The sequence below is a fragment of the Kitasatospora sp. NPDC058478 genome, assembly GCF_042720345.1.
Taxonomy (GTDB): Bacteria; Actinomycetota; Actinomycetes; order Streptomycetales; family Streptomycetaceae; genus Kitasatospora.
Map to the genome: position 1 here is coordinate 1 of NZ_JBHXML010000006.1, position 57,671 is coordinate 57,671.

Annotated in this window: 46 protein-coding genes, 1 tRNA gene, 1 other RNA gene and 1 riboswitch (1 of these 49 running past the window's edge); of the genes, 39 read left to right on the forward strand and 9 right to left on the reverse strand. The window is 73.6% G+C overall.

Annotation, left to right across the window (positions count from 1 at the left end; genetic code table 11):
- Positions 1-468 precede the first annotated feature (468 nt).
- From ACFWPT_RS04615 to ACFWPT_RS04645, 7 genes are all read left to right on the forward strand, one after another.
- Positions 469-1,782, forward strand: coding sequence for an ATP-binding protein (locus ACFWPT_RS04615; RefSeq protein WP_380479557.1), 1,314 nt, complete (start codon positions 469-471; stop codon positions 1,780-1,782).
- Positions 1,779-2,189 (forward strand): roadblock/LC7 domain-containing protein, encoded by a 411-nt coding sequence (locus ACFWPT_RS04620; RefSeq protein WP_363370343.1) that lies wholly within the window; start codon positions 1,779-1,781, stop codon positions 2,187-2,189. Before ACFWPT_RS04615 ends, ACFWPT_RS04620 begins: the two co-directional genes overlap by 4 nt.
- On the forward strand, positions 2,186-2,560 hold the full coding sequence (locus tag ACFWPT_RS04625) for a DUF742 domain-containing protein (protein ID WP_350881090.1): 375 nt from the start codon (positions 2,186-2,188) through the stop codon (positions 2,558-2,560). Before ACFWPT_RS04620 ends, ACFWPT_RS04625 begins: the two co-directional genes overlap by 4 nt.
- Positions 2,535-3,125 carry an ATP/GTP-binding protein gene (locus ACFWPT_RS04630; protein ID WP_063349167.1) on the forward strand — a complete coding sequence of 197 codons (591 nt, stop codon included), beginning with the start codon at positions 2,535-2,537 and terminating at the stop codon, positions 3,123-3,125. Before ACFWPT_RS04625 ends, ACFWPT_RS04630 begins: the two co-directional genes overlap by 26 nt.
- Before the next feature lie 73 nt (positions 3,126-3,198).
- A complete protein-coding gene (locus ACFWPT_RS04635) occupies positions 3,199-4,584 on the forward strand; it encodes a cytochrome P450 (protein ID WP_380479559.1) in 1,386 nt (461 codons plus the stop codon).
- Between the two features lie 266 nt (positions 4,585-4,850).
- Positions 4,851-6,041: a cytochrome P450 gene (locus ACFWPT_RS04640; protein ID WP_380479682.1), complete on the forward strand. Its 1,191-nt coding sequence runs from the start codon at positions 4,851-4,853 to the stop codon at positions 6,039-6,041.
- Positions 6,038-6,958, forward strand: a complete 921-nt coding sequence (locus ACFWPT_RS04645) for an enoyl-CoA hydratase/isomerase family protein (RefSeq protein WP_380479561.1) — start codon at positions 6,038-6,040, stop codon at positions 6,956-6,958. The genes ACFWPT_RS04640 and ACFWPT_RS04645 overlap by 4 nt, the downstream gene beginning before the upstream one ends.
- Positions 6,959-7,097: 139 nt before the next feature.
- Here ACFWPT_RS04645 and ACFWPT_RS04650 read toward each other — a convergent pair whose 3' ends face one another.
- Positions 7,098-10,055 (reverse strand): FtsK/SpoIIIE domain-containing protein, encoded by a 2,958-nt coding sequence (locus ACFWPT_RS04650; protein ID WP_380479563.1) that lies wholly within the window; start codon positions 10,053-10,055, stop codon positions 7,098-7,100.
- A gap of 320 nt (positions 10,056-10,375) precedes the next feature.
- On the opposite strand from ACFWPT_RS04650, the gene ACFWPT_RS04655 reads away from it, so the two are divergent.
- From ACFWPT_RS04655 to prfB, 3 genes are all read left to right on the forward strand, one after another.
- Positions 10,376-12,256 (forward strand): serine/threonine-protein kinase, encoded by a 1,881-nt coding sequence (locus ACFWPT_RS04655; protein ID WP_380479565.1) that lies wholly within the window; start codon positions 10,376-10,378, stop codon positions 12,254-12,256.
- A gap of 228 nt (positions 12,257-12,484) precedes the next feature.
- Positions 12,485-13,744: a serine/threonine-protein kinase gene (locus tag ACFWPT_RS04660; protein ID WP_380479567.1), complete on the forward strand. Its 1,260-nt coding sequence runs from the start codon at positions 12,485-12,487 to the stop codon at positions 13,742-13,744.
- Between the two features lie 80 nt (positions 13,745-13,824).
- Positions 13,825-14,934, forward strand: coding sequence for a peptide chain release factor 2 (prfB, locus tag ACFWPT_RS04665; RefSeq protein ID WP_380343626.1), 1,110 nt, complete (start codon positions 13,825-13,827; stop codon positions 14,932-14,934).
- A gap of 154 nt (positions 14,935-15,088) precedes the next feature.
- Here prfB and ACFWPT_RS04670 read toward each other — a convergent pair whose 3' ends face one another.
- Positions 15,089-15,283: a hypothetical protein gene (locus tag ACFWPT_RS04670; protein ID WP_363370334.1), complete on the reverse strand. Its 195-nt coding sequence runs from the start codon at positions 15,281-15,283 to the stop codon at positions 15,089-15,091.
- A gap of 349 nt (positions 15,284-15,632) precedes the next feature.
- Here ACFWPT_RS04670 and ftsE point away from each other — a divergent pair, with 349 nt between their 5' ends.
- The 8 genes from ftsE (at position 15,633) to ACFWPT_RS04710 (ending at position 24,573) form a co-directional block, all read left to right on the forward strand.
- On the forward strand, positions 15,633-16,322 hold the full coding sequence (ftsE, locus tag ACFWPT_RS04675; RefSeq protein ID WP_063349173.1) for a cell division ATP-binding protein FtsE: 690 nt from the start codon (positions 15,633-15,635) through the stop codon (positions 16,320-16,322).
- A gap of 86 nt (positions 16,323-16,408) precedes the next feature.
- Positions 16,409-17,320, forward strand: coding sequence for a permease-like cell division protein FtsX (gene ftsX, locus ACFWPT_RS04680; RefSeq protein ID WP_063349174.1), 912 nt, complete (start codon positions 16,409-16,411; stop codon positions 17,318-17,320).
- Between the two features lie 110 nt (positions 17,321-17,430).
- Positions 17,431-18,567 carry a S41 family peptidase gene (locus ACFWPT_RS04685; protein WP_063349175.1) on the forward strand — a complete coding sequence of 379 codons (1,137 nt, stop codon included), beginning with the start codon at positions 17,431-17,433 and terminating at the stop codon, positions 18,565-18,567.
- A 43-nt stretch (positions 18,568-18,610) separates the two neighbouring features.
- Positions 18,611-19,087, forward strand: a complete 477-nt coding sequence (gene smpB, locus ACFWPT_RS04690; protein ID WP_380380781.1) for an SsrA-binding protein SmpB — start codon at positions 18,611-18,613, stop codon at positions 19,085-19,087.
- A gap of 85 nt (positions 19,088-19,172) precedes the next feature.
- Positions 19,173-19,554, forward strand: a transfer-messenger RNA (tmRNA) gene (gene ssrA, locus ACFWPT_RS04695).
- 128 nt (positions 19,555-19,682) lie between these two features.
- Entirely contained in the window at positions 19,683-21,986 is a 2,304-nt protein-coding gene (locus tag ACFWPT_RS04700) for a HelD family protein (RefSeq protein ID WP_380479570.1), read from the forward strand.
- Between the two features lie 323 nt (positions 21,987-22,309).
- On the forward strand, positions 22,310-23,782 hold the full coding sequence (locus ACFWPT_RS04705; RefSeq protein ID WP_363620114.1) for an NAD-dependent malic enzyme: 1,473 nt from the start codon (positions 22,310-22,312) through the stop codon (positions 23,780-23,782).
- A gap of 509 nt (positions 23,783-24,291) precedes the next feature.
- Positions 24,292-24,573, forward strand: a complete 282-nt coding sequence (locus ACFWPT_RS04710; protein WP_030059737.1) for an HU family DNA-binding protein — start codon at positions 24,292-24,294, stop codon at positions 24,571-24,573.
- Positions 24,574-24,678: 105 nt separating this feature from the next.
- Here the strand turns inward: ACFWPT_RS04710 and murA are convergent, their stop codons facing one another.
- A complete protein-coding gene (gene murA / locus ACFWPT_RS04715) occupies positions 24,679-26,019 on the reverse strand; it encodes a UDP-N-acetylglucosamine 1-carboxyvinyltransferase (RefSeq protein WP_063349179.1) in 1,341 nt (446 codons plus the stop codon).
- 299 nt (positions 26,020-26,318) lie between these two features.
- Here murA and ACFWPT_RS04720 point away from each other — a divergent pair, with 299 nt between their 5' ends.
- The 6 genes from ACFWPT_RS04720 to ACFWPT_RS04745 all read left to right on the forward strand — a co-directional run bounded on the left by ACFWPT_RS04720 (position 26,319) and on the right by ACFWPT_RS04745 (position 33,653).
- Positions 26,319-26,903: a YqgE/AlgH family protein gene (locus ACFWPT_RS04720; RefSeq protein WP_063349180.1), complete on the forward strand. Its 585-nt coding sequence runs from the start codon at positions 26,319-26,321 to the stop codon at positions 26,901-26,903.
- A gap of 61 nt (positions 26,904-26,964) precedes the next feature.
- Positions 26,965-27,249: a DUF3039 domain-containing protein gene (locus tag ACFWPT_RS04725; protein WP_063349181.1), complete on the forward strand. Its 285-nt coding sequence runs from the start codon at positions 26,965-26,967 to the stop codon at positions 27,247-27,249.
- A 129-nt stretch (positions 27,250-27,378) separates the two neighbouring features.
- On the forward strand, positions 27,379-28,989 hold the full coding sequence (locus tag ACFWPT_RS04730) for a beta-N-acetylhexosaminidase (protein ID WP_380479573.1): 1,611 nt from the start codon (positions 27,379-27,381) through the stop codon (positions 28,987-28,989).
- Positions 28,990-29,299: 310 nt separating this feature from the next.
- Positions 29,300-30,166, forward strand: a complete 867-nt coding sequence (locus ACFWPT_RS04735; RefSeq protein ID WP_363370383.1) for an FAD binding domain-containing protein — start codon at positions 29,300-29,302, stop codon at positions 30,164-30,166.
- Positions 30,163-31,329, forward strand: a complete 1,167-nt coding sequence (locus ACFWPT_RS04740; RefSeq protein ID WP_380479575.1) for a 2Fe-2S iron-sulfur cluster-binding protein — start codon at positions 30,163-30,165, stop codon at positions 31,327-31,329. The genes ACFWPT_RS04735 and ACFWPT_RS04740 overlap by 4 nt, the downstream gene beginning before the upstream one ends.
- Positions 31,326-33,653, forward strand: coding sequence for a xanthine dehydrogenase family protein molybdopterin-binding subunit (locus ACFWPT_RS04745; RefSeq protein WP_363370322.1), 2,328 nt, complete (start codon positions 31,326-31,328; stop codon positions 33,651-33,653). Before ACFWPT_RS04740 ends, ACFWPT_RS04745 begins: the two co-directional genes overlap by 4 nt.
- Positions 33,654-33,749: 96 nt before the next feature.
- Here ACFWPT_RS04745 and ACFWPT_RS04750 read toward each other — a convergent pair.
- Positions 33,750-33,821, reverse strand: a tRNA-Cys gene (locus tag ACFWPT_RS04750).
- Positions 33,822-33,906: 85 nt separating this feature from the next.
- Positions 33,907-33,973: riboswitch (guanidine-III (ykkC-III) riboswitch) on the forward strand.
- Between the two features lie 43 nt (positions 33,974-34,016).
- Here ACFWPT_RS04750 and ACFWPT_RS04755 point away from each other — a divergent pair.
- Complete coding sequence (locus ACFWPT_RS04755; protein WP_063349183.1) at positions 34,017-34,331, forward strand: multidrug efflux SMR transporter; 315 nt, start codon at positions 34,017-34,019, stop codon at positions 34,329-34,331.
- Positions 34,332-34,437: 106 nt separating this feature from the next.
- Positions 34,438-35,895: an MFS transporter gene (locus ACFWPT_RS04760; RefSeq protein ID WP_380479577.1), complete on the forward strand. Its 1,458-nt coding sequence runs from the start codon at positions 34,438-34,440 to the stop codon at positions 35,893-35,895.
- Positions 35,896-35,898: 3 nt separating this feature from the next.
- Here the strand turns inward: ACFWPT_RS04760 and ACFWPT_RS04765 are convergent, their stop codons facing one another.
- Positions 35,899-37,179 (reverse strand): hypothetical protein, encoded by a 1,281-nt coding sequence (locus ACFWPT_RS04765; protein WP_380479579.1) that lies wholly within the window; start codon positions 37,177-37,179, stop codon positions 35,899-35,901.
- Between the two features lie 404 nt (positions 37,180-37,583).
- Here ACFWPT_RS04765 and ACFWPT_RS04770 point away from each other — a divergent pair, with 404 nt between their 5' ends.
- The 3 genes from ACFWPT_RS04770 to ACFWPT_RS04780 are packed head-to-tail and all read left to right on the forward strand — an operon-like array spanning position 37,584 to position 42,078.
- On the forward strand, positions 37,584-38,228 hold the full coding sequence (locus ACFWPT_RS04770; RefSeq protein ID WP_063349186.1) for a class F sortase: 645 nt from the start codon (positions 37,584-37,586) through the stop codon (positions 38,226-38,228).
- Positions 38,225-39,541 (forward strand): alpha/beta hydrolase family protein, encoded by a 1,317-nt coding sequence (locus ACFWPT_RS04775; RefSeq protein WP_063349187.1) that lies wholly within the window; start codon positions 38,225-38,227, stop codon positions 39,539-39,541. The genes ACFWPT_RS04770 and ACFWPT_RS04775 overlap by 4 nt, the downstream gene beginning before the upstream one ends.
- Positions 39,538-42,078 carry a phosphatidylglycerol lysyltransferase domain-containing protein gene (locus tag ACFWPT_RS04780; protein ID WP_380479581.1) on the forward strand — a complete coding sequence of 847 codons (2,541 nt, stop codon included), beginning with the start codon at positions 39,538-39,540 and terminating at the stop codon, positions 42,076-42,078. The genes ACFWPT_RS04775 and ACFWPT_RS04780 overlap by 4 nt, the downstream gene beginning before the upstream one ends.
- A gap of 74 nt (positions 42,079-42,152) precedes the next feature.
- Here the strand turns inward: ACFWPT_RS04780 and ACFWPT_RS04785 are convergent, their stop codons facing one another.
- Positions 42,153-42,599 (reverse strand): SsgA family sporulation/cell division regulator, encoded by a 447-nt coding sequence (locus tag ACFWPT_RS04785; RefSeq protein ID WP_380378159.1) that lies wholly within the window; start codon positions 42,597-42,599, stop codon positions 42,153-42,155.
- A 310-nt stretch (positions 42,600-42,909) separates the two neighbouring features.
- On the opposite strand from ACFWPT_RS04785, the gene ACFWPT_RS04790 reads away from it, so the two are divergent.
- The 3 genes from ACFWPT_RS04790 to ACFWPT_RS04800 all read left to right on the forward strand — a co-directional run bounded on the left by ACFWPT_RS04790 (position 42,910) and on the right by ACFWPT_RS04800 (position 46,616).
- Positions 42,910-44,742: a DEAD/DEAH box helicase gene (locus tag ACFWPT_RS04790; RefSeq protein WP_063349189.1), complete on the forward strand. Its 1,833-nt coding sequence runs from the start codon at positions 42,910-42,912 to the stop codon at positions 44,740-44,742.
- A gap of 381 nt (positions 44,743-45,123) precedes the next feature.
- Positions 45,124-45,774, forward strand: coding sequence for an IclR family transcriptional regulator (locus ACFWPT_RS04795; protein ID WP_063349190.1), 651 nt, complete (start codon positions 45,124-45,126; stop codon positions 45,772-45,774).
- A 35-nt stretch (positions 45,775-45,809) separates the two neighbouring features.
- Entirely contained in the window at positions 45,810-46,616 is an 807-nt protein-coding gene (locus ACFWPT_RS04800) for a S16 family serine protease (protein WP_380479583.1), read from the forward strand.
- Between the two features lie 34 nt (positions 46,617-46,650).
- Here ACFWPT_RS04800 and ACFWPT_RS04805 read toward each other — a convergent pair whose 3' ends face one another.
- Positions 46,651-47,211: an Lrp/AsnC family transcriptional regulator gene (locus ACFWPT_RS04805; protein ID WP_380479585.1), complete on the reverse strand. Its 561-nt coding sequence runs from the start codon at positions 47,209-47,211 to the stop codon at positions 46,651-46,653.
- Between the two features lie 203 nt (positions 47,212-47,414).
- Between ACFWPT_RS04805 and ACFWPT_RS04810 the strand changes: the two genes are divergently transcribed.
- Positions 47,415-47,945, forward strand: a complete 531-nt coding sequence (locus ACFWPT_RS04810) for a VOC family protein (protein ID WP_063349191.1) — start codon at positions 47,415-47,417, stop codon at positions 47,943-47,945.
- 7 nt (positions 47,946-47,952) lie between these two features.
- On the opposite strand, the gene ACFWPT_RS04815 is transcribed toward ACFWPT_RS04810, so the two are convergent.
- Positions 47,953-48,525 carry a hypothetical protein gene (locus tag ACFWPT_RS04815; RefSeq protein WP_063349192.1) on the reverse strand — a complete coding sequence of 191 codons (573 nt, stop codon included), beginning with the start codon at positions 48,523-48,525 and terminating at the stop codon, positions 47,953-47,955.
- Between the two features lie 133 nt (positions 48,526-48,658).
- Here ACFWPT_RS04815 and ACFWPT_RS04820 point away from each other — a divergent pair, with 133 nt between their 5' ends.
- From ACFWPT_RS04820 to ACFWPT_RS04835, 4 genes are all read left to right on the forward strand, one after another.
- Positions 48,659-49,363, forward strand: a complete 705-nt coding sequence (locus ACFWPT_RS04820; protein ID WP_350881149.1) for a response regulator transcription factor — start codon at positions 48,659-48,661, stop codon at positions 49,361-49,363.
- Positions 49,364-49,380: 17 nt separating this feature from the next.
- On the forward strand, positions 49,381-50,805 hold the full coding sequence (locus ACFWPT_RS04825) for a sensor histidine kinase (RefSeq protein WP_380479684.1): 1,425 nt from the start codon (positions 49,381-49,383) through the stop codon (positions 50,803-50,805).
- Between the two features lie 320 nt (positions 50,806-51,125).
- Positions 51,126-52,733 carry a cellulose binding domain-containing protein gene (locus tag ACFWPT_RS04830; protein WP_380479587.1) on the forward strand — a complete coding sequence of 536 codons (1,608 nt, stop codon included), beginning with the start codon at positions 51,126-51,128 and terminating at the stop codon, positions 52,731-52,733.
- A 183-nt stretch (positions 52,734-52,916) separates the two neighbouring features.
- The gene (locus ACFWPT_RS04835) at positions 52,917-54,317 is read left to right on the forward strand and encodes a glycosyltransferase 87 family protein (protein WP_363620096.1); all 1,401 of its coding nucleotides are present in this window, start codon (positions 52,917-52,919) and stop codon (positions 54,315-54,317) included.
- An 89-nt stretch (positions 54,318-54,406) separates the two neighbouring features.
- Here ACFWPT_RS04835 and ACFWPT_RS04840 read toward each other — a convergent pair whose 3' ends face one another.
- Positions 54,407-54,823: an SsgA family sporulation/cell division regulator gene (locus tag ACFWPT_RS04840; RefSeq protein WP_063349195.1), complete on the reverse strand. Its 417-nt coding sequence runs from the start codon at positions 54,821-54,823 to the stop codon at positions 54,407-54,409.
- A 398-nt stretch (positions 54,824-55,221) separates the two neighbouring features.
- Between ACFWPT_RS04840 and ACFWPT_RS04845 the strand changes: the two genes are divergently transcribed.
- Entirely contained in the window at positions 55,222-56,838 is a 1,617-nt protein-coding gene (locus ACFWPT_RS04845) for an RDD family protein (protein WP_380479590.1), read from the forward strand.
- A 128-nt stretch (positions 56,839-56,966) separates the two neighbouring features.
- Positions 56,967-57,671, forward strand: partial view of an RDD family protein gene (locus ACFWPT_RS04850; protein WP_380479592.1) — the 5' portion only. 51 nt of this gene lie beyond the right edge of the window; only the first 705 of its 756 coding nucleotides appear in the window; its start codon is at positions 56,967-56,969; the stop codon falls past the right edge of the window.

Below are 57,671 nucleotides of genomic sequence, written 5' to 3' on the forward strand. Positions count from 1 at the left end.
AGCCGGGCGCCCAACGCCGCGGGCTGATCCGCCAAGATCGACCGGACAGGACCTAAGCGGCGGGCCCGCGTCCACGGACGCGGGCCCGTCGCTTTTCGTTGCCGCCGGCGGGCGGCTGGCGGGCGGCGGATTCCGGACGGTGACGGAGCCATCACGCTGCGCGCGAGCCGGGGTGGGGTCGGGAAGTGTCCCCGCGATTAACGTCGCGCTACGAACTCCTCCCATTCCCACCGGAGTTCCCGTCCGGTCGCGAAATTTCGCCCCAACTGCCCTTTTTGGCAGCTGTTCTGACCTACCAGGAGTTGCAGTAGGCTGACCCCGCGATAGGCGTCGCCGCAGGTCCCGTGCCGGAAAGCACCGCGATGTGATGTGACATCAGGTGTCTTTCGGAGGGGGTTCAGGCCGCCAGTCCCATTCGCGCCTTGGGGCCCGGACCGGCTCCACACGGTGCCACCTGAAGAGAGTTTCATGACGTCATTTGTGCAGGAACCCTTTTTCTGGGTCTTCATCGTGGTGATGCTCGCAGCCGTCGGAGCGGCCCTCCAGGCCCGCAGGACGAACCTCGCCCTGCGGAGGCGAAACGTTTCCCTGGAGGAGGCCAGCGCCCTGGCACAGCGGCAGCGCGACGAGTTCGCCGTGCTGCACGACCAGCTGCGGAACCAGCACGCATCCGAGCTGACGGACGTCCGCCGCGACGCCGAGGAGGACACCAAGGCCGTCCTCAAGGCGGCGATGCGGACGCTGCAGGGCTTGGCCGACGAGCAGCAGGTCGTCATCGACAAGGTGCAGCGGAAGTACGGCGACAGCCCGCAGATCCTGGCCGACCTGATGACGATCGACCACACGAACAGCCAGTTCGGCCGACGCGCCCAGGGCATCGCGGTGCTCTGCGGCGGCTGGCTGGGCCGCCGTGAGAGCGTCGCCTCGGTCTACGACGTGGTCCGCAGCGCCCAGGGCCGGATCCGGCACTTCGACCGGGTGCGGATCCACTCCCAGGTCAGCGTCGCGCTCGTCAGCAAGGTCGTCGAGCCCGTCGCCGTCGTGCTGTCCGAGCTGCTCGCCAACGCGACCAACTACTCCGCCCCGGACACCCCGGTGGAGGTCAGCGTCCAGGCCGTCCCCACCGGCGTCTGCCTGATCGTCGACGACGCCGGCCTCGGCATGGGCCAGGAGGAGAAGGACCGCGCGGCGGTGCTCCTGAACCCGGGCGCGCCGATCGGCCTCACCAGCCTGGGCAACCCCCCGAAGTTCGGCTTCGCCGTCTCCGGCATGCTGGCCGCCCGCTACGGCTTCCGGGTCTCCGTCGACTCGGTCTCCCCGTACGGGGGCGTGCGGGCCGTGGTGCTGCTGCCGGCCGAGCTGCTCAGCAGCGAGGTCGCGGCCCCGGCCCCGGCCGCCGCCGTGCACGGCGAGCACCAGGCCGCGCACGGTGACCACCAGGGCGCGCGCGGCGACTACCAGGCCCCGCCGGCGGAGCAGCCCGCGCAGGCGTGGGCGCAGGCCCCCGGTCAGCGGCTCGTGTCGCTGCCCGAACCGGCGGCGCCGCTGGCCCCGGTGCCGGCGGCGGCGGTGACGGAACCGGAGATGACCGCGGACGGACAGCTGCCCCGCCGCCGCCGCAACCGCCCGGTGTCCGTCCTCCCGTCCCCGCAGGACCCCGGCCGGGCCGAGGCGCCGGTGCGGAGCCCCGTCCAGAACACGCCGTCCCGCCTCGGCGCGTTCCAGCGCGGCACGCTGTCCGGGCGCAACACCACGAACACGGAAGGAACCGAGATCCAGTGAGCCGCGATCTTTCCTGGGTGCTCAACGACGTACTCCAGGTACCCGGCGCCCGGCACGCCATCCTCGTCTCCGCCGACGGCCTCCTGCTCGAACGGTCCAGCGAGATAGGCCGCGACGAGGCGGAGACCAACGCCGCCGCGATGAGCTCGATGCAGTCGCTGAGCCGCGCGGTCGCCCCGTTCGTCGGCACCGACGGCGCAGGCGCCGGGGTCTGGCGCCAGACCCTGCTGGAGTACGACCACGGCTGGATCTTCCTGATCGCGGCCGGCAGCGGCGCGTACCTGGCCGCCTCCACCGCCCCCGACGTCGACATGGAGGCGATGTCCTTCCGGATGCAGCAGCAGGTCGGCGCGCTCGGACGGGCGATGTCGGCGGCGCCGCGCCAGAGCACGCTCAGCGGCTCATGACGGCCGGCGGCGAGGAACAGCGGGTCACCGGCGGCTTCATCCGCTCCTACGTGATCACCGGTGGGCGCGAGTTACCGAGTGCGGAGGCCCTGTCTCTGATCACCTTGGTCACCGTCGCGCCCGAGCAGGACCTCCCGGCCCTGCCGAGCCCGGAGACCCGGGCGATCTGGGAGCTGTGCTCCGGCGGCTACCTCTCGGTGGCCGAGGTCGCGGCCCGGCTGGAGCTGCCGGTGGGGGTCGTGAGGCTGCTGCTGACGGACCTGATCCATGAGGGACGGTTGCTGTGCCGGTCGGCCCCGCCCCCGGCCCAGGCCCCGGATCCGAGACTTCTAGAGAAGGTACTGCATGGACTTCAACGCCGGTTCGCCTGAGGACATCTACGTCCCGGGCGCGGTGACGACCGCGGTCAAGATCCTGGTCGTGGGGCACTTCGCGGTCGGCAAGACCACGCTCATCGGGGCCTTGTCGGAGATCGCCCCGCTGAGCACCGAGGAGAGCATGACGCAGGCGTCCATCCGCGTCGACGACCTCCGCGGCGTACCGGACAAGAAGACCACGACCGTCGCCCTGGACTTCGGCCGGCTGACACTCGGCGACGACCTGGTGCTGTACCTGTTCGGCACTCCGGGGCAGCAACGGTTCATGCAGCTCTGGGAGGACATGGCGCGGGGCGCGCTGGGAGCGCTGCTGCTGGCCGACCCGACCCGCCTCGCGGACACCTTCCCCGTCATCGACCTGATCGAGCAGTACGGCCTGGAGTACGCCGTGGCGGTCAACAGCTTCGACCGGCAGGACGAGTACACCGAGGACCAGCTGCGTGAGGCACTCGACCTGCTGCCGCACACCCCGGTGGTGTTCTGCGACGCGCGGGACCAGCGTTCCTCGGCCGACGCCCTGCTGACGCTCGTCCGGCACCTGCTCGCCCGCGCCTCCTGACCTCCCCCGCGCCTCCCTCCCCGCACGCCTCCCGGGTCCGCACCCGCCCGGGGCCACCTCCAAGGAACGACCCATGGATTCTCCGCAGCGACCCGCCCCGCAGTCGCCTCCGCAGGGCTGCCCGATGCACGTCGGCGTGAGCACACCGCTCTACGGGGAGATGTTCTCGTCCGACCCCGGCGCGGTCTACGACAAGCTGCGCGCCAACGGCCCTGCCGCGCCGGTGGAGTTGGCCCCGGGGGTGGAGGCCACCCTGGTCACCTCGCACGAGGCCGCCCTGCGGGTGCTGCAGAACCCGGGGATGTTCGCCCGGGACTCGCGGCGCTGGGCGGCGCTCAACGAAGGACGGGTGCCGATGGACAGCCCCGTCCTGCCGATGATGTTCTACCGGCCCAACTGCCTCTTCACGGACGGCGCCGAACACCTGCGGCTGCGCAAGGCCGTCACCGAGAGCCTGGGCCGGCTCAACGACAACCGGCTCAACCGGCACGTCGAGCGGATCGCCGGCTACCTGATCGACCAGTTCAGTCCGCTGGGCCGGGCCGACCTGCTCAACGACTACGCCAAGCTGCTGCCGCTGCTGCTGTTCAACCAGCTGTTCGGCTGCCCGGCCGACATCGGCGACCGGCTGACCCGCAGCATGTCCGCGCTCTTCGACGGCCTCGACGTGATCCAGGCCAACGAGGAGCTGACCGCCTGCCTGATGGACCTGGTCGCGCTGAAGCGCCGCCAGCCCGGCGACGACATCACCTCGTGGCTCATCCAGCACCCGGCCGGCCTGCGGGACGAGGAGCTCAAGGACCAGCTGGTCATGCTGATGGGCGCCGGCGTCGAGCCCGAGCGCAACCTGATCGGCAACGCGCTGCTCCTGCTGCTGTCCGGCGAGGGCCGCTCCGGACTGCGCATCGAGGACGCCCTCGACGACGTGCTGTGGAACAACCCGCCGATCGCCAACTACGCCACGCACTACCCGATGCAGGACCTCGACGTGGGCGGGGTCCCGATGGACGCGGGCAGCCCGGTGGTGATCAGCTTCGCCGCCGCCAACAGCGACCCCGCGCTGACGGACGCCCGGCTGACCCTCAGCAAGGGGGCCCACCTGGCCTGGGGCGCCGGCCCGCACGCGTGCCCGGCCAAGTCCCCGGCCCAGCTGATCGCCCTGAGCGCGATCGAGTGCCTGCTCAACGCCCTCCCGGACGTCACGCTCGCGGTGCCCGCGGAGAGCGTGGAGTGGCGGCCGGGCCCGTTCCAGCGCGGCCTGGTCTCGCTGCCGGTCCGGTTCAGCCCGGCGCCCGCCCGGACCGCGAGGCCGGCCGCGGGAGCGGACACCGCGCCGGGCGGGTCGCCGGCCGGCTCCGAGGCGACACAGGCGTACCCGCAGGCCACCGCCCCCGCGCCGGGCCGGGCCGGGCAGAAGAAGGGGTGGTGGAGCTCCTTCCTGGACGTCTTCCGGGTCTGACACGCCCCGGGCTCCGATCCGACGCGCCGTCGGAAGCCGTTCCGCCACCGCGGCGTGAACGGAGTCCGACGGCGGTGCGGGTACGTGACGGGGGCAACACGGATCGACGCTTGAGCGCGCTGTTGCTGGGTAGATCGCCGCCGTACTGCCCGCCCGCGCGTAAGGAGCCCCGTGTGACCGCCACGTTGGAAGCCCGCCCCGCAGACCCGGAGCGCCCGGACGGAAGGGTGGTCGACCGCCGTGCCGCCGTGCCGCTCCTGCGCAGGCTGCGGTCGGCCGAGGGACTCGCCGACCCGAGCCCGGTCTACGACGGGCTGCGGGCGCTGGGAGACCTCGTCCCGGCGCCCTGGGGCGGCTACCTGGTCACCGGGTACGACGCGTGCGACCAGGTCCTGCGCGGCAGGACCTGGCTCGTCCCCGACTTCGCGTGGCAGGAACGGCAGACCGAGACGGGGCGCTGGGACGCCGTCGCCACCCAGGAGATGAGCCGGACCCTCTCCCGGCTCAACGCCCCCGACCACACCCGGCAGCGGCGCAGCCTCGGGAACCTCTTCGACCGGAACACCCTGCGGGACATGGAGCCGCAGATCGAGGCCGACGTCGCCGAACTGCTCGACCGCCTGGCCGAGCGAATACGGACGGACGGCGAGGCGGACCTCTCCGCCCTGGTCAGCGAGCAGCTGCCGATCGGCACCGTCGGGCGCTGGCTGGACATCGCGCCCGAGGACTACCCGCACATCCTGACGATGACCCACAACCAGGTGCACGCCCAGGAGCTGCTGCCCACCAAGAGCCAGCTGGCGGTCTCCGAGCAGGCCACCATGGACCTGCGCGAGTACTTCACCCGCCTCGTCCGGGAGCGTCGCGACAACGACGGCGACGACGTGATCGCCGGCTGGATCCGCACCTGGGACGCGCTGGAGTCCGACCGCGAGGCCACCGACCGGATGGTCTACCAGCTCACCATGTTCGTCACCATCGCGTCGCTGGAGACCACGGCGACGCTGCTCTCCTCGCTGGTGTGGTCGCTGCTGCGGTCGCCCGGCCGGTGGGAGTGGCTGCGGGAGCGGCCGGAGCACATCGACGACGCGATCGACGAGGCGCTGCGCTACGACCCGCCGGTCCGCGTCAACAGCCGCGTCGCGGGCGAGGACACCGAGCTGGCCGGGGTGTTCCTGCCCAAGGACACCATGGTCCACGTGATGTACGGCGCGGCCAACCGCGATCCGCGCCGCAACCCGGACCCGCACACCTTCGACGTGCTCCGCCGGGGCACCCACCTCACCTTCGGCGGCGGCGCCCACTACTGCCTCGGCGCGGGCCTGGCCAGGCTGGAGGCACGCGCCCTGCTCGGCCAGCTGCTGCGGCGCTTCCCGACCCTGAGGGCGGCGAGCCCGCCCGAGTACGCACCCCGGATGGTCTTCCACCGGGTGACGTCCCTGAGAGTGGCCGCATGAACGTGTTCCCGCAGGTTCCCCAGGTTCCCCAGGTGCCGCAGTACCCGCCGCACGCGGCGCAGCCGTCGTACCTCCCGTACCCGTACCCCGAGCCCGTCGCGTCGCCCGTCCCGCAGCCCGCCCCGGAGCCCGTTCCCGCGCCCGCGGTGGCCCGTACGGTCCGTACCGAGCGCCAGGGCCCCGTGCTCCACATCGAGTTGGACAGCCCGGCGACCGGGAACGCCGTCACCTCGGCCATGCTGGACGAACTCCTCGCCGTGCTGGCCGTACCCGATCCGGCCGTGCGCGTGATCGTGCTGTCCGGGGCCGGCCGGGACTTCTGTCTCGGCGGCGACCGCGACGAACTCTTCGCGGGCCTGGAGCAGGACCCGACCGGCGGCGGCATACGGAGCTACGGGGAGAAGGCCCGCAGGGTCTGCGATGCCCTGACCAACAACTCCGCCGTGACCGTCGCCCGGGTGCAGGGCCGGGCGACCGGCGCCGGCTTCGCCCTGGCGCTCGCCTGCGACCTGCGGGTCGGCGCCGACAACGCCGTCTTCCGGCTGCCCGAACTGGCCCTGGGCCTGCCCGTCGCCTGGGGCGGACTGCTGCCCCGGCTGCTCCACGAGGTCGGCGCGGCCCGGGTCCGCGAGATCATCCTCACCAGCCGCCCGGTCGGCGCGGTGGAGGCGCGGGAGCTCGCCATCCTGCAACGCGTCGTCCCCGAGCAGGACCTGGACGGGGCGGTCGCCGAGTGGGTCAGGCCCGTCACCCGCCGCCCCGAGGCCGCACTGCGGGTCACCAAGACGCTGCTGGCCTCCCACGCGGCGGCCACCCGGTTGGCCGACGCCTCCGTGCTCGACGCCGAGCTGATGGCCTCGGTCCTGGCCGCCGCCCACTACACCCGCGGCCTCGCCGCCCAGCCCCCGGCCCACTGACCGCCAGCTGCCGTCCGCCGCCTTCGACCTCCGTCCGGTCGAGGCGGCGCGTACGTGGCTCCGCTTTCGGCGGCCCCGGCGGGGGCCGCCGGGGTGTTCGCGGTTCCTGGGAAGTGGGCGGCGCGCTGGTACGAGCCGGTCAGTGCGCGGCCGCGCGTTGGAGGGCACTGGCGAGGAGGGCGAGGTCGGTGGGGCCGTTGCCGAGTTCGCGGACCGGGCGGCGGGCGGGTGGGGCGCCGAGTTGGAGCGGGTCGATCGCGACGACGGTGGGGCGCAGGGTGGCGGTGCGCGGGATGCGGCCGCTGATCCGGGCGGTCTGGAAGGCGGTGACGCCGCCGTCCGGCAGGCGCAGGTAGCCGCGGCCGGGGGTGTCCTCGGGCAGGGCGGCCGCGTCGCCGAGGTGGATCAGCAGGTCGGAGTCGGCCGGGTCCTCGGTGCGCAGCGCGATGCGGAGCAGGGCGGCCTCGTCGACCTCGGTGCCGGCGCTCTCCTCCGGGTGGCCGGTGGTGACCGCGAGGTGGACGCCGAGCGGGCCGCCGTGGCGGGCGACGGCGGCGAGGGCGCGGGCGAGCGGGCGGCCGGCCGGGGAGGTGGGGGAGAGGAGGGCGTCGTAGTCGTCCACGACGACGACCAGGCGGGCGGGGCAGGGGGCGGCGGCGGGGGAGGTGACCGGCCGGGGGCCGTCGCCGCCGCTGCGCGGGTGGATGATCTTCGGGGTGGCGGCGGAGGCCGCGCCGACGACGGCGGGCACCGGGACGGCCGGGTGTCCGGCGAGGCTCTGTCCAGCCAGGCTCTGCGCGTCCAGGCTCTGCGCGTCCAGGCTCTGCCCGTCCAAGATGCGGGCGGCGTGCCAGGAGGCGAAGTCCAGTCCGTCGAACAGCCGCTCGCGCAGGGCGAGTTCGTCCTCCAGGGCCTCCGCGGCGAGCAGTGCGGCCCGCGGGTCGTCGGCGGCGTTCACCAGGCCGGTGACGTGCGGCAGTTCGGTGCAGCCGTCCAGGCCGTCCTCGGTGGACCGGCCCTCGATGAGGGTGACGGTGAGGCGCTCGGGGCGTTCGGAGACGGCGAGCGAGGCGACCAGGGTGCGCAGCAGCTCGGTCTTGCCGGAGCCGCGGGCGCCGCCGATGAGCAGGTGCGGGCCGCCCGGGTCGGGGGAGGGGAGGGCGAGTTCGGGGTCGGCCAGGTCGAGCGTGCAGAGCTCGTCCCGGGTGGTGCCGAGCAGCGCGGTGGCGGCGCCGATGCCGCCGGCGTGCGCCGCCCAGCGGGCGGACAGCTTGGCCGGGGTGACGGTGTCGAGCTGGAGCAGGTCGAGCAGCCGCAGTGCGTCGGGCAGCGGGCCGCGGGCGGCCGGGGCGGCCTCGCGCAGCGGGGCGAGCACGCGGGCGAGCCGTTCGGCCCAGGCGTCGGAGACGGCGTCCAGGGAGACCTCGTGCAAGGTCTCCCGGCCGCGGGCGACGGGGCGGTCGAGGGAGAGCTGGGTGCCGACCTCGCCGGTGATCAGGGCGGTGGCGCCGAGGCCTCGGGGGAGCAGTTCGGGCTGCTCGGCGAGGCAGACCGGGAAGATGCCGACGGCCGGGCCCTGGCGCAGCAGCAGGTCGACGGCCTGCCGGGCGGTCTCGGTGGTCGGGCGGCCGTCCACCACGACGACGGTGGCGGGGTGGCCGCCGAGGCCGGCCGGGCCGCTGAGCCGGGCGGTGAGTTCGGTCAGCCGGGCGGTGGCCTGTTCGTCGTCGAGGCCGAGCAGCAGCCGGCAGTCCTGGCCGTCGGCGGGGCGCAGGTGGGGCAGCCAGAGGGCCCAGGCCCAGGTGTCGGCGCGTTCTTCGGGGGTGCGGGCCTGGTCGGCGTCGACGACGACCAGGCTCAGGCCGGTCGGCGGGTGCAGGGCGGCGAGCTGGGCGACGACGGCCCGGGTGAGTGCGTCCAGGCGTTCGCGCGGGCCGCTGAGGCCGAGGCTGCCGGCGGTCTGCAGGTCGAGGGTGACGGGGACGGCGGGCAGCATGGTGCCGGGTGCGGTGCCGGGGCCGCCGGGGCGGTCGGCGGTGCCCAGGCGCAGGGTGAGCGCGTCGGGGTGGCCGGGGCCGCGCTCCCAGAGCCGGGGGCCGGGGCCGACGGCGTTGAGCAGCAGGGTGGCGAGATCCGGCCACCGTTCGCGCTGGGCGGCGGCCTGGCGCAGTCGTACGGCGGTGTGGTGGCGTTCGGCGCTCTCCTGGCCGGGCGGTTCGGCGGTGCGGCCGAGTCGCAGCGAGAGCAGGCCGCGGCTGCGGCCGGGGGCGGGTTCGGGGGCGGCGGGGGGTTCGGCTACCGGCGGGGTGGGGCGGACCGGTCCTGGGGCGGCGAGCTGGAGGTGGCCGTGGCCGTCGGGCAGGGCGGCGCGGCCGGTGCCGTCGGCCGGGTCGGGGGTGGCCACGTGCAGGGTGGATTCGCCGATGCGCAGCAGGGCGCCGGCTTCCAGCGGGACGGCTTCCTCGGGGGCTCCGGGCGGGACGAGCCGACCGTCCAGGGTGGTGCCGTTGGTGGAGCCGAGGTCGCGGACGGTGATCCTGCCGTCGTCGGCGAGGTGCAGGGCCAGGTGCAGCCGGGAGACGTCGGGGTCGTCGAGCGGGACGTCGGCTTCGCCGGAGCGGCCGATCCGGATCTCCCGGCCGTGCAGCCGGTGCACTCCGCCGGCGTCGGGGCCGCCGACCACGCGAAGTTCGGCGGCGGCGGGGGTGTCGTCGGGGTCGTCGGCGGTCGGGTCGGGCTCGTTGAGGCTGAGGACGGCCCCGTCGAGGAGCGGGGGGTGGCCGAGCAGCGTGTGCTCGTCGACCCGGTGCGCCCCGGCGTACAGGTGCACGTGGGTGGCGGCCCGGGGCCCGCGCACGCCGACGGCGCCGGCGAGGGCGCCCGCGAGGGAGCCGAGCGCGGTGCCGACGGGGGCGGTGACCAGCACGTCCACGTAGGGGATGGCGGAGCCGGCGGCGGCCGGGCCGCTGCGCGGTCGGAGGACGGTCAGCCGGATCTGCATCTCGCCCGCGGGTCCCTTCTGCTGGTGTGGAGCCTGGTACCGCTGCCCGGTGTCGTCGCGGGCGCGCGGGGCGGCCGCGGCGACCCTTTGGGCCACACGAGTGGCGAGTGTCCATCCTGCCATCCGTCACGGACAGTCCGCGCACCGTACCGGATTTGACGATCTTGCGATCATCGCCATGGTGGAGGCGACGGAGGGTCAGGTCAACCGGTGCGGCGAGGGCCCCGTCGGCGGGCCCGCCGAACCGGTCCGGGAACTCCCCTAGGGGATGTCCCCCAACCCCTCCGGGATGGCCTGCCGGTCGCCCCAAAAACCTGAACGGACACCGTTAGAGTGGCCGCAGACACGGGCCCGGCAGGCTCACCGCACCGGCGGAGGAGCGCCCCGCGCGGGCGGCACGACGAGGAGTGCGACAGGTGCGGCCAGTCGGCAGCAAGTATCTGCTTGAGGAGACCCTCGGACGGGGTGCCACCGGGACGGTCTGGCGCGGCCGGGTGCGCCCCGACGTCCAGGTGCCCGGCAGCGAGCCCGGGCAGCTGGTGGCGATCAAGGTGCTGCGCGAGGAACTGGCGTCCGACCCGGACGTCGTGATGCGCTTCCTGCGCGAGCGCTCGCTGCTGCTGCGGCTGACCCACCCGAACATCGTCCGGGTCCGCGACCTGGTGGTCGAGGGCGAGCTGCTGGCCCTGGTGATGGACCTGATCGACGGCCCCGACCTGGCCCGCTACCTGCGTTCCAACGGCCCGTTCAGCCCGATCGCCGGCGCCCTGCTGATGGCCCAGGTCGCGGACGCGCTGGCGGCCAGCCACGAGGACGGGATCGTCCACCGCGACCTCAAGCCGGCCAACGTGCTGCTCGCCTCCACGGTGTTGGACGGCACCGAGCAGATGCACCCGATGCTGACCGACTTCGGCATCGCCCGCCTCGCCGACTCCCCGGGCATCACCCGCACCCACGAGTTCGTCGGCACCCCCGCCTACATCGCGCCGGAGTCCGCCGAGGGCCGCCCGCAGACCTCCGCGGTGGACGTCTATGGCGCCGGGATCATGCTGTACGAGCTGGTCACCGGCCGCCAGCCGTTCCAGGGTGACAGCGCGATCGCGCTCCTCCACGCCCACCTGGCGCAGGAGCCGCAGCGGCCCAGCACCATGCCCGAGCCGCTGTGGACGGTGATCGAGCGCTGCCTGCGCAAGGACCCGGCGCAGCGGCCGTCCGCGACCTCGCTGGCCCGCGCGCTGCGGGTGGTGGCGGCCGGCGTCGGGGTGCACGCCTCCCCGTCGGCGGTGGACGAGGCGCTCGCGGTCGGCTCGCTGCTGCTGCCGGACCCGCGCCCGACCTCCGTCCCGAGTGCCGGCGCGGGCGTCCCCGGCCTGACGCCGGCCGCCCCCGCGGCCCCGCAGTACGACCCGGCCGGGGCGACCCAGGTGATGGGCACCCAGCCGCCGCCCGCCCCGCCGTTCGGGGCCCCGGACCGCACCCAGGTGATGCCGCCCACCGTCGTGCCCCCGCCCCCGCCGGGCGCTCCGGGTGCTCCGGGCGCTCCGGCGGAGGAGACGCCGCACCCGTGGCAGACGCAGCTGCGGGCGGCCCGGGACCGCAACCAGCAGACCCAGGTCGGCTACTTCGGCCCGGAGGACTTCGAGGACCCGCAGGTCGCCCCGAGGCCCTTCCAGGCCGGGCCGGCCGGCCCCCCCGGCTACCAGCCGCAGCCGCCGGCCGGCTACCACCCGGACCAGCGGCGCCAGGGCCCGCCGCCGCCCGGGTACGCCCAGCGGCCGCCGGTGGCCCCGCCGCCCTACCAGGGCGGTCAGGGCTACCAGGCCGGGCAGTCCGGTCACGGCGGCCCGCCGCAGCCCGGGCCCGGTGGACGCCCGCAGCCGCCCGGCGGCTACCGGCCGGCCCCGGCCGCGTACGGGCAGTCGCAGGGCGGCTACCCGCCCCCGCCCGCCCCGGTCCCGCGCCGGGCCGAGCCGCCGGCGCCGCAGCACCGCGAATCGCCGCAGCACCGCGAGCCCCCGCAGCACCGCGAATCGCCGCAGCGCCGGGACGAGCCGCGCGAGCAGGACCGCCGCGAGCCCGCCCCGCCGCGCGAGCGGCGCCCGCGCAGCCGCAACCGGATGTACATCCCCGGGCTCGGCTGCCTCAAGGGGTGCCTGGTGGTGCTGGTGGTGCTGGTGGTGGCCGGGGTGGCGCTGTGGAACTTCACGCCGCTGCCGCACTACTGGGACAACATCCAGGGCTGGTTCAACACCGTGCGCGACTGGGCGGACGCCCTGTTCGGCAGCTCGAAGAACTGACGCCGGGCCAGACCCTGCCGTGCGGGCCCGCCCGGTCCAGGGCCGGGCCCGCGCGGCGGGATTGACGCTTTGTCGACAATTCGCAAGATTTCTCGCCCGCGGCTGCCCGCCCAGGGCCCTCGGGCGGCCCGCGCGGGGCGCCGGGGCGCGTAGGTTGGTCGCTGTTGTCCCGCCCCATCGAGCGCACCGGACCCCCGGGCGCGCTCCCGCGCCGCCCACGGAGCAGCATTGGCACGCAAGATCGGCAGCCGGTACACCGTCCACCAGGTGATCGGCCGGGGTTCGGCCGGGACGGTCTGGCTCGGTGAGGGGCCCGACGGCCCGGTGGCGGTCAAGCTGCTGCGCGAGGACCTGGCCGCCGACCAGGTGCTGGTCGGCCGCTTCGTCCAGGAGCGCGCCGCGCTGACCAGCCTCGACCACCCCCGGGTGGTCGGCGTGCGTGACATGGTCGTGGACGGCAGCGACCTCGCCCTGGTGATGGAGCTGGTCCAGGGCACCGACCTGCGCTCCCGGCTGGAGCGTGACGGCGCGCTCCCGCCGCAGACCGCCGCCTCGGTCATCGCGGACGTCGCCGACGGCCTGGCCGCCGCGCACGCCGCCGGCATCGTCCACCGCGACGTCAAGCCGGAGAACGTCCTGCTCGACCTCGCCGCCGCCCCCGGCCCCGGCGGCGCCCCGCGCGCCAAGCTCACCGACTTCGGCGTGGCCCGCCTGGTCGACGCCCCGCGCCGCACCCGGGCCACCCGGATCATCGGCACCCCCGACTACCTCGCCCCGGAGATCATCGAGGGCCTGGAGCCGCGCGCCGCCGTCGACATCTACGCCCTCGCCACCGTGCTGTACGAGCTGCTGGCCGGGTTCACCCCGTTCGGCGGCGGCCACACCGGCGCGGTGCTGCGCCGGCACGTCACCGAGCAGGTGCCGCCGATCCCCGGCCTGCCGGACGGGCTGTGGCGGATCATCTCCGAGTGCCTGGCCAAGGCCCCGGCCTCCCGGCTGCGGGCCGCCGAGCTGGCGGCCCGGCTGCGCGAGCAGCTGCCCTCGCTGGCCGGCCTGCCGGTGCTGGCCGTGCCCTCCCAGGGCCGCGCCCCGGCGGAGGAGGCGCTGACCCCCGGTGAGGCCGTGTACGCCGAGGTGGACGCAGGCTCGGGAATCCACAAGCGCCGCCGGGGCCCGGCCGTCCCGCTGGTGCCCGGCGTCGCCCCCGACTCCACCCGGGACACCCACACCAGCCTGCGCCGCCCCTCCGCGGACGAGCTGGCCGCGTACGCCGCGGAGTCCCGTGCCCAGCGCACCGCCCCGGGCACCGGGCACCGCCGGGACCGGCAGGCGCTGCTGCGCCGCCGCCGGGTGCTGGCCGTCCTGCTGGCCACCGTCCTGCTGCTGGCGGGCGCCGCCGCGGCCTGGACGGCCTTCGCGGCCACCGCCCCGGACGCCGGTCACCCGGCCCGCCCGACGGTGTCCGGCACGGCCCCGCGGGCACCGTAGCGGGCCGTCGGGCGGGTACCGCGAGAGCCGGAGGACCCCGGTGTCGTCATGACCACCCCCGGAACCATTACCCTGGGGGCGTGGCAGCCGTCGATCCTTCCGAAGAGCTCAAGAACCTCGAAACGACCATGGGGTCGATCGAGGCCGTCCTCGACCTGGACAAGATCCGGGCCGACATCGCTGTCCTGGAGGAGGCGGCAGGCGCCCCCAACCTGTGGGACGACATCGCGAACGCGCAGAAGGTGACCAGCCGGCTCTCCTTCCTCCAAGGCGAACTGCGCAAGGTCGAGGGCCTGCGCAGCCGCATCGACGACCTGGGCGTGCTGTTCGAGCTGGCCGAGGCCGAGGACGACGCGGACACCCGGGTCGAGGCCGAGTCCGAACTCGTCTCCCTCCAGAAGGCGGTCGAGGAGCTGGAGGTCCGCACCCTCCTGTCCGGCGAGTACGACGCCCGCGAGGCGCTGATCAACATCCGCGCCGAGGCCGGTGGCGTCGACGCCGCCGACTTCGCCGAGCAGCTGATGCGCATGTACCTGCGCTGGGCCGAGCGGCACGGGTACCCCACCGAGGTGTACGACACCTCGTACGCCGAAGAGGCCGGCATCAAGTCCGCGACCTTCACGGTCAAGGCGCCGTACGCCTACGGCACCCTGTCGGTCGAGCAGGGCACCCACCGCCTGGTCCGCATCTCGCCCTTCGACAACCAGGGCCGCCGGCAGACCTCCTTCGCCGGTGTCGAGGTGCTCCCGGTCGTCGAGCAGTCCGACCACGTCGACATCGACGAGGGCGACCTGCGGATCGACGTCTACCGCGCCTCCGGCCCCGGCGGCCAGGGCGTCAACACCACCGACTCGGCGGTGCGCATCACGCACCTCCCGACCGGTGTCGTGGTCTCCTGCCAGAACGAGCGCTCGCAGATCCAGAACAAGGCGTCCGCGATGAACGTCCTCCAGGCGAAGCTGCTGGAGCGGCGCCGCCAGGAGGAGCGGGCGGCGATGGACGCGCTCAAGGACAGCGGCAGCTCCTGGGGCAATCAGATGCGCTCCTACGTGCTGCACCCGTACCAGATGGTCAAGGACGTCCGGACGGAGTACGAGGTCGGCAACCCGCAGGGCGTGCTGGACGGCGACATCGACGGCTTCATCGAGGCCGGCATCCGATGGAGGAAGCAGCGGGAAACCGCGAGCTGAGCGTGAGGATGCCGGCCTCGATGAACATCAAGCACAGCATCGAGGCCGGCATCCGCTGGCGCAAGCAGCGCGAGACCGCCGCGCAGTAGGCGCAGGCATGCGAAAGGGCCCCCGACCGCAGTGGTCGGGGGCCCTTTCGTATGCCTCGGTGGGTTCAGGCCAGTGCCTGCCGGGCGATCAGCGCCACCGCGAGCAGACCGGCCAGCAGGGCCAGCAGCATCGCGGGGGAGAGCGCCGCGAACGGACCCTGCTGCTCCTGCAGCCGGGCCCGGTTGGCGCGGCAGACCGCGCAGCGCCCGTCACTCACGCGGCCGTTGCAGTTGGCGCACACCAGATGGTCGCAGGTCATGCGATCTCCTCCTCGCTGCTACAGCCAACGCACCGGACGGGGCTTTGGTTCCTCTTCTTGCCCTGTGCGGGGGAGCGCCCGAACACGGATGCCACCTCCACTCTGCCAGGTTCTGACCGTTCCGGCTCCCGGGCTGTGAGATGCCTCCCAATTTTCGGGGCATAACCAGACATTCTCCCCCAGATTTCGACGGCTGTCCTGGGCGGGCCCTGCGCGCCGACCGCCGATTCGCGTATGGTCCCAGACCGGGAGCGGCCCTTTCCGCTCCCGCCACCCGCCCCAGGGCCGGGCGCCCGGGGTGGACCGACCGAGGACTGGCGCCGCCTAGGATGGCCTCCGTGATGCAGCCGTGATCAGATTCGACAACGTCTCCAAGACCTATCCCAAGCAGAACCGTCCCGCCCTGGACAACGTCTCGCTGGAGATCGAGAAGGGTGAGTTCGTCTTCCTGGTCGGCTCGTCCGGCTCGGGCAAGTCCACCTTCCTGCGCCTGTGCCTGCGCGAGGAGCGCCCCTCCACGGGCGAGGTGCACGTGCTGGGCAAGGACCTCGGCAAGCTGTCCAACTGGAAGGTGCCGCACATGCGCCGCCAGCTGGGCACCGTCTTCCAGGACTTCCGCCTGCTGCCCAACAAGACGGTCGCGCAGAACGTCGCCTTCGCCCTCGAAGTGATCGGCAAGCCCAAGAGCGCCATCAACAAGGTGGTGCCCGAGGTGCTGGAGCTGGTCGGCCTCGGCGGCAAGGAGGACCGCATGCCGGGCGAGCTGTCCGGTGGTGAGCAGCAGCGTGTGGCGATCGCCCGCGCGTTCGTGAACCGTCCGATGCTGCTGATCGCGGACGAGCCCACCGGCAACCTCGACCCGCAGAACTCGGTCGGCATCATGAAGCTGCTCGACCGCATCAACCGCACCGGCACCACGGTGCTGATGGCCACCCACGACCAGGCCATCGTCGACCAGATGCGCAAGCGCGTCATCGAGCTCGACAAGGGGCTGCTCGTCCGCGACCAGGCCCGCGGCGTCTACGGATACCAGCACTGACCGACCGGCGCAGCCGGCGCTGAACCCGTAGGGCCGTCCGCCCGCGTCGCCAGACCAGCAGTACCGACCCTGGAGTTGTTACCCGCATGCGTGCCCAGTTCGTCCTGTCGGAGATCGGTGTGGGTCTCCGCCGCAACCTGACGATGACCATCGCGGTCGTGGTCAGTGTCGCGCTCTCCCTCGCCCTGGCCGGTTCCTCGCTCCTGGTCCGCGACCAGGTGAACTCCATGAAGGGGTACTGGTACGACAAGGTCGAGGTGAGCATCTACTTCTGCACCAAGTCGGACGCGCGCAACTCGCCGCAGTGCGACAAGGGTGCGGCCACCGACCAGCAGGTGCAGGACATCAAGGCCCAGCTGGACAAGATGGACTCGGTGGTCCAGTCGTCGGCCTTCGAGAGCTCCGCCGAGGCGTACAAGCACTGGAAGGAGATGAACCCGGACAACCCGCTCATCTCCGTCCTGGGCCCGGACGCGATGCCGCAGTCCTGGCGGGTCAAGCTGAACGACCCGACCAAGTACGACGTCATCCAGAGCGCCTTCGCCGGCAAACCCGGCGTCAAGTCGGTGGAGGACCAGCGGAAGATCCTGGAGAACCTGTTCGGCCTGCTCAACGGCCTCCAGACGGCGGCCTTCGTGATCATGGTGCTGATGCTGTTCGTCGCCCTGCTGCTGATCGTCAACACCGTCCGGGTGTCGGCGTACAGCAGGCGGCGCGAAACCGGCATCATGCGCCTGGTCGGTGCCTCGAACTTCTACGTCCAGATGCCGTTCATCGCCGAGGCCGCGTTCTCCGCGCTGCTCGGCGCGGCCATGGCCTCCGGGCTGCTGGTCGGCGGGCACTTCTTCGTCCAGAACTGGCTGGCCGACCGGGTGCAGTTCATCCACTTCATCGGCCTCGGCTCGGTGCTCGCGGTGATACCGCTGCTGATCGTGGTCGGTATGGGCATGGCCGGCGTGGCGGCGTTCTTCACCCTGCGCAAGTACCTCAAGGTCTGACCACCTCCGGCCCCGGCGGCCCCGGACGGCACTGCGCCGTCCGGGGCCGCCGTCGTTTCGCCCGCCGTTGTGGCCCGTCGCGCCCGACACGGTGTCTACACTCCGGTGCCATGCTGGAAACTCCGCGCAGGGCACGTCAGGTGGCCACCCTCAGCCTGGTGTTCGGCGTCGTGCTGATCGCCGGGGCCGCCACCGGCGCCTGGGGCGACCCGCCACGGCACCCGGCCGCCGGCGCCGCCCCGGTCGCGGGCGCCGCCCCGGGCCTCCCGGCGGACCCGGCCGGCACCGCGCTGTCCGAGCAGCAGGCCGAGCACCTGCTCGGGGCCAACGGCGACCGCTGGGGCGCGTACTACAGCGCCCAGGAGTACGCCGCGTTCAGCCAGGGACTGGACGGCCGCTACCTGGGCGTCGGGCTCTCGGTCGGCCGCGGCGAGGACGGCGCCACCGCGGTCTCCCAGGTCGCGCCCGCCGGGCCCGCCGCCACGGCCGGGATCGAGGCCGGCGACCGGCTGCTGCGGATCGACCAGGACCAGGCCGACCACCTGCCGGTCACCGAGGTGGTGGCCCGGCTGCGCGGGCGCGACGGCGAGCGCGGGGTGGGCTCCGAGGTCACCCTCGCCGTGCGGCGCGGTGCCGGCGAGGTCCGCGAACTGCGGCTGCGGCGCGCCCTGTTGGACAGCCGACAGGTCACCGCCGAGCAGCTGGAGAAGGGCGTGCTGCGGATCGCCGTACGGGCCTTCACCAGCGGTGTGACCGATCAGGTGCGCGCCGCTCTGCGCGCCCCGCACGCCGGTGTGGTGCTCGATCTGCGCGGCAACTCGGGCGGGTTGGTCGAGGAGGCGGCCGGCACCGCCGGGATCTTCCTGGACGGCGGCCCGGTCGGCTCGTACCAGGAGCGCGGCGAGACCAGGGAGTTGACCGCCCCGCCCGGGGGCGACCAGCGCACCCCGCTGGTGGTGCTGGTCGACGGCGGCACGATGAGCGCCGCCGAACTGCTCACCGGCGCGCTCCAGGACCGCAGCCGCGCCGTGGTGGTGGGCTCCCGGACCTTCGGCAAGGGCACCGTCCAGCAGCCCAGCCGGCTCGCCGACGGCGCCGTGCTGGAGCTGACCGTCGGCCGCTACTACACCCCGGCCGGCCGCTCCCCGGAGGGCTCCGGCCTGACCCCGGACGTCCCGGCGGCGGCCGGCGAGGACGCCGACGCGCTCGCCCTGCGGGTGCTGGCCGGGCTCGGCACCCGCGCCTAAAGGGGCTGCCCCGAACCGGCCGAAGTGCGAGAATGGCCGCGCTATGGCAAAGGAAACCGGACAGAAGCTGATCGCGCAGAACAAGAAGGCGCGACACGAGTACACGATCCTCGACACCTATGAGTGCGGCCTCGTGCTCACCGGCACGGAGGTGAAGTCACTGCGCGAGGGGCGGGCCAACCTGGTCGACGGCTACGCCTACATCCAGAACCACGAGGCCTGGATCGACAACGTGTTCATCCCCGAGTACACCCAGGGGACGTGGACCAACCACGCGGCCCGGCGCAAGCGCAAGCTGCTGCTGCACCGGCTGGAGATCCGCAAGATCGAGAGCACGGTCCGCGACGCGGGCCACACGCTCGTCCCGCTCTCGCTGTACTTCAAGGACGGCCGGGTGAAGCTCGAACTGGCGCTCGCGGTCGGCAAGAAGCTCTACGACAAGCGGCAGACGCTGCGCGAGAAGCAGGACACCCGCGAGACGGCCCGCGCGGTGGCGGCCGCCCGGCGGCGCCAGAGTTAATCCGCTGGACCCTCACCCGCCGCCTCGCGTACTATGGCGTCAGCAACACGGACGGTCACCGTCCGGCTGTTTCTCAACAAAACATGGGGATGATCGGTTTCGACAGGGGATGTTGAAACAGGGGAAGCGAGCCGAGGAACGCGGCAATGATCTCGTTAACCACGTGTCGCAAAAAAATAATCGCCAACTCTAAGCGCGATTCCCAGCAGTTCGCTCTCGCTGCCTAATAAGCACCGATAGCGCTTGGGTGTCAGACCGGGGAGTTCCCGACCCGGACCCTGGCATAATCTAGGGAACTCAACCGTCCGCCCGGGCTGCGAGGGCGGATGGGAAATCAAACAGCAGCTGGGCCTGTTGGCGGCTTGTCCGTGTGACTGCCAGGGCCGAGAAAATCACAGCGGACTGCGCTCGGAGAAGCCCTGAATTAACTCCACTGGACCCGGGTTCGATTCCCGGCATCTCCACCACCCCATGTTGACAGTGAAGGCCGTCCACCGCTTTGCGGTGGGCGGCCTTCACGTTTACCCCGGTTGGGGCGTAGGATCATCCGTCCGCTCGTTTTCCGGAGCCGGATTCCGCCGCTACCACCGAGGCCATGCAGAGCAACACGGACACCACCGCCGCCACCGACCGCGAGACCGTACGCGAGCGCGAGATCGCCGGTGAGCAGCAGCACCTCGACACCGTCTACCACCGGCTGGAGGAGAAGCTTGCCGAGGCCGAGTACATCCTGGAGGACGCCGCCAAGCGGGTCCACGTCGGCACCCCCGGCGCGCTCGCCGAGCGCGACGCCCAGGTCTACCGGGCCGGCGCCCACCTCCAGCGCCTGAACAACGAGTTCGAGGACTTCCTGTTCGGCCGGATCGACCTCCAGCGGGCGGACGCCCCGGAGGAACACGGCATCCCCTCCGACACGCCGCTCGACCCGGCCGACCCGGCCGTCGCCGAGACCCTGCACATCGGCCGTCTCGGTGTGCTGGACGCCGAGTACGGGCCGCTGGTGATCGACTGGCGGGCGCCCGCCGCCGCGCCGTTCTACCGCGCCACCCCGGTCGAGCCGGGCCGGGTGGTCCGCCGCCGGGTGATCCGCTCCAAGGGGCGCAGGGTGATCGGCGTCGAGGACGACCTGCTGCGTCCCGACCTCACCCCGACCCTGAACGGCCGGGAGCTGGCGGTGGTCGGCGACGGCGCACTGATGGCCTCGCTCGGCCGCGCCCGCAGCCACTCGATGCGCGACATCGTCTCCTCCATCCAGAAGGAGCAGGACGAGGTGATCCGGGCGGCCGCCGCCGGCGCCACGCTCGTCACCGGCGGCCCGGGCACCGGCAAGACCGCCGTCGCCCTGCACCGCGCCGCGTACCTGCTGTACCAGGACCGCCGCCGCTACGCCGGGGGCATCCTGGTGGTCTCGCCGACCCCGCTGCTGGTCTCCTACACCGAGGGCGTGCTGCCCTCGCTCGGTGAGGAGGGGCAGGTCGCCATCCGCGCGGTCGGCTCGCTGGTGGACGGCATCGAGGCGGGCACCTACGACAGTCCGGAGGCGGCCCGGGTCAAGGGCTCGGGCCGGATGGTGCAGCTGCTGCGCCGGGCGGCTCGGGCCGCGCTGGAGCTGGGCGCGCCGCAGGAGCTGAAGGTGGTCGCCCGCGGCGAGGTGCTCAAGCTGGACGCGGGCCGGCTCAAGGCCGTGCGCGGCAACGTGATCGGCGCCGGCGGCACCCCGCTGAACCTGCTGCGCCCGCGCGCCCGCCGGATGCTGCTGGACGCCCTGTGGCAGGAGCTCACCCGGCACCTGCCGAAGCCGACCGACCACTACGCCCGCGAGCAGCGCCAGGAGGAGAAGGAGTCCTTCGACGAGTACGTCTCGGACGAGGCGCCGTTCCTGGACTTCCTGGACGCCTGGTGGCCCGCCGTGACCCCGCGCCGGGTGCTCGGCACGCTCAAGCAGCACCGGCACATCAACCGGATCGCCCGCCGCGCCGTCTCCCCGGACGAGGCGAGGCTGCTGGCGGCGTCCTGGCGCCAGCTGTCCCCGAACGGCGAGGGCGCGCTGTCCGCGCACGACGTCGCGCTGGTGGACGAGCTCCAGGTGCTGCTCGGCGAGGCGGCCCGGCCGAAGGTGCGCGAGGTGAACGCGGTGGACCTGCTGAGCGGGCTGGAGGAGGTCACCACCTTCGCCGACCGCAGCTCCCGTCAGCGCGAGCGCGTCCCCGTCGAGCGCACCGAGTACGCGCACGTGATCGTGGACGAGGCGCAGGACCTCACCCCGATGCAGTGGCGCATGATCGGCCGCCGGGCCCGGATGGCGACCTGGACGATCGTCGGCGACCCGGCGCAGTCCTCCTGGCCGTTCCCGCAGGAGGCGCAGGCCGCGCTGGACGAGGTGCTGTCCGGCAAGCCGCGCCGCCGCTTCACGCTGACCGTCAACTACCGCAACCCGGCCGAGATCGCCGAGGTCGCGGCCAAGGTGCTGGCGCTGGCCGCGCCGGGTACCCCGTCGCCGACCGCGGTGCGCCGGGTCGGCGTCGAGCCGCGCTTCGCGGCCGTCGTGGATCCCGCCCCGGAGGCCTTCGGCGCGGCGGCCCGGGCGGAGCTGGAGCGGCTGCTGGGCGAGGTGGACGGCACCGTGGCGATCGTGGTGCCGATGGACCGCCGGGCCGAGGCGGCCGGCTGGGCCGAGGGCCTGGGCGAGCGGGCGGTGGTGCTGGGCAGCCTGGAGGCGAAGGGCCTGGAGTACGACGCGACCGTGGTGGCCGACCCGACCGGCATCGCCGGCGAGTCGGAGGCCGGCCTGCGGGTGCTGTACGTGGCGCTCACCCGGGCGACCCAGCGGCTGACCGTGCTGTCCGGTCCGGACGACCTGCCGGACGCGGCCGGCGTGCCCGCGCTGCTGCACGGCTGACGGCCGGTCCGCCGGACGAAGAAGGCCCCTCACCGGATGGTGAGGGGCCTTCAGACGTTAGTGACACCGACCCGCCATGCTCGCCTCGCGGCAAGTGGTCCCTCGAAGGGACGAAGGTTGGGCCCGGGGGCTTGGATCGAGCCGGTGTCCCGTCCAATGTAACGCATCGGCCCGGAGAGGCAAGAAGTTGTCGGGTCCACACACTCAATGAACGTTATTTCTGGCTACCCCTTGGAAGGTGCGACGATCGAGGTCTAGCATGCGCAGGCGATGCCTTCAACAAAATGTTGAACCTGCCGCACGGACGGAAGAAGGAAGCGTCGATGGCGACGGTGCCCAGTGTCTCCAACTCGATCACGGTGCGGCTGGAGGTCCCGGCCCGGGGCAACGCCGTCAGTGCGATCACCACGGCCGTGGAGTCCTCCGGCGGTTCGGTGACCGGTCTCGACGTCACCGCCTCCGGCCTGGAGGCGCTGCGGATCGACGTCACGGTGGCGGCCTCCTCGGTCGCGCACGGCGAGGAGATCGTCGAGAAGCTGCGGGCGATCGACGGCGTGTCGATCGGCAAGGTCTCGGACCGCACCTTCCTGATGCACCTCGGCGGCAAGATCGAGATGTCGTCCAAGCTCCCGATCCGCAACCGTGACGACCTCAGCATGATCTACACCCCGGGCGTCGCCCGGGTCTGCATGGCGATCGCCGAGAACCCCGAGGACGCCCGCCGCCTCACCATCAAGCGCAACAGCGTCGCCGTGGTCACCGACGGCTCGGCGGTGCTGGGCCTGGGCAACATCGGCCCGGCCGCCGCGCTGCCGGTCATGGAGGGCAAGGCGGCCCTGTTCAAGCGCTTCGCCGGGATCGACGCCTGGCCGATCTGCCTGGACACCCAGGACACCGACGAGATCGTGGCCATCGTCAAGGCGATCGCCCCCGGCTTCGCGGGCATCAACCTGGAGGACATCTCCGCGCCGCGCTGCTTCGAGATCGAGGCCCGGCTGCGCGAGGCCCTGGACATCCCGGTCTTCCACGACGACCAGCACGGCACCGCGATCGTGGTGCTGGCCGCCCTCACCAACGCGCTGAAGGTGGTCGGCAAGGAGATCGGCGACATCCGGGTGGTGATGTCGGGCGCCGGCGCCGCCGGCACCGCGATCCTCAAGCTGCTGCTGGCGGCCGGCGTCGAGCACGCCACCGTGGCGGACGTGCGCGGTGTGGTCCACCAGGGCCGGGAGGACCTCAACGACAGCCTGCGCTGGATCGCCGAGCACACCAACCGCTCGGGCCGCACCGGCAGCCTCAAGGAGGCCGTGGCGGACGCCGACGTCTTCATCGGCGTCTCGGCCCCGAACGTCCTGGACGGCGACGACCTGGCCACCATGGCCGAGGACTCGATCGTCTTCGCGCTGGCCAACCCGGACCCGGAGGTCGACCCGGCCATCGCCCGGCAGACCGCCGCCGTGGTCGCCACCGGCCGCAGCGACTTCCCCAACCAGATCAACAACGTGCTGGTCTTCCCGGGTGTCTTCCGCGGCCTCCTGGACGCCCAGAGCCGCACCGTCAACACCGAGATGATGATCGCCGCCGCCCGGGCGCTGGCCACCACCGTCGCCGACGACGAGCTGAACGCCAACTACATCATCCCGAGCGTCTTCCACAAGGACGTCGCCAAGACGGTCGCCTCGGCGGTGCGCGAGGCGGCGCTGGCGGGCGTCCAGGAGAGCACGGAGCCGGCCCGTCCGACCCCGGGCATCGTCGGCACGCTCGACGCCTCCTCCTTCCCCACCGTCAAGCTCTGACCGGCGAGGCGGCCGACGTGTCGCTGATCGGTCAAATGTCCGAATAGCGGCCTTACCCGTCCGAGTCCGCCCCGAACCCTTGCGACACAAGGGCGAGGGGCGTGTTTGGGCTTGTCGTGCCTAGGGCGTACGGTAGCCCTGCACGGGGCAGGCGTGTCCGACAAGTACGGAACGTCCCCCTGGTCTTCCGGCGCGTCGTCCCGACCGCCGCCCGGGCCCGGTCCGCCGGAGCCGACGGAGCGTCACACCTCCAACGGGCGGGGTTCGTTCGGGTGTCGTGGCCGGGGCCCGATTGGCTTTCTCGGGGCCGGTCGGGGCAGGATTCGTATCCAGGCAGGCGGACGGGCCTTCGACGGCACCGGCGCGCGGCATCGGGTACGGACCCGGCCTGCGACCACGCATTGCCTGCATGAGCACAGTGTGCGGACCTGCGGCCTATCCGGGTGCCCCCCGGTGGGAGTACCGATGGGCCCCCGCACACCGCAAGCGAACAGACCACAGGAGTACACATGAACCGCAGTGAGCTGGTGGCCGCGCTGTCCGAGCGCGCCGAGGTGACCCGCAAGGACGCCGACGCCGTTCTGGCCGCCTTCGCCGAGATCGTCGGCGAGGTCGTCGCCAAGGGCGACGAGAAGGTCACCATCCCCGGTTTCCTGACCTTCGAGCGCACCCACCGCGCCGCCCGCACCGCCCGCAACCCGCAGACCGGTGAGCCGATCCAGATCGCGGCCGGCTACAGCGCCAAGGTGAGCGCGGGCTCCAAGCTGAAGGAAGCCGCCAAGGGCGCCTGAACCACCCCTTGAACGCCCGAGAGGCCGGGCTCCCCGTCTGGGGAGCCCGGCCTCTCGTCGTGGGGCCACGGGCCCACAGGCCCGTAGGCCTGTGGGCCCTGCGGGTCAGGCGTCGACCAGCTGCTCGGACGGCAGCTCGACGTGGGCGCCCAGGTCGCGCAGCTTGTCCATGAAGTTCTCGTAGCCGCGGTTGATCAGGTCGATGCCGTGCACGGTCGAGGTGCCCTCGGCCGCCAGCGCCGCGATCAGGTACGAGAAGCCGCCGCGCAGGTCGGGGATGACCAGCTCGGCGCCCATCAGCTTGGACGGGCCGGAGACGACCGCCGAGTGCAGGAAGTTGCGCGCGCCGAAGCGGCACGGGGTGGCGCCCAGGCACTCGCGGTACAGCTGGATGTGCGCACCCATCTGGTTGAGCGCGCCGGTGAAGCCGAGCCGCGACTCGTACACCGTCTCGTGGACGATGGACAGGCCGGTGGCCTGGGTCAGGGCGACGACCAGCGGCTGCTGCCAGTCGGTCTGGAAGCCCGGGTGCACGTCGGTCTCCAGGGCGATCGCCTTGAGCTCGCCGCCCGGGTGCCAGAAGCGGATGCCCTCGTCCTCCACCTCGAAGGCGCCGCCGACCTTCCGGAAGGTGTTCAGGAAGGTCATCATCTCCAGCTGGCGGGCGCCGCGGACGTAGATGTCGCCCCTGGTGGCCAGCGCCGCGCAGGCCCAGGAAGCGGCCTCCAGGCGGTCCGGCAGCGCGCGGTGGGTGTAGCCGCCCAGCTCGTCGACGCCGGTGATCAGGATGGTCCGGTCGGTGCCCAGAGTGATGATCGCGCCCATCTTCTGCAGCACGCAGATCAGGTCGACGATCTCCGGCTCGATGGCCGCGTTGCGCAGCTCGGTGACGCCCTCGGCGAGGACGGCGGTGAGCAGCACCTGCTCGGTCGCGCCGACCGAGGGGTAGGGCAGCTCGATCTTGGTGCCGCGCAGGCGCTGCTGGGCGACCAGGTAGGTGCCCTGCGGGTGCTTCTCGATGGTGGCGCCGAACTGGCGCAGCACCTCGAAGTGGAAGTCGACCGGGCGGCCGCCGATGTCGCAGCCGCCCAGGCCCGGGATGAAGGCGTGGCCGAGGCGGTGCAGCAGCGGGCCGCAGAACAGGATCGGGATCCGCGAGGAGCCCGCGTGCGCGTCGATGTCGGCGACGTTCGCACTCTCCACGTGCGACGGGTCGAGGATCAGCTCGCCGTCCTCGTCGCCGGTCCGCACGGTGACCCCGTGCAGCTGGAGCAGGCCGCGGACCACCTTGACGTCGCGGATGTCCGGGACGTTGCGCAGTCTGCTGGGGCCCTGGCCGAGGAGGGCGGCGACCATGGCCTTGGGCACCAGGTTCTTCGCACCGCGGACGCGGATCTCGCCTTCGAGCGGGTTTCCGCCGTGGACCAGCAGGACGTCGTCGGTCATCGTTCTCGCAATCCGGGGTGCCAGAGGGGTGGGAAGGCTCCGGTAGAGAGCCGGTGGTGGACCGGTTGGTACGGGCGCGCTCGGGCCCCCGGCAAAACCGAGTCGGCACCGTAGAAGGGCGTCCACCATCCGTAGATGGTAGTGGGCGTGCCGATGGTTCCCGTGAGCCTCTCCCGTGATGGTCCTCTCTCCGGGCTCGCTCCCGCCCGCCGGAGGGGCCGTTCGGGTGTTTGTCCGGCGTGGCGGGGTTTCGATCGTCGAGGTGTCCGACCCCGGCCGTTCTGCGGGATCATGTGGGCATGACGGCGGCCCACTCGCACGCAGGACGGTCCCACACCGGCCGTCTGCTCGTCGCGACGCCCCTGCTCACCGACCCGAACTTCGCCCGGGCGGTGGTGCTGCTCCTCGACCACGACGTCGAGGGGGCGCTCGGCGTGGTCCTCAACCGGCCGACGCCGGTCGAGGTGGGCAGCGTCCTGGACGGCTGGGGGCGGCTGGTCGGGCAGCCCGCCGTGGTGTTCCAGGGCGGACCGGTGGCGCTGGACTCGGCGCTCGGCCTCGCCGTGGCGCCGGGGGAGCCGGGCACCGGCGAGCCGCTCGGCTGGCGGCGGGTGCACGGCGCGATCGGCCTGGTGGACCTGGAGGCGCCGCCCGAGGTGCTGGCCGGCGAGCTGGGCGCGCTGCGGATCTTCGCCGGGTACGCAGGCTGGTCGCCGGGCCAGTTGGAGACGGAGCTGGGGAGCGGCGCCTGGTACCTGGTGGACTGCGAGCCGGGGGACATCTCCAGCCCGGAACCGGAGCGGCTGTGGCGCTCGGTGCTGCGCCGCCAGCGCGGCCCGCTGGCGCTGCTCGCGACCTATCCGGACGACCCGACGCTGAACTGACGTACGGGCCGCCGTCGCGATACTGGCCGGGTTTCGCGGGGCGCCCATAGACTTGGCACCTATGAGCACTCTTGAGCCCGAGCGCGGCCTCGGCACCGGCACCCTGGTCGAGCCAGTTCCCCAGGTGTCCCACGGGGACGGCGACCACGAGCGCTTCGCGCACTACGTCCAGAAGGACAAGATCATGGAGAGCGCGCTCTCCGGCTCGCCCGTGGTGGCGCTCTGCGGCAAGGTCTGGGTGCCCGGGCGCGACCCGAAGAAGTACCCGGTCTGCCCGATGTGCAAGGAGATCTACGACGGCATCGGCAAGCCGCAGGGCGGCGACGACAACAACGGCGGCAAGTAGTACCGGCCGCCTCGGGCCGGTGCCCGGCGCCGTTGTGCACGGTGTGATTGTGCACAGTGCCGTTTTGCATAGTGCCGAGTTTCCGAAGTGGTCTATGCCAGTCGTCCGGGGCGGGGGCAGGATGTCGGAATGGACCTCATTCCCGTGCCTTCGAGTGCCGTCCGCCGCCCGGACGAGGACTTCCCCCTCGACGACGCCACCACGCTGACCGCGCCGCCCGGGCTGGCCGACGCCGAGCGGTGGCTGCGCACCACGCTGACCGCGGCCACCGGTCTGCCGCTCGGCCCGGGCCGGCCGGGCACGGGCATCGAACTGGTCCAGGACGACGCGCTGGCCGCCGAGGCGTACCGGATCACGGTGCGCCCCGGCCACGCCCTGATGGCCGCGGGCGGGCCGGCCGGTGCGCTGTGGGGCGCGCAGACCCTGCGGCAGCTGCTCGGCCCGGACGCCTTCCGCCGGTCCCCGCTGCGCGGCACCGGCTGGGTGCTGCCCGGCGCGGACATCGAGGACGCCCCCCGGTTCGGCTGGCGCGGCGCGCTGCTCGACGTCGCCCGGCACTTCCTGCCCAAGTCGGACGTGCTGCGCTTCGTCGACCTGCTGGCCGCGCACAAGCTCAACGTGCTGCACCTGCACCTGACCGACGACCAGGGCTGGCGGGTGGAGATCAAGCGCTACCCCGGCCTGACCGAGCGCGGCGCCTGGCGGGACCGCTCGATGGTCGGCTACCGGGCCGGCCAGCGCCGCGACGACCGCCCGCACGGCGGCTACTACACCCAGGACGACCTGCGCGAGATCGTCGCCTACGCGGCCGCGCGCGGGGTCACCGTCGTCCCGGAGGTCGACCTGCCCGGGCACACCCAGGCCGCCGTCGCGGCCTACCCCGAGTTGGGCAACACCGACGTGGTGGACACCGCGGCGCTAGGCGTCTGGACGGACTGGGGCGTCAGCCACAACGTGCTCAACGCCTCCGAGGACACCCTGCGCTTCTTCGAGGGCGTGCTGGAGGAGGTCCTGGAGCTCTTCCCGTCCGAGTTCATCCACCTCGGCGGCGACGAGTGCCCCAAGGAGCAGTGGAAGGACAGCGCGGCCGCCCAGGCGCGGATCCGCGAGCTCGGCCTGGCCAACGAGGACGAGCTGCAGAGCTTCGTGATCCGGCACTTCGACCGCTGGCTGGCCGAGCGCGGCCGCCGGCTGATCGGCTGGGACGAGATCCTGGAGGGCGGGCTCGCCCCGGGCGCCGCCGTCTCCTCCTGGCGCGGGTTCGGCGGCGGGATCGCCGCGGCCAAGGCCGGGCACGACGTGGTGATGTGCCCCGAGCAGCACGTCTACTTCGACCACCGGCAGGCCGACGGCCCGGACGAGCCGATCCCGGTCGGCTTCGTGCGCACGCTGGAGGACGTGTACCGCTTCGAGCCGGTGCCCGGGCAACTGGACGAGACGGCCGCCCGGCACGTGATCGGCACCCAGGCCAACCTGTGGAGCGAGTTCATGGACAGCGCCCGGGACATCGACTACCGGGCCTTCCCCCGGCTGGTGGCCTTCGCCGAGGTCGCCTGGTCCGACCTGCCCACCGATCCGGCCGAGCGCGACTACGCCGGCTTCCAGCACCGGCTGGAGGCGCACCTGAAGGTGCTGGACGCGCTCGGCGTGGAGTACCGCCCGGCGGACGGCCCGCACCCCTGGCAGCGCTGGCCCGGGGTGGCCGGCCGGCCGATCGAGGGCCCGCCGCCGGTGCGCTGAGCGCGACGGACTCGCCCTTGCGGGAACTTCTGAGTGGTCATCTGACGTCAAGAACAGATGAACATCTGCCCAGGTCCGGTTCGGGCCTGGGCGGATACCGCCCGGTATCCGTCCCAATCGGGCAGTCCCGTTCACCTGCCCCGAAATGATCATCGAGCATTGTGTGCCAGAGTTGCCCAACCCGGCCCGATCGCCCGTACCCTACGGGCCAGGCCGGGCTGCTGACGCGGACACCACGGCCGAAGGCCGCGGGCGGCAGCCGATCGATGAGCAAGTGGAGCACGGTGGGACCCAGGTGAACCGGACGATCATGCTGCCGGCCTCCCTCGACGAGGCCGTCGACGCGCTGGCCGCCACCCCGGCCGCGGTACCGGTGGCCGGCGCCACCGACCTGATGGAAGCCGTCAACGCCGGACGGCTACGCCCCGCCGCCCTGGTCGGCCTCGGCCGGATCACCGAACTGCGCGGCTGGCGCTACGAGGACGGCGGCACCGCCGTCCTCGGCGCCGGACTCACCCACGCCCGGATGGACCGCCCCGACTTCGCCGCGCTCATCCCCGCGCTTGCGGACGCCGCCCGCACCGCCGGCCCGCCGCAGGTCCGCAACGTCGGCACCCTCGGCGGCAACATCGTCACCGCCGCCCCGGCCGGCGACACCCTCCCGGTGCTCACCGCCCTGGAGGCCAGCGTCACCCTCGCCCGGGCCGGCGCCAGCCGCGAGGTGCCGGTCAGTCACCTGCTCACCGGCCTCGACCCGGTGCGCCCCGGCGAACTCCTCACCTGGGTGCGCGTCCCGCTGCTGCACGCCCCGCAGGTCTTCCTCAAGGCCACCGGCCGCAGCGGCCCGGCCCGCGCCACCGCCTCCGTCGCGCTGGTCCTCGACCCCGCCCGGCGCGCCGTGCGCTGCGCGGTCGGCGCCGTCGCGCCCGTGCCGCTGCGCCCGCTGGAGGCCGAGGCCTGGGTCGCCGGCTGCATCGACTGGGACGGCAGCCGGGAGATCGACCCGGCCGCGACCGCCGCCTTCGGCGAGTACGTGGCCGCCGCCTGCGTCCCCGACAGCTACGGCGCCGAAGGCGCCTGGGAGGCCGCGACCGAGGGGCCGAGCGCGGCCGCCGTTCGGCTGCGGCGTACCGTATCGGTGCTGGCCCGACGGGCACTGGGAAGGGCGCTGAAGTGACCACAGACCCCATCGAGACCCTCGACGCCGACCCGCTCGGCCTCACCCCGCAGGTCAGCCGCGAGCTGCGCCCGTGCGCCTCGTACACCTTGCGGGTCAACGGTTTCGAACGGCCCGTCACCGACGCCTGGATCGGCGAGAGCCTGCTCTACGTGCTGCGCGAGCGGCTCGGCCTGGCCGGTGCCAAGGACGGCTGCGAGCAGGGCGAGTGCGGGGCCTGCTCGGTGCAGGTGGACGGCCAGCTGGTGGCCGGCTGCCTGGTGCCCGCCGCGCTGGCCGCCGACAGCGAGATCAACACCGTCGAGGGCCTGTCGGCCGCCGGCGGCGCGAGCGACGTCCAGCAGGCGCTGGCCGAGTCCGGCGCGGTGCAGTGCGGCTACTGCACCCCCGGCATGGCGATGGCGGTGCACGACCTGCTCCAGCGCAACCACCGCCCGACCGAGGTCGAGGCCCGCCAGGCGCTCTGCGGCAACCTCTGCCGCTGCACCGGCTACCGCGGCGTGCTGGCCGCCGTCCAGAGCATCGCCGACGCGCGCGCCGAGGACGTCGAGGAGGCGGAGGAGACGGCCGCCGCGACCGCCGCCCAGGCCGCCTCACCGGCCACCGACCAGCCCGCCGACCAGCCCGCCGGGGAAGCGGCCGCCGGACCGCAGCAGGCCGCCGAACCGCCGGTCTACGCCGACGCCGACGCCTGGATCGAGCACGTCCCGCAGCCGCCCGCCGAGCAGCCCCCGGCCGGCGCCGACCAGCCGTACGGCGACGGCCAGGGCGGCTACGACACCGGCGTGTACGACACCGCCGTCCTGACGCCGGTCCAGGGCATCCCCGCCCAGACCGCCGACGACCAGGTGTACTACCCGCCGCAGGGCTACCCCGAGCAGCCGTACCAGGGCACCCCCGCCCACGGCACCTACGTGCCCGGCGGCTACCCGCAGCAGAACGGCTACGACGCCGGGTACGACGCCCCGGTCTACGAACCCACCCCCGCGCACGGCACGCCGCTGCCCGGGGCCGCCTTCGACGGCACGCCCCCGCACGGCACGCCCTACGTCGCCACGCCCCCGCACGGCGATCCGGCCGGCGGCACCGCCCCGGCCGGCGTCCCGTACGGCGCCACCCCCGCCCACGGCATCCGGCTCCCCGAGGACGACCACGCATCATGACGTCGCCTACCGACATCGGCGCAGCACTCCAGCAGGACGGCGGCGAGGGCGGCGCACCGGAGCCGTTCGGCCTGGGCAGCTCACCGCTGCGCAGCGACGCGCTGCCCAAGGCGCTCGGCATCTACCCGTACGCGGCCGACCTGTGGGCCGAGGGGCTGCTCTGGGGCGCGGTGCTGCGCTCGCCGCACCCGCACGCCCGGATCAGGGGCATCGACACCGCGGCGGCGCTGGCGCTGCCCGGCGTGCACGCCGTGGTCACCGCCGCCGACCTGCCGCCCGGTCCGGACGGCGCCCCGGACGGCGCCCCGGCCGGGCCGATCGTCGCCGACCGGCCGGTGCTGGCCGCGGGCGTGGTGCGCCACCACGGCGAGCCGATCGCCGCGGTGGCCGCCGACCACCCGGACACCGCCCGGCTGGCGGTCGGTCTGATCGCGGTCGACTACGAGCCGCTGGAGGCCGTCACCGACCCCGAGCAGGCCTTCACCGCCCCGTCGCTGCACCCGGACGGCAACCTGTTCCGCCACCTGCCGCTGCGCACCGGGGATCCGGACGCGGCCGGCGAGATCATCATCGAGGGCCTCTACCAGGTCGGCCGTCAGGACCCGGCCCCGCTCGGCGCCGAGGCCGGGCTGGCCGTGCCGCGCCCGGACGGCGGCGTCGAACTGCACCTGTCCTCCACCGACCCGCACGGCGACCGCGACCGCACCGCCGCCTGCCTCGGTCTGGAGCCCGACCGGGTCCGGCTGGTGGTCACCGGCGTGCCCGGGGCCACCACCGACCGTGAGGACCTCTCCTTCCAGGTCACCCTGGCGCTGCTGGCGCTGCGCACCGGCCGCCCGGTGAAGATGACCCTCACCCGCGAGGAGTCCTTCCACACCCACCCCTCGCGCCACCCCGCGCTGCTGCGCTACCGCCACCACGCCGACGCCGAGGGCACCCTGGTGAAGGTCGAGGCGCAGATCCTGCTGGACGGCGGCGCGTACGCGGACGTCTCCGCCGAGGCGCTGGCCGCCGCCACCGCGTTCTCGGTCGGCCCGTACGTCTGCCCGAACGTCTTCGTGGACGCCTGGGCGGTGCGCACCAACAACCCGCCGGCCGGGCGGATGCGCGGCGAGGGCGCGTTGCAGGCCTGCTTCGCCTACGAGTCGCAGCTGGACCAGCTGGCCGCCCGGATCGGCGTGGACCCGGTGGAGATCCGCCGCCGCAACGCGATGGCCACCGGTGACCCGATGCCCACCGGACAGGCCGTCACCTGCCCGGCGCCGGTCGGCGCGCTGCTGGAGGCCGTCGCGGCCGAGCCGCTGCCGGCCCTGCCGGTGGACGACCCGGACGCCGAGTGGCTGCTGCCGGGCGGACCCGGTGGCGCCGGCGACCCGGCGGCGGTGCGGCGCGGGATCGGCTACGCCGTCGGCATGGTGCACATGCTCGGCGCCGAGGGCGAGGACGAGGTCTCCACCGCCACCGTGCGGGTCAGCGGCGACCACGCCACGGTGATCTGCGCGGCCGTCGACTCCGGACAGGGCTTCGCCACGCTGGCCCGGCAGATCGTGCAGACCGTGCTGGGCGTCAGCGAGGTGTACATCGCGCCGGCCGACAGCGACCAGTCCATCGCCGGTCCCTCCGCCCGCGGCCGGCACACCTGGGTCTCCGGCGGCGCCGTCGAGCGCGCCGCGCTGATGGTCCGCCACCAGCTGCTGCAGCCGATCGCCGCCAACTTCGGGATGTCGGTGGAACTGCTGCAGATCGCCGACGGCAAGATCACCTCGTACGACGGGGTGCTCGGCATGCCGGTCGCCGAGGCGCTGGAGGGCAAGGAGCTCTGGGCGACGGCCCAGTGCCGCCCGCACCCCACCGAGCCGCTGGACGAGTCCGGGCAGGGCGACGCCTTCGTGTCGATCGCGTTCTGCGCGATGCGCGCGGTGGTGGACGTGGACATCGAGCTGGGCGCCGTCCGGGTGGTCGAGATGACGGTCGCCCAGGACGTCGGCCGGGCGCTGAACCCGCGGCAGATCGAGGACCGGATCGAGGCGGGCGTGGCCCAGGGCGTCGGCCTGGCGCTGCTGGAGGACCTGCGCACCGAGGGCGGCGTGCTGCTGAACCCCTCGCTCACCGGCTACCGGCTGCCCACCGCGCTGGACACCCCGCAGGTGCGGATCGCCGCCCTGCTGGAGGAGCGGGACGTGGTCGCCACCTTCGGGGCCAAGGCGGTCAGCGCCGCCCCCGCGGTGGTCGCCCCGGCGGCCGTGGCCGCCGCCGTCCGGGCGGCCACCGGCCTGCCGGTCGGCCGGCTGCCGATCCGGCCGGAGGACGCGGTCGCGGTCTGACGGGCGGGGGCGGCGGTTTCGGCCGACCGCCCCGGAAATGGCGGAAACAGGAATTGCCGGTCGACGGAATGTCGACCGGCAATTCCATTTCCGGCGAGGCCATGACGGGAATCGAACCCGTGTACACCGCTTTGCAGACGGTTCCCTAAGCCACTCGGGCACACGGCCAGTGAATTCATAGTGGCGGAATGCGCGGGGGGCCGTCAACGGTGGAATGTAAATTCTGTATGGCGGCTTGTGCTACGGTCGGAACCAGGTGGTCGGTTGCCCGGCCGCCCCGGACGAGCGCGTCGTACCCGGTGACGACAAGACGGCGCAGTTCAGCGGCAATCCGGCCGCTGTGGACTGCGGAGGTAGGCCGTCATGGCATGGCTCGTTCTGATCATCTCGGGTGTCCTGGAGACCGTGTGGGCGGTGGCCCTGGAGTCGTCCAAGGGCTTTTCCCGGCTCACCCCCAGCCTCGTCTTCGGTGTGACCCTGCTGCTGAGCATGGGCGGGCTGGCGTACGCGATGCGCACCATTCCGATCGGCACCGGCTACGCGGTCTGGGTCGGCATCGGCGCGGTCGGCACCGCGCTCTACGGCATGGCCGTCCTGGGGGACGCGGTGACGGCGGCCCGGATCGGCTGCCTGCTGCTCATCGTCTCCGGCGTGGTCGGCCTGAAGGTGCTCCACTGACCGCCGGCTGAGCTTCCCCCTGACCCTGGTCCTAAGCCCTGCGGACTAGCTGATCACCGACTCGGGTCAGGGGTCATGAAGCCGGACGGCCCTTACGATGTTACGTATGACCACTGCCTCCCCCACCTCGGTCGACTCCGCCCCGATACCCTCCGAACCCGACCCCGGTGGCGGGGTCCTCAGTGGCCGCTACCGCGCTCTGACGCTGGGGATCGTGTCGGTGGTCCTGGTGATCGCCTTCGAGGCGACCGCCGTCAACACCGCGATGCCGACCGCGGCCCGCCAGTTGAACGGCATCGGGCTGTACGCCTTCGCCTTCTCCGGCTACTTCACCACCACGCTGTTCGCGCTGGTCGTCTCCGGGCAGTGGTGCGACCGGCGCGGGCCGTTGCAGCCGCTGTTCACCGGCATCGCGGTGTTCGGCGTGGGCCTGGTGGTGGCCGGGACGGCGCCGGGCATGTGGGTGTTCGTGGCCGGGCGGGCGGTCCAGGGCCTGGGCGGCGGGCTGGTGATCGTCGCGCTGTACGTGGTGGTCGGCCGGGCGTACCCGGAGCGGCTGCGGCCGGCGGTGTTCGCGGCCTTCTCCTCGGCCTGGGTGCTGCCCTCGATCATCGGGCCGCTGGTCTCCGGCGCGATCACCCAGCACCTCGGCTGGCGCTGGGTGTTCCTGGCCGTGCCGGTGCTGATCCTGCTGCCGCTGGCCGTGATGGGCCCCGCGCTGACCCGCTCCGAGCGGGAGCACCCGGTGGCCAGGGGCGCGGAGTTCGACCGCCGGCGCACCCTGCTGGCCGCGATGGCGGCGCTCGGTGCCGGCCTGCTGCAGTACGCGGGCGGGCGGCACGACCTGATCGGGCTGCTCCCCGGGACCGTCGGGGCGGCGCTGCTGGTGCCGGCCGTCCTGGGGCTGTTGCCCGAGCGGACCCTGCGGGCCGGTCGGGGGCTGCCGGCGGTGATCCTGCTGCGCGGACTGGCGGCCGGGGCGTTCCTCGGGGCCGAGGCCTTCGTCCCGCTGATGATGACCACCGAGCGCGGCCTCTCGCCGACGATGTCGGGGCTCACCCTGACCAGCGGCGGGCTCACCTGGGCGCTGGGCTCCTGGCTGCAGGGGCGGCCGGGGGCGGAGCGCTACCGCGAGGCGATGATCCGGGGCGGGTTCGTGCTGACCGCAGTGGCGATCGCGGGCGCCGCGCTGGTGCTGGTCCCGGCGGTGCCGGCCTGGGTGGCGGCGGTGGCCTGGGGCGTCGGCGGCATCGGGATGGGACTGACGGTCGCGAGCGTCAGCGTGCTGATGATGAAGCTCTCCGCGCCGGAGGACGCCGGGGTGAACTCGGCGGCCCTGCAGATGAGTGATGCGCTGGGCAACGTCCTGCTGACGGGCCTGGCGGGGGTGATGTTCGCGGTGCTGGGCGGCGGTTCGCTCGCCGCCGCCCACGAGGGTGCCGGGGCCGCCGGCTCGTCCGGTGCCGCCGGGTCGCCCTTGGCGTTCGCGGTGATCCTGCTGGCCATGGCCGGCGTGGCGCTGCTGGGGGCGCTGCTCTCCGGCCGGGTCCGGACCAGGTCCTGAGGGTCAGCCGCCGGCGGCGGGCACCGGCGGTGCCCCGGGGGTGCCGAGGAAGGCCTCCCAGCCGCCGGTCGGCGCCTGGCCCGGGGCGAGGCCCTGGAGTTTGCGCAGCACCGCCGGGTCCTGGGCGTCCAGCCAGTCCACCAGTTGGCGGAACGAGACCAGCCGGACCTCCGGCTTGTCCGCGATGGTCCGGAGGACGTCCTCGACGGCGTTCATGTAGATGCCGCCGTTCCACTCCTCGAAGTGGTTGCCGATGACGTAGGGCGCCCGGTTGCCGTTGTAGGTGCGGTCGAAGCCCAGCAGGTAGGAGTCGCGGGCCTGGGCCTGGAAGCCCGGGTAGAGCGCCGGGTCGGCCTTGGTGTTGGGGCCGCACTGGTTGTACATGATGTTGTAGTCCATCGACAGCACCTGGAAGGTGTGCCCGGGGAAGGGGATGGACTGCAGCGGGAGGTCCCAGAGCGCGCCGCCCTGGATCTTCTGCGGCCACACCTGGGTGCCGTTGCCGCTGCTGTCGTAGCGCCAGCCGCGCTTGACCGCGGTGGGCAGCAGGTTGCGCTGGCCCTCCAGGCAGGGGGTGCGGCTGCCGATCAGCTCCCTGTGGTAGTCGAAGGGCAGCGCCGGCAGGTCGGTGAAGCCGGTGTTGGTGCGCCAGTTCGTCACGAAGTCCATGGCCTGCTGGATCTCGCTGTCCCACTCCTCCGGGGACCACTTGCCGACGCCGGTGGAGCCGCAGAAGTGGCCGTTGAAGTGGGTGCCGATCTCGTGGCCCTCCAGCCAGGCCGCGTGCACGTTCTCCAGGGTGTCGTGGATGTGCTGGTCGGTGAGGTAGCCGATCTCGGAGGCGCCGACCTTGTGCTGCGGGGGGCGGTAGAGGTCCTTCTTGGACTCGGGCAGCAGGTAGAGGCCGCTGAGGAAGAAGGTCATCGAGGCGTTGTGCTCCTGCGCCAGCCGGCGGAAGCGGGCGAACAGGCCGTTGTCGAGTTCGCCGGCGCCGTCCCAGGAGAAGACCACGAACTGCGGCGGCCTCTCGCCGGCTTTGAGCCGCTCGGGGGTGGGCTGGTGGGGCTGGGCCCCGGTGTCGGAGGTGGAGCCGTCGCCGATCAGGACGGCCTGCGGCTCGGCGGTGTCCGTGGGGCCGGCACTCTGGTCGACGGCCGCGCCGATGGGGGGGACGGCCGAGCCGATCATCGGCTTGTCGGCGCTGTTGCTTCCACAGCCGGTCGCCAGGGTGGCGGCGGAGGCCGCACCGGCGGCCAGCAGGGTGCGGCGGGAGAGAGCGGCCATGGTCACTCCGTTCATGAGGCGTTCGGCAGGCGTACAGGCGTGCGGAAATCCGGTCGGACAAGTGGGGTGATAGAACCCGTGACCGGGTCAGCATGCCAGCTGGGCCCGATCGGTCGACGAGGCGCCACCCGCGGTCGTCATCGATCGCCCGATTGACGCAACCGGACAGGCCCCCCGCGCCGTCGAAGCTCGTACCGAGGCGTTCCGGTGGCGCCGTCACCTGGGAAACGGCCGTCGCGTTCCGTCACCGGGTGCCCACTGGGCGCACGGATTCGGGCGATTGCCCTGCCGAACGGGGGGTGTCATTACGCCCATCGTGTGGACGTGCTTTAAGGTCCGATCCGATTGAATTGTTTCCCAGGAAACTCCCAGGATCGGGAATCCGTCGGTAGAGGGGAGCGCCCGTGGGCGTCCAGCAGAGCAGGAGCCCGTGGCCGGGCACCCTGGCGGCCGGTGCCGCGCTGGTACTCGGCGCCTGGCTGCTGCACGACGGCGGGCAGGGCGCGCTGCCGCCCGCCCCCGGCAGCACGCAGACGCTGTCCGGCTTCGCCCCGGTCTCCGTCGCCCCGCCACTGGGCCCGTCCGACCCCACCCGCATCCGCATCCCGGCCGTCCGGCTGGACGCCCCGGTCACCGCGCTCGGCCTCGACCCCGACGGCCACCTCCAGGCCCCGCCCGAGGCGGACCGCAACCTGGCGGGCTGGTACCGCGGCGGGGCCAGCCCCGGGCAGCGCGGCACCGCCATCCTGGCCGGGCACGTCGACAACAAGGCCGGCCCGGCCGTCTTCTACAACCTGGGGGCGCTCCGGCGCGGAGACCGGATCGAGATCGCCCGCGCGGACGGCGCCGTCGCCGTCTACCAGCTGTACGCCATCGAAGTGCACGACCGAAAGGACTTCCCGGACGACCGGGTCTACCGCCAGGCCGCCGACGCTCAGCTGCGGGTCATCACCTGCGGCGGCGCGTACAGCGCCGAGCACGGCTACGAGGGCAACGTCGTCGCCTACGGCTTCCTGGCCGACACCACCCGGCCGGGCAAAGCCGCATGACCACGCTGACCCTCGCCACCCGCTGGAACCCGATCGACTGGCCGCTCACCCACGGCCCGATCCCGTACGCCGTGCTCGCCGCGGGCTGGGGGTCGCTGGTCCTGCTCGCGTTCTCCCGCCACGAACGCTGGCGGGCCCCGCGCCTCTTCGGCGCCCTGATGCTGGCCGGAACGCTCACCGCCCTGGTGAAGCTCGGCGTCGACGGCTGGTGGCACCCCTTCCCGGAGGGCACACCGGACTTCGTCCTGCGCTGGATAGCCGTCGCGCTGTTCGCGATATCCCTGGTCTGCTTCCGCGCGCCGCTGCTCGCCGTCCGCCGGCGGCTGCTGGCGACCGGAGCCGCCGTCCTGGTGCTGCTGATGGCCGCCTCGCAGGTCAACCGGGGCTTCGACCAGTACCCGACCGCCCGGGCCATGCTGGTGCCCGAGATCCAGGCGCTGACCACGGGCAAGGTGGCCAGCACCGTCGCCGCCTCGCCCGGCAAGCCCGTCGAGGAGCTCTGGCACGCGCCGCCCGGCCTGCCCGCGAAGGGCACCCTCTCCACCGTGACCATCCCCGGGGCCAAGTCCGGCTTCACGGCCCGCGACGGGTACGTCTACCTGCCGCCCGCCTACCAGGCCAACCCCCGGCCGCTGCTGCCCGTCGTGGTGCTGCTGCCCGGCCAGCCCGGCGCCCCGGTGGACTGGATCACCTCCGGGGCCATCCAGGAGACCCTGGACGCCTTCGCCGCCGACCACCAGGGCCTGGCCCCGATCGTGGTGGTCGCCGACCCCACCGGCAGCCCGTTCACCAACACGCTCTGCATGGACTCCCGGATCGCCAAGGCGCACACCTACCTGGCCACCGACGTCCCGGACTGGATCCACCACAACCTGCAGACCGCCACCGGCCGGGGCGCCTTCGCCATCGGCGGGCTCTCGCTCGGCGGCACCTGCTCGCTCCAGCTGGCCGTCAACGCGCCCGGGGTCTACGGCACCTTCCTGGACATCTCCGGCCAGGACGAGCCGACCCTGGGCGACCGCGGCGAGACCGTCGACAAGGCCTTCGGCGGTGACGAGGCCGCGTTCGACGCCGTCGACCCGGTGCACGTCATGGCCCGGCAGAAGTTCCCCGACACCGCAGGCATGTTCGTGGTCGGCGCCAACGACCCGGACTTCCGACCCATGCAGGAGAAGGCCTATGCGGCGGCACAGGCGGCCGGAATGAAGGTCGGCTACCAGACCATCCCCGGCTGGCACAGCTGGGTGGTGTTCCGCCAGGCCTTCGAACAGAATCTGACCTGGCTCTCCCAGCAGACCGGACTGATCCGGTGATCCGGCTCCCCGCGGCCCCCGCGCCGGCCAAGGAGCAGGAGTGGCCGTCGGACCGCGCGCCGGTCGCCGGAACGCCGGAGCCGCGCCCGCAGCGGGCCTGGCGAGCCACCCGGACGTTCGGCGTGTGGCTGCGCTCGGCGCCGCTCACCCTGGTGCTGCTGGCCGGGCTCTGGGCGCTCGGCGCGGCCACCGGCAGCCTGGCCCACGGGCCGTCCGAGCGGCTGCTCGACCGGATCGGCGTCGGCGTGCCCACGCTCGCCGAGGGCCACTGGTGGACGCCGTTCACCTCGCTGTTCTGGTGCTCCGGCCTGGGCTCGTACGTGTTCACCAGCCTGCTGCTGGTCCTGGTCGGCCCGGCCGCCGAGCACCGGCTCGGGTGGCTGCGCACGCTCGCGGTACTGGTCGGCGGGCAGCTGGCGGGCACCCTGCTCGGCACCGGGCTGATCGCGGTCGGCTCCCGGGTCGGCGAGCAGTGGACCGTCTCGGTGGCCGACCAGACCTCGGTCGGCCCCGGCGTCGGCCTGTTCGCGCTGGCCGGGGTGCTCGGCTACCGGCTCACCGTGCTCTGGCGCCGCCGGCTGCACCTGCTGGTGCTGCTCGCCCCGCTGGTCATGACGCTCTACGTGGGCCACCTGCAGAGCGTCCAGCGGTGCGCCGCCGCGTTCGTCGGGCTGGGCGCCGGCGCGCTGCTCGCCCGGGGCGGGCTGCACCTGCGCACCCACCGCTCCTCGCACTCCGAGACCCGGGTGCTGGTGGCGCTCTGCCTGGTCGCCGCCGCCCTCGGGCCGCTGATCGCCTCGCTGTACGACAACGCCAGCGGGCCGTTCAACACCTTCTCCGAGCTGTACTTCTCGCACCGGCTCAGCCCGGAGGAGGTGGCCGACTTCTGCGCGCTGTCGGCGCACGACTGCGCCCGCGCGCACGCCGTCGAGCGGATCTTCGACACCCCGGGCCGGCTGATGGCCGCGCTGTTCCCGGCGCTGCTGCTGGTCCTGGCCGAGGGGCTGCGCCGGGGGCTGCGGCTCGCCTGGCGGATCACCGTCGCCACCGAGCTGCTCTGGGCGGCGCTGCTGGGCTGGCTGTACCTCGACTCCGGCCCGGTCAGCGGCGACGTGGTCCAGTACTTCGTCGAGGCGCTGCTGCTGCCGCTGCTCACCCTGGGCCTGCTGCTGGCCACCCGGCAGCGCTTCCGGCTGCGGCTGGCCGGCCGGGCGGTGCTGCGGCTGGGCGCGCTGCTCGGCGGCGCCGCCCTGGCGGCCTCGGCCGCGTACGTGGGGCTCGGGCGCCTCGCGGCCGACCAGTTCGAGCCGGGGGCGAACATCCGCCGGCTGCTGCACGGGCTGCCCGCGCAGTTCCTGCCGCCCGCCTACAACGACCTGCTGCCGGACTACCCGATCGCGGTCGGCCCGGTGGCGCTGTTCCTGGAGACGTACTGCGGGCTGGCCTTCTGGGTGGTCGCGCTGACCGCGCTGCTGCTGGCCTTCCGCCGGCCGGTGCTGCACACCGACGCGGAGGCGGCCGCCCGGGCCAGGGCGCTGCTCACCGCGTACGGCGGCGGGACGCTGTCCTTCATCACCACCTGGGACGGCAACCACTACTGGTTCGACGAGGAGGGCCGGGCGGCCGTCGCCTACCGGGTGCACAACACGGTGGCGCTGACCACCGGCGACCCGTTCGGCGCGCCGGAGGCCCGGGCCCGGGCAGTGGCCGGGTTCGCCCGGTTCTGCGACCAACGCGGCTGGACCCCGTGCTTCTACAGCGTCTCCCCGCAGACCCGGGAGGCCACCGCGCAGCTCGGCTGGCGCTCGGTGCAGGTCGCCGAGGACACCGTGGTGGCGCTGCCCGAGCTGGCCTTCACCGGCCGCAAGTGGCAGGACATCCGGACCGCGCTGAACAAGGCCGGCAAGCAGGGCATCACCGCCGAGTGGTGGTCCCACCACGAGGCGCCGCGCGCGCTGCGGGACCAGATCCGGGCGATCTCCGAGGAGTGGGTCTCCGAGAAGGGCCTGCCCGAGATGGGCTTCACGCTCGGCGGACTGGAGGAGCTGGACGACCCGGACGTGCGGGTGCTGATCGCGGTGGACGAGCAGCGCGTCGTGCACGGGCTGACCAGCTGGATGCCGGTGTACGAGAACGGCGTGCCAGTCGGCTGGACGCTGGACTTCATGCGCCGGCGCTCGGACGGCTTCCGCGGCGTCAACGAGTTCCTGATCGCCTCGGCCGCGCTGGGCTTCAAGGAGGAGGGTGCGCGCTTCCTGTCGCTGTCCGGCGCGCCGCTGGCCCGCTCCGGGCAGGACGAGGAGCCCTCCGGCCTGCAGCGGATGCTGGACTGGATGGGACGGGTGCTGGAGCCGGTGTACGGCTTCCGCTCGCTGCTCGCGTTCAAGTCGAAGTTCCAGCCGGAGTACCGGCCGATGTACATGGCCTACCCCGACCCCGCCGCGCTGCCGAGCATCACCCGGGCGATCGGCAAGGCGTACCTGCCGCACCTGACGCCGGCACAGGGCGTCCGGCTGATGCGCAGGCTGTCGGGCTGAGGCGCCCCGGGCCCCGGACCCGGGTGACGGCCGGAAGCGCGGTGGCGCCCCCGGACGCCGGCCCCGCGCGCCGCTCAGCCGAGCAGTTCGGCGAGCGCGCGGTCGGCGTCCAGGTGCAGGTGCTCCTCGCCCTCGGGGACGAGCAGCCGGCTGCGCCACAGGAAGCGGCGCAGGTCGGTGGTGTCGAACTGGAGCAGCGCGGTGCCCTCCGGCGCCCGCAGTTCGACCATGGTGCGCCGGCCGACCGCGGGCCGGACGTGGACGTCGCCGACGCCGGCCGGCAGCTCCAGGCCGGCCGAGAGCAGCTGGCGGGCGAAGACCCAGACGATGTCGTCGGCGCCGTCCGCGCCCGCGCCCGCGCCGCCGTCCGCCGGTTCGTCCAGCGAGAACTCGGCGGGGAAGGCCATCCGGACGGCGAGCGGGTCCTCCGGCAGGTAGCTCAGGACCACCCGCAGCCGGACGGAGCGGTGGAGCGAGAGGATCAGACGGGCCTGGACGGTCTCTTCGGCGGCGGTGTGCACGGCGAGTCCCTTCGGGTCGGTGTGAGGCCGGTCGACAAGGGGGAGGGTTGGGGCGGCCTCACCCTGGTGAGAGTCCCGGGACCGGCCGTGATTACTCGGTTTCGGAACCGATCGGATGTGATCCGGGTCACGTCGATTTCCGGCCGCCCGGGCCCGGCGCGGAGCCTCGCCTGGCCGCCCCGACGGCGCCGGGCCGGTACGCTGGGCGGGTTGTCCGATCGCCGCCCTTCCGCGGGGCGGGGCTGAGAAACCGCCCCTGACCTGCGATGATCCCCCCTCGGAGACCGTGAGTACTGCCGCCGCCTCCTCGATGCCGCTGTTCTCCGACGTGTCGGAGCCGCAGGCGCCCGCCCGGGGTGCCGGACCCGCCGCGTCCGCCGCCTCGCACCACCTCTCGCCGGCCTTCCCCGGCCGCGCCCCCTGGGGCACCGCGGGCAAGCTGCGGGCCTGGCAGCAGGGCGCGCTGGACAGGTACATCGAGACGCAGCCGCGCGACTTCCTCGCGGTCGCCACCCCGGGCGCCGGTAAGACCACCTTCGCGCTCACCCTGGCCTCGTACCTGCTGCACAACCACCTGGTGCAGCAGGTGACCGTCGTCGCGCCGACCGAGCACCTGAAGAAGCAGTGGGCCGAGGCCGCCGCGCGGATAGGCATCCGGCTCGACCCGGCCTACTCCTCCGGCCCGCTCTCCCGGGACTACCACGGCATCGTGGTCACCTACGCGGGCGTCGGGGTCAACCCGATGCTGCACCGCAACCGGACCGAGGCGCGCAAGACCCTCGTGATCATGGACGAGATCCACCACGCCGGCGACTCCAAGTCCTGGGGCGAGGCCTGCTTCGAGGCCTTCGAGCCGGCCACCCGCCGCCTGGCGCTGACCGGGACGCCGTTCCGCTCCGACACCAACCCGATCCCGTTCGTCCAGTACGAGGCCGGCGGCGACGGCATCCGCAAGTCCGTCGCCGACTACACCTACGGCTACGGGCACGCGCTCGCCGACCACGTCGTCCGCCCGGTGATCTTCCTCAGCTACAGCGGCAACATGCGCTGGCGCACCAAGTCCGGTGACGAGCTGGAGGCCCGGCTCGGCGAGCCGATGACCAAGGACCTGATCGCCCAGGCCTGGCGCACCGCGCTGGCCCCGCAGGGCGAGTGGATCCCGTCCGTGCTGCAGGCCGCCGACCGGCGGCTGTCCGAGGTCCGCAAGGCGATCCCGGACGCCGGCGGGCTGGTCATCGCCACCGACCAGAACACCGCGCGCGCCTACGCCAAGATCCTGCGCGAGATCTCCGGCGAGAAGGCCACCGTGGTGCTCTCCGACGAGACCGAGGCCTCCCAGCGGATCTCCGACTACGCGGCCGGGGACTCGCGCTGGATGGTCGCGGTCCGGATGGTGTCCGAAGGCGTCGACGTGCCCCGGCTGTGCGTCGGGGTGTACGCCACCTCGATCTCCACCCCGCTGTTCTTCGCCCAGGCCGTCGGCCGCTTCGTACGAGCCCGCAAGCGCGGCGAGACCGCCTCGGTGTTCCTGCCGACCATCCCGACGCTGCTCGGCTTCGCCAACGAGATGGAGGTCCAGCGCGACCACGTGCTGGACCGGCCGAAGAAGGAGGGCGAGGGCCTCTTCGACGAGGAGGACCGGCTGCTCGCCGAGGCCGAGCGGGCCAACGACGGGCCGGACGGCGCGGGCGGCGACGAGTTCTCCTACGAGGCGATCGGCTCCGACGCGGTCTTCGACCGGGTGCTGTACAACTCCATGGAGTTCGGCATGCAGGCCCACCCGGGGAGCGAGGAGGAGGACGACTACCTCGGCATCCCGGGCCTGCTGGAGCCGGACCAGGTGCAGATGCTGCTGCAGAAGCGCCAGCACCGGCAGATCCAGCGCAGCAAGGGCAAGCCCGCCGAGGAGGCCGACCTGCTGGAGCTGCCGGCCGAACAGCGGCCGGTCGTCACCCACCAGGAACTCCGGGAGCTGCGCAAGGAGCTGAACGCGCTGGTGGCCGCCTGGCACCACCGCACCGACCAGCCGCACGGAACCGTCCACAACGAGCTGCGCCGCCAGTGCGGCGGCCCGCTGACCGCGCAGGCCACCGCGAACCAGCTGAAGGCGCGGATCGCCAAGATCCGCGAGTGGGCGAAGTAGCCGCGGAATCAGTCGCGGGAACGGCACGGCGCGCGGCCGCGGGCCGGCCGCCCCGCTCCCGTGTGTCCGGACTCCGGAGCGCGGCCGGACCCGCGCGCTGACGGGCCCGGAGAAATACGGGCATTTGTCCCGGTTCCGTCGCGCTGTTGAGAACGATCACGCCCGAATTTTGGACAACCACTTCCGTCACGACATTTCCTTCACTACCTTTCCCCCACGCTCTTCCACCGGGCAACCCCCACAGGACGGGCGCCGCAGGACCGCACGCACGTCAAGGACGACACCGCGAGCGGTCCGAGCGCGGCCACCCCACCTGCGCGCGACACCGAACCCGGTCCGGCGCCGCCTGCCCCCGCGAGCGCCGCGGAAAGGATGCCCGTCGTGACTGCCGAGACCTCCCAGACCCTGGACCGTGGCGTCCGGGTCCTCAAACTCCTCGCCGACTCCGAGCGCGGGCTCACCGTCACCGAGCTGGCCGCCCGACTGGCCGTCAACCGCACCGTCGTCTACCGGCTGCTGGCCACCCTGGAACAGCACGGCCTGGTCCGCCGGGACATCGGCGGCCGCGCCCGGGTCGGCCTGGGCGTCCTGCGCCTGGCCCACCGCGTGCACCCGCTGCTGCGCGAGGCCGCGCTGCCGGCCCTGCGCAGCCTGGCCGAGGACCTCGGCGCCACCGCCCACCTCACCCTGGTGGACGGCAACGAGGCGCTGGCCGTCGCCGTGGTCGAGCCGAGCTGGACCGACTTCCACGTCGCCTACCGCACCGGGCTGCGCCACCCGCTCGGCGAGAGCGCCGCCGGCCGGGCCATCCTGGAGGCGCGCACCTTCCCCAGCCAGCGCCGGCCGGAGCAGGGCTTCGTCATCACCCGTGCGGAGGAGCAGTCCGGGGCCTGCGGCGCGGCCGCCGCGCTGATCGGACTGAGCGGCATCGAGGGCAGCGTCGGCGTGGTGATGCTGAACGGGATGGTCCCCGAGCGGGTCGGCCCCCGGGTGGTGGAGGCGGCGACCGAGGTGGCCGACGCGCTGCGGTAGGCCGGCACGGGCCCCGGTGTGTTTGGATTCCCCTTGTGTCCGACACCAAGCTGCCCAAGGCCCTCACCTCCCCGCGGACCCGCGCGCTCACGCTCTGCGGGGTGCTGGTCGCCGCGCTGTTCGGCGTGGCCGCCTTCGTCCCGCTGCCGTACACGCTGACCTGGCCGGGCCTGACCGCGGACACCCTCGGCACGTACAAGGACAAGCCGGTCCTCACCGTGACCGGGGCGCCGCTGCGCACCACCGAGGGCGAGCTGCGGATGGTCACCATCTCGGCCACCAACCCGGGCGAGAAGACCACCTTCTGGCGCGCGCTCCAGGCCTGGTTCGACCAGGACGAGGCGGTGCGCCCGACCGACACGGTCTACCAGCCGGGCGACCCGACCAAGGCCGAGGAGCAGACCGCCCAGCAGATGGCCGAGTCGCAGAACAGCGCCACCGCCGCCGCGCTCGGCTACCTCCACCTCTCGCCGGACCAGGTCAAGGTGAAGGTCGACCTGGGTGACGTCGGCGGCCCGAGCGCCGGGCAGATGCTGGCGCTGGGCATCATCGACAAGCTCGCCGGCGACGGCAAGGGCGGCGACCTCACCGGCGGGCTCACGATCGCGGGCACCGGCACCATCGACGACCAGGGCGTCGTCGGCGCGGTCGGCGGCGTCCCGCTCAAGACCCAGGCGGCCGCCCGGGACGGCGCGACGGTGTTCCTGCTGCCCAAGGACGAGTGCACGGACGCCAAGGTCAACACGCCCAAGGCGCTGCGCCTGGTGCCGGTCGGCACGCTCGGCGAGGCGGTCTCGGCACTGGAGGCGCTGAAGAGCGGCGGCAGCGTCCCCAGCTGCTGACCGGGGCGCAGGCCGCTGCCGCCGGGCGCGGGCCCTACTCGGCGGCGGCCTGGTCCACCAGCGGCAGGATGCGGTACGGCACCGGGTTCTCCAGCGCGATCGCGGTGGCCGAGCGGACGATCCCGTCGAAGCCCACCACCCGGTCGATCACCCGTTGCAGATCGGCGTTGGAGCGGGCCACGATCCGCACCATCATGTCCCCGGCCCCGGTGATGGTGTGCAGTTCCAGCACCTCCGGCACGCTCGCCAGGTGCGCCCGGACGTCGGCGCCCTGGCCCTGGGAGATCTCCAGGGTGGCGAAGGCCGTCACCGGGTAGCCGAGCGCCGCCGGGTCGACCTCCGGGCCGAAGCCGCCGATCACCCCCTTGGCCTGCAACCGGTCCAGCCGGGCCTGCACGGTGCCCCGGGCGACCTGGAGCCGGCGCGAGCACTCCAGCACCCCGATCCGGGGCTCCTCGGCGAGCAGCCGGATCAGCCGGCCGTCCAGTGTGTCGATCGAGTCGTTCCCGCCGCTTGTCCCGGGGGCGGCCGAAGCGCCCGGCGGAGCGGGGGAGTTGGGCGAGCCGGGGGAGCTCGGGGACTGGGCGTGGGGCATCGCGGCTCCGTCCTCCGGTGGGCATTGTGTACAGCGGCGCCGCCGATTCTCCCGCCCCGGCGCACAGCTTGACCAGGAGGAAACGGAACAGTTGCGCGCCGGTCGGCTCGGCGCCACCCTCCAGCCACAACGCCGTGCGCCGGGCCCCACACCGGCGCACGGTCGCACCCGCCGTGGTCCGCACGCCTACCGGGAGGGCCGTCATGACCGACACCGCCGCCGAACCCGTCCTGCTCGCCGCAGGACTTGGAGAGTCCGCCCCCCTCCCGATGGGCCGCGCCGACGCGGTGGTCTTCGCGGTCGGCGACGCCGAGCGGGCCGCCCGCCGCTACACCGCCGCGCTCGGGCTGCGCTGTACCGCGTACGCCGGGCCGGAGACCGGGGAGCCGGAGACGGTCTCGTACGTGCTGGACGCGCCCGGGACCAGGATCGTGCTCACCTCGCTGGTCCAGGTGATCGGCCCGCGCGGCCGGGAGCTGGCCGCGCACCTCGCCCGGCACGGGGACGGGGTGCTGGACCTCGCGGTGAGCGTGCCGGACGTCTTCTACGCGTACGACTACGCGGTGGACCGGGGCGCCCTGTCGCTGGCCGAGCCGTACGAGGCACGGGACCGCTTCGGCACGGTGGTGCTCGCGACGATCGGGGTGCCGGGCGGGACCAGGCACACCCTGGTCGACCGGTCCGGCTACGCCGGGCCGTACCTGCCGGGGTACCTGCCGTTCGAGACCTGGTGAGGGGGGCTCAGCGGATGGCCGTCTCGACCACCGGCGGGTGGCCGTTCCAGTAGACGAAGACCGAGTTGGCCTGCTCGCCCTTGGTGAAGTCCACCCGCATCCACTGGTCGCCGTTCCACACCTGCATCTGCCAGCCCGGGTCGGGGGTGGCGGAGACCAGCGAGGCCTTGTCGGGGCGGATGTCCAGGGCGACCTTGCCGCCCGGCACCGGGTAGCTCTTCACGGAGGACGTCACGGAGGACGTCGCCGTGGTGGTGGCGGGGGTGGGGCGGCGGGTGGCCGGCGGGGAGGCGGCGGAGAGGGTGGTGGCGGGGGCCGGCCCGCGCGTCGTCGTCGTGGCGGCCGTCGGGGAGGCCGGTGGTGGTGCCGGGGCCCCGGTCTGGGTGGCCGACCGCGGCTGCTCGGGGGTGACGGTCGCGGTGTGCGGCGTGCCGTCGGCCCTCGGCGAGGGCAGCGGCAGGGCCGTGGGCTGCTCGAACGCGGCGCCGGTCAGCACCGCGTGCACGCCGAGCCAGGACAGCGCCACCGCCGCCCCGGTGGCCGCCGCCCAGGCGCCGAGCTGTACCAGTCCGTTCCGCATCGTCCGCTCATCCTGCCGTATTCCGGGCCTGTGCAGCCGGGCAGCCCCGTTATTAGTCAGGGGAGTTGCACAATGTCCGGAGGCCACCCCGAGGTACAGACCACTGCCCGTCGATGGCGTACCGTGCAGGGCCATGGCAACAGTGCTCGTGGTCGAGGACGACCCCTTCGTACGATCCGCCCTCATCCGGCACCTGACCGACACCGGTCATGCGGTCCGCAGCGTGGGCACGGCACTTGAGGCGCTGCGGGAGGTCGCCCAGGTCGGCTGTGACCTGGTGATCCTCGACCTGGGCCTGCCGGACCTGGACGGCAGCGAGGCGCTCAAGATGATCCGGGGCCTGACCAATGTGCCGGTGATCATCTCGACCGCCCGTGACGACGAGGCCGAGATCGTCCGGCTGCTCAACGACGGCGCCGACGACTATCTGGTGAAACCTTTCTCCGGGGAACACCTCAGCGCCCGGATGGCCGCCGTGCTGCGCCGGCTCGGCGGCGGCGCCGCCCCCGTCGCCCAGGTCCTGCGGGTCGGCGGCCTCGCCATCGACCTCCAGCGCCGCGAGGCCTCGCTGGACGGGCGGCTGCTCGACCTGACCCGCCGTGAGTTCGACCTGCTGGCCTTCCTGGCCGGGCGCCCCGGCGTGGTGGTGCCGCGCAAGGAGATCCTGGCCGAGGTCTGGCAGCAGACCTACGGCGGCGACCAGACCATCGACGTCCACCTGTCCTGGCTGCGCCGCAAGCTCGGCGAGACCGCCTCCAGCCCCCGCTACCTGCACACCGTCCGCGGAGTCGGGGTCCGGCTGGAGGCCGCCGGGGGACTGGCGGAGCACCGGACATGAGGAGGTTCGGGCGCTCGCTGCGCTGGGCCCTGATCAAGGCCGCCGTCGCCGGGACCACCATGGTCGCGCTGGCCTTCCTCATCCCGCTCGGCCTGATGGTCCAGCAGACCGCCCGGGACCACGCCTTCACCGCCGCCGAGCGGCAGGCCGCCGCGCTCGGCCCGGCCCTCGCCATCACCACCGACCAGATCGCCATCGACCGCGCCCTGGCCAGCACCGACGCCGGCGGGCAGGGCCGGATGGCGGTCCACCTGCCCGCCCAGGCCGCCCCGGCCGCCCCGGACGCACTCCCCGGCGCGGGCGGCCCCGGCGGGCCCACCATCGGCGAGGCCCGGGCCGCCGCCGGCGACGTGTCCACCGCCGGCGGCCAGGGCCGCTCCTTCACCGTCGAGGTGCCCGGCGGCTACGCGCTGCTCCAGCCGGTCGCGGTGGACACCGGGCGCACCGCCGTGGTCGAGGTGTTCGTCGCCGACGGCGACCTCACCCGGGGCGTCTCCACCGCCTGGCTGGTGCTCTCGGGCGTCGCGCTCGGCCTGGTCGCCATCTCGGTCCTGGTCGCCGACCGGATGGGCGGCCGGATCGTGGCCTCCGCCCGGCGGCTCGCCGGCGCCGCCCGCTCGCTCGGCGCCGGCAACCTCGCCGTACGGGTCCCGGTGGACGGCAAGCAGGCCGCCGGCAGCCCCGAGGAACTGCGCGAAGCCGCCCACGCGTTCAACACCATGGCCGACCGGGTGGTCCAACTCCTCGCCGCCGAACGGGAACTGGCCGCCGACCTGTCCCACCGGCTGCGCACCCCGCTGACCGTGCTGCGGCTCAACGCCGCCTCACTCGGCGAGGGCGACGCCGCCGACGCCACCCGGCACGCGGTCTCCCAACTGGAGCGCGAGGTCGACCAGATCATCCGCTCGGCCCGCCGCGACCCCGAGGACGTGCCCGCCGTCGCGGTCGGCTGCGACGTCGCCGAGGTGGTCCGCGAACGGGTCGGCTTCTGGTCCGCGCTGGCCGAGGACGAGGGGCGCCGCTGGCAACTGGCCGGCGCCGACCGGGCGACGCCCGTCCCGGTCCAGCGCGCCGACCTGGCCGCCACCGTCGACGCGCTGCTCGGCAACGTCTTCCGGCACACCGCCGTCGGCACCGCCTTCTCGGTGGACGTGCTCGCCACCGAGACCTCGGTGATCGTCCTGGTCGGCGACGCCGGCCCCGGCTTCAGCGACCCGGCCGCCGCCCTCAAGCGCGGCGAGGGCCACGGCGGCGAGGGCTCCACCGGGCTCGGCCTCGACATCGTCCGCAAACTCGCCGAGTCCACCGGCGGCGACCTGGCGCTCGGCCGCTCCGCCGTGCTCGGCGGCGCCGAGATCCGGCTGCGGCTGCGGACCCGCCCGGACGGCACCCCCGCGCGGGCGGGGCGGCGGCGCAGTCGGGGCGCGCTGTTCCAGAAGTGACCGCTTCCTCGGCCGCTTCCTCGGTCTCTTTCCCTCCTTCCCTCCTTCGGCTTCGGCTTCGGCTTCGGCCTCGGCCGAGGCCCGGGGGGAACCGCGGTGGCCGGTTTCGCACGCGCCTGACGCCCCGCCAGTTTCCGGATCTTCCTTAAGCGCGGCCTAAGGGAGTTCTTCCCCTCGCTCAGCCCGCCGGTTCGGCCCCCCGGCCGCCGCTAGCGTCGGTCGCGCCGGTCACCCGACCGAGCCGGGCCGGCCGCCCGGACGTCCGCACGCACCCGCGCCCGGACCGCGGCCGACCGACGGCACCCCGGAGGTAACGCGCCATGACCACCCAGCCCAACCGCCGCCCAGGCCGCCGCAGGCGCAGCCGCAAGGGCGCGATCGTCGGGGCCTCGGCGGTCGCCGCCGCCCTGGTCGCGGGCGGTGTCGTCGTCCTCGCCTCCTCGGCCAGCGCCGCCTCGCTCGGCGCCGTCTACAGCCGGACCAGCAGCTGGGACTCCGGCTACACCGGCCAGTACCTGGTCACCAACCCGGACAGCGGCCCGATCGAGGACTGGACGCTCAGCTTCGACCTCCCGGCCGGGGCGAAGATCGACTCGCTCTGGAACGCCACCTTCACCGCCGCCGGCCAGCACGTTACCGTCAAGCCGGAGGCGTGGAGCAAGCGGCTGGAGCCCGGCAAGAGCGTGGTGGTCGGCTTCGTCGCCCAGGGCGCCGGCGCCGCGCAGGCCGAGCCCGGCAACTGCCTGGTCAACAACACCTCCTGCAAGGCCGGCGACGGCACCGTGCCCACCCCCTCGGGCCGCCCGACCGCGACGGCGACGCCTACCACCGCGCCGACCAGTCCGGTGTCGACCAGCCCCGTGCCGACCACTCCCGTGCCGACCCGGACCGGGACCGGCACCCCGGCCCCTACGGCGACGGCCACCGCGAAGCCGACCACCCCGACGCCGACCCGCACCCCGACCGCCACCCCCACGGCGACCGGTGTGCCCGTACCCCCGGCCGGCGCCGGGGCCGGCTTCGCCCCGTACGTCGACACCTCGCTCTACCCGCCGTACGACCTGGTCGCCACCGCCAAGGCCACCGGGGTCAAGAACTACACCCTCGCCTTCGTGGTGTCCGGCGGCGGCTGCCAGCCCAAGTGGGGCGGCGTCAGCGATCTGTCCGCCGACGCGGTGGCCGCCCAGATCGGCGCCCTGCGGGCGATCGGCGGCGACGTCCGGGTCTCCTTCGGCGGCGCCAACGGCAGCGAACTGGCCCTCGCCTGCGGCTCCACCGCCGACCTGGCCGCCGCCTACCAGAAGACCGTCGACGCCTACGGTCTGACCAGGCTCGACTTCGACGTCGAGGGCGGCGCGATCGCCAACACCGCCGCCAACACCCGCCGCGCCCAGGCCATCGCCCAGCTGCAGAAGAACGCCGCCGTCCAGGGCAAGGCGCTCGACGTCTCCTTCACGCTGCCCGCGCTGCCCTCCGGCCTGACCCAGGAGGGCGTCAACCTGGTCGCCGACGCCAAGAACAACGGCGTCGCGATCGGCGCGGTCAACATCATGGCCATGGACTTCGGCGACGGCGTCGCCCCGAACCCGCAGGGCCAGATGGGCAAGTACGCGATCGCCGCGGCCACCGCCACCCAGGCCCAGGTCAAGAGCGTGCTCGGACTGGACGACGCGGCCGCCTGGCGCAAGGTCGCCGTCACCCCGATGATCGGCGTCAACGACGTCGCCAGCGAGGTCTTCACCGTCGCCGACGCCAAGCAGCTCGCCGACTTCGCGGCGTCCAGGCACCTCGCCTGGCTGGCGATGTGGTCCGGCACCCGCGACAAGGCCTGCGACGGCGGGGCCAAGGCCTACGCCGATGCCAGCTGCAGCAGCATCGTCCAGCAGCCGCTGGACTTCACCCGGGCCCTCGGCGCCTACACCGGCTGAGCTGCGGGGCCGCTGAGGCTCTGAGCCTTCCCCCCGGTGGCCCCGGCCGTCCGTGCTCCGCCCGCAACGGAGTACGGCCGGTCGGGGCCCATTCGTCACCCTGCGTGATCATCCGTGCCCAGGCCCGGTCGGCCCGCATCCGGTATCGTCGGCGATTGGTCGAGTGGTGGACGGAGTGGACTGGTGACAGCGGTGCAAGACGAGCGCAGCCCGGTGCGGACCGCACCCGACCCCGCGCCCGCCCCCCTGTCGGACCGGCTGCGGACCGCGCTCGGCGCCCCCGTCCGCGCGCTGCGCGAGGCCCCCCGCCGACCGCTGCTGGCCGCCTCGGCCCTGGCGCTCCTGTCCCTGGTCGTGTACGCGGTGGTCCGCCACTTCGTCAACACCTCGATGGTCGACATGATCGTCTACCGGGCCGAGGGCGCCGCCGTGGCCAACGGCACCGACCTGTACGCACTGCGCGTCACCGAGTGGAACCTGCCCGCGACCTACCCCCCGTTCGCGGCCATGCTGTTCGTGCCCACCACCTGGTTCCCGGTCCCGTTCCTCCGGGTGGCGATCACTCTCGGCAACCTCGGGCTGCTCGCCCTGCTGACCCACCTGTCCTTCAAGCTGGTCGGCTGGCCGCGCCGCGAACTGCGGCCGATCGGCGTCATCCTGGTGACCGGTCTCGGCGTCTGGCTCGAACCCGTCTTCACCACGCTCCGGTACGGCCAGATCAACCTCGCGCTCGCCTGCCTGATCCTCTGGGACCTCACCCGTTCGGACGCCCGCCGCAGCAAGGGCATGGCGATCGGCATCGCCGCCGGCCTCAAGCTCACCCCCGGCCTCTTCGCCGTCTACCTGCTGATCACCGGCCGGGTCCGGGCCGCCTTCGTGGCCGGCCTCACCTTCCTCGGCACCTTCCTGATCGGCGCCGTCGTCCTGCCCGACGCCACCTGGGGCTTCTGGACCAAGTACCTCTACGACTCCTCCCGGGTCGGCAAGACCGAGATCGTCGACAACCAGTCGCTGCGCGGCGCCCTCGCCCGGCTGCTGCACACCGCCGACCCCGGCACCCTCGCCACCCTCGCGGCCGGCCTCGTCGCGGTGGCCGGCCTCGCCGTCGCCGCCTGGGCCCACCGCAGCGCCCGCTGGCTGCCCCGGGCCGAGGCCTGGGGCGTCTGCTGCGCCGCCGTCACCGCCGTGCTGATCTCACCGATCAGCTGGACCCACCACTGGGTCTGGTGCGTGCCGGTGCTCGTCCTGCTCGCCACCGAGGCCTCCGTCGAGCACGCCCGCCCGGCCGGCGTCCGTCGGCTGCGCTGGCGGGCCGCCTTCTGGGCGACGCTGCTCGCGTTCCTCTCCTTCGCGATGTGGGCCGCCAAGCCGCTCGGGCCGGCCGTCCTCCACATGGCGCCGCTGCGCCAGCTGCCGACCTCGGTCTACCCGTGGGTCGGGCTCTGCTTCCTGCTCGCCGCCGCCATCCGGATAAGGGCCCGGCGACGCTCCGCCGGGGCACCGCTGGTCCGACTGCCCGGACAGCGCGACGGCGGTGGCCCGGACGCCACCCGCGGCCGTCAGCAGGCCCCCGCGGCCCGCTGAGCCGGCGGGGGCGCGGCTCCCGTCGCGTCGCGCGGTCCCGGCCGGGTGCGCGGCCGAGGCTTTGTGCCCGTTCGCGGGCGTGCGCGTGCTCACGCAAGCAGGTCCGCGAGCGATCCGTCCATGTCCAGCGCGGCCATCTCGCTGCCCGGCGGGACCAGCCGGTGGGCCCGCTCCAGCCAGGCCGCGACGACCGGCAGCGGCGCCTCCAGCAGGGCGTCCCCGGCCGGGGAGCTCAGCGCCAGGCAGAGCACGCTGCGCCGGCCCGAGCGGGTCGGCCAGATCCGCACGTCGCCCTGGCCGCACGGCCGGAAGGTGCCCTCGACCAGCAGCTCGCGGGCGAACACCCAGGTCACCGGGGAGCCGGTGTCCAGGTGGAAGGTGATGTGCACCGCGTACGGGTCGTGGCTGCCGTAGGACAGCCGGGCCGGGACGGGGACGCTGTGCTCGGGGGAGAGCACCAGGTTCAGCTCCAGTTCGTGCTCGACCACGCTGGTGGGGCGCTCCATGATCGTCTTCCTCTCTGCCTTCGATTCCTGCCCGGTTCCGGGCCCGGTGACCTTTGAGAGGGCGGTCCACGCCGGCTCTTACACACGTTTCCGGGATTTCTTCGGGAAGTTCGACGAGGGGGGTGAGGCGAGGGGTGGTGACCGGTGGGGACCGCGGCGCGCGGACACCCGCCGCACGCCGGGACGGTTCGGCCGCCCTTACCTCGGAGGGCCCGCCGCTGTCAGGTGATTGACCAACTTTCCGTCGACGCCACGACGAGGCACTACCCTTTGTGACTACCCGGCGACTGTCCGCCTATCAGCGGTGCCCCCACCCACGCGCGCCGGGCGGCTCGCGGGTGCGCCGGGCGGGCGTGCCGTGTCGGCCCCGCCAGGACCCGCCAGGAGAGAAGACCCCCATGACGGACCGCCCCTTCGCCGACGCCGGCGACCCGGCCGTCGGACCCGAGCCGGGCTACTACCCCGACCCCTCCATCCCCGGCTTCGTCCGGTACTGGGGCGGCTCGGCCTGGGTGCCGGGCACCAGCCGGCTCGCACCCGCCGAGGGCGAGGTGATGGAGCCGCCCCGGTTCGCGTCCCGGCGGCCCGCCGCCGGCGCGGCCGGGACGGCGCGGGTGGTGCCGCCACCGGTGCTGCCGGAGCCGGCCGTTCCGGAGGCGGCGGCCCCGGAGCCGTCCTGGGGCGGGGCCGCGCACGGTGGGGGCCGGGGCGGGGACACCGGGCCGGTGTACCTCGACCAGACCACGGGCGGGGCGAAGTTCGTCCTCGGGTCGCGGGCGGCGGAGGTGATCGGCGGGCCGGTGTTCCGGACGGTCGGGGAGCCGGGGGCGTCCGAGAGCCCTGAGGTGTCTGGACTGGAGATGGCAGCGGTCGAGGTGCCGGTCTTCGACGAAGTGGTCCTCGACGAAGCGGTCCTGGGCGAGCCGGTGGTCGAGGTTTCGGTGGTCGAGGTTTCGGTGGTCGAGGTTTCGGCGGTGGGGGGTGCGGCGGGCCAGGGTGAGGCGGAGGAGCCCGGCTGGCAGGTCGTTCCGCAGGCGCAGCGGGGGCTGATGGAGGCGGATGGCGAGCCGCACCGGGTCTCCTGGGGGGTGCTTTCGGGGGCGCCCGACGGGGAGGAGGGGCGCGTGAGGGAGGTCCGCGCTTCGGTTGCTGTTCCGGTCCGGGCTTCGGCCGGCATGCCGGCCGCCGCTTCGGTCGGGGTGGAAGTGGCCGCCGTCTCCGGAGCACCCGCGACCGTCCCGGCGGCGGTGGCCGTGCGGGAGGCGCCGTCGCCAGTTGCGTCGCCCGTCGCGGTGTCCGTTCCGGCGGCTGTGCGCGGGGCCGGGCGTGCCGTCGAGCCCGCGTCCGAGCCCGCCGTGCCGGCCCCGGCCGCGCCGGTCGCCGCCGGAGCGGTTCCGGCCCGAGCCCAGGGCCGGCCCGCCACGCCCGCCGCGTCGCTGCCGGTCGCGCGCCCGGCCCGGGAGGCCGTCGCGCGGCGCCGACCCGCCCCGACGACGCCTGCCCCCACCGTGCCCGCCTCCGCGACGCCCGCCGGACTCGGACGTCGGCTGGCCGCGCGCGCCGTGGACACCGTCGTACTCCTCGTGGTCGCCGTCGCCGCCGGAATCCCGCTCGGCCGCTCGGCGTCCGAGCACCTCCAGCAGAAGCTCGACCAGGCCCGGATGGCCAGTTCCCTCACCCGGCGCCAGGTCCAGGTCTGGCTGGTGGACGACGTGGTGCTGGGCAAGGTCGCGGTCCTGCTCGGAATCCTGCTCTTCGTCAGCCTGCTCTACGAGGTGCTGCCGACCGCCCGCACCGGCCAGACCTTCGGCAAGCGACTGGCCCGGATCCGGGTGGCGGACGCCGCCGCCCCCGGCGCCCGGACCAGGCTGAGCCTCGGCCGCTCGCTGCTCCGATGGGCCGTCAGGCAGCTCGGCCTGCTGCTGCTCCTCGGCCTGGTCTGGCCCGTGTTCGACCGCCCGGCCCGGCGTGGCTGGCAGGACCGGGCCGCCCGCACCCGGGTGGTCCGCGTCTGAGGCCTCCCGGCGTGGCGGCCGGCTCCGGGCGCGGAGGCGCCATCTGACGCGGAGGCACCATCCGGCCCTGGCGGCAAAACGGACAGAATGTCCCAAACCGCGAGAATGTGTGATGTTCTACTCGACGGATGAGCACTCACGACCCCTCAGGCTCCCAGCCGGAGGGGGGCGGCCAGCCCTCCTTCGACAAGCAGTCCCCGCAGCCGGGCGGCGGCACGCCGGAAGACCGGCCGTCGGACCCGAACCCGTCGCCCGCCCCGCCGCCCACCGGCGGCCCGTCCGACGGCACCCCCAGTATCCCGCCCGAAGGCCCCGGCGCGTACGGCGGCACCTACGGCGGCCCGACCGGCGGCCAGAGCCCGCCCGGCGAGAATCCCTACGGCCAGAACCCCTACGACCAGCCCCCGCCCGGCTACGGCCCCACCGGCTACGGAACCCCCGGCGCCGGGCCCGTTCCCGGCATGCCGCCGATCGGCAGCTGGCCCAGGCGCATCCTCGCCCGCCTGATCGACTACCTCCTCGTCCAGGCCGTCGCCGTGATCCTGGTGGCCCCCTTCGCCGACTTCAACAACCGCTCCGGCGAGGTCGGCGCATTCTGGCTCGGCTGCGGCATCTACCTCCTCTACGAAGGCCTGATGCTCGGCCGGGACGGCCAGACCCTCGGCAAGAAGGCGATGCACGTCCGTGTCGCCATGCTGATCGACGGCAACAAGCCCACCCAGAGCGCCGCCTGGACCCGAGCGGCCGTCTACATCCTCCCCGCCGTGATCTGCTGCGCCGCCTTCTGGTGGATCATCGACGGGATGTTCGGCGTCTTCGACAAGCCCTACCGG

Coding starts and splice junctions, on each gene's coding strand:
- ACFWPT_RS04615 (WP_380479557.1), top strand. CDS start 469: ATGACGTCATTTGTGCAGGAACCCTTTTTCTGGGTCTTCATCGTGGTG.
- ACFWPT_RS04625 (WP_350881090.1), top strand. CDS start 2,186: ATGACGGCCGGCGGCGAGGAACAGCGGGTCACCGGCGGCTTCATCCGC.
- ACFWPT_RS04630 (WP_063349167.1), top strand. CDS start 2,535: ATGGACTTCAACGCCGGTTCGCCTGAGGACATCTACGTCCCGGGCGCG.
- ACFWPT_RS04635 (WP_380479559.1), top strand. CDS start 3,199: ATGGATTCTCCGCAGCGACCCGCCCCGCAGTCGCCTCCGCAGGGCTGC.
- ACFWPT_RS04645 (WP_380479561.1), top strand. CDS start 6,038: ATGAACGTGTTCCCGCAGGTTCCCCAGGTTCCCCAGGTGCCGCAGTAC.
- ACFWPT_RS04670 (WP_363370334.1), bottom strand. CDS start 15,283: ATGACCTGCGACCATCTGGTGTGCGCCAACTGCAACGGCCGCGTGAGT.
- ftsX (WP_063349174.1), top strand. CDS start 16,409: ATGCGTGCCCAGTTCGTCCTGTCGGAGATCGGTGTGGGTCTCCGCCGC.
- ACFWPT_RS04685 (WP_063349175.1), top strand. CDS start 17,431: ATGCTGGAAACTCCGCGCAGGGCACGTCAGGTGGCCACCCTCAGCCTG.
- smpB (WP_380380781.1), top strand. CDS start 18,611: ATGGCAAAGGAAACCGGACAGAAGCTGATCGCGCAGAACAAGAAGGCG.
- ACFWPT_RS04700 (WP_380479570.1), top strand. CDS start 19,683: ATGCAGAGCAACACGGACACCACCGCCGCCACCGACCGCGAGACCGTA.
- ACFWPT_RS04705 (WP_363620114.1), top strand. CDS start 22,310: ATGGCGACGGTGCCCAGTGTCTCCAACTCGATCACGGTGCGGCTGGAG.
- ACFWPT_RS04710 (WP_030059737.1), top strand. CDS start 24,292: ATGAACCGCAGTGAGCTGGTGGCCGCGCTGTCCGAGCGCGCCGAGGTG.
- murA (WP_063349179.1), bottom strand. CDS start 26,019: ATGACCGACGACGTCCTGCTGGTCCACGGCGGAAACCCGCTCGAAGGC.
- ACFWPT_RS04720 (WP_063349180.1), top strand. CDS start 26,319: ATGACGGCGGCCCACTCGCACGCAGGACGGTCCCACACCGGCCGTCTG.
- ACFWPT_RS04725 (WP_063349181.1), top strand. CDS start 26,965: ATGAGCACTCTTGAGCCCGAGCGCGGCCTCGGCACCGGCACCCTGGTC.
- ACFWPT_RS04730 (WP_380479573.1), top strand. CDS start 27,379: ATGGACCTCATTCCCGTGCCTTCGAGTGCCGTCCGCCGCCCGGACGAG.
- ACFWPT_RS04735 (WP_363370383.1), top strand. CDS start 29,300: ATGCTGCCGGCCTCCCTCGACGAGGCCGTCGACGCGCTGGCCGCCACC.
- ACFWPT_RS04745 (WP_363370322.1), top strand. CDS start 31,326: ATGACGTCGCCTACCGACATCGGCGCAGCACTCCAGCAGGACGGCGGC.
- ACFWPT_RS04755 (WP_063349183.1), top strand. CDS start 34,017: ATGGCATGGCTCGTTCTGATCATCTCGGGTGTCCTGGAGACCGTGTGG.
- ACFWPT_RS04760 (WP_380479577.1), top strand. CDS start 34,438: ATGACCACTGCCTCCCCCACCTCGGTCGACTCCGCCCCGATACCCTCC.
- ACFWPT_RS04765 (WP_380479579.1), bottom strand. CDS start 37,179: ATGGCCGCTCTCTCCCGCCGCACCCTGCTGGCCGCCGGTGCGGCCTCC.
- ACFWPT_RS04775 (WP_063349187.1), top strand. CDS start 38,225: ATGACCACGCTGACCCTCGCCACCCGCTGGAACCCGATCGACTGGCCG.
- ACFWPT_RS04790 (WP_063349189.1), top strand. CDS start 42,910: ATGCCGCTGTTCTCCGACGTGTCGGAGCCGCAGGCGCCCGCCCGGGGT.
- ACFWPT_RS04805 (WP_380479585.1), bottom strand. CDS start 47,211: ATGCCCCACGCCCAGTCCCCGAGCTCCCCCGGCTCGCCCAACTCCCCC.
- ACFWPT_RS04810 (WP_063349191.1), top strand. CDS start 47,415: ATGACCGACACCGCCGCCGAACCCGTCCTGCTCGCCGCAGGACTTGGA.
- ACFWPT_RS04815 (WP_063349192.1), bottom strand. CDS start 48,525: ATGCGGAACGGACTGGTACAGCTCGGCGCCTGGGCGGCGGCCACCGGG.
- ACFWPT_RS04820 (WP_350881149.1), top strand. CDS start 48,659: ATGGCAACAGTGCTCGTGGTCGAGGACGACCCCTTCGTACGATCCGCC.
- ACFWPT_RS04830 (WP_380479587.1), top strand. CDS start 51,126: ATGACCACCCAGCCCAACCGCCGCCCAGGCCGCCGCAGGCGCAGCCGC.
- ACFWPT_RS04840 (WP_063349195.1), bottom strand. CDS start 54,823: ATGGAGCGCCCCACCAGCGTGGTCGAGCACGAACTGGAGCTGAACCTG.
- ACFWPT_RS04845 (WP_380479590.1), top strand. CDS start 55,222: ATGACGGACCGCCCCTTCGCCGACGCCGGCGACCCGGCCGTCGGACCC.